At 57.7% G+C, this 55,260-nt stretch carries 58 protein-coding genes and 2 pseudogenes (1 of these 60 only partly in view); 28 read left to right on the top strand and 32 right to left on the bottom strand.

The annotated features are described in order from the left end of the window. Positions 1-200 precede the first annotated feature (200 nt). On the top strand, positions 201-734 hold the full coding sequence (locus ACTF5F_RS09080; protein ID WP_438956556.1) for an invasion associated locus B family protein: 534 nt from the start codon (positions 201-203) through the stop codon (positions 732-734). A gap of 98 nt (positions 735-832) precedes the next feature. After that, positions 833-2,014, top strand: a complete 1,182-nt coding sequence (rlmN, locus tag ACTF5F_RS09085) for a 23S rRNA (adenine(2503)-C(2))-methyltransferase RlmN (RefSeq protein ID WP_438956557.1) — start codon at positions 833-835, stop codon at positions 2,012-2,014. On the opposite strand, the pseudogene ACTF5F_RS09090 reads toward rlmN, so the two are convergent. After that, positions 2,011-2,334 (bottom strand): annotated as a pseudogene (locus tag ACTF5F_RS09090) (LOG family protein); the annotation flags it as partial. The gene rlmN and the pseudogene ACTF5F_RS09090 sit on opposite strands and share 4 nt — an antisense overlap. 76 nt (positions 2,335-2,410) lie before the next feature. On the opposite strand from ACTF5F_RS09090, the gene ACTF5F_RS09095 reads away from it, so the two are divergent. The 3 genes from ACTF5F_RS09095 to ACTF5F_RS09105 are packed head-to-tail and all read left to right on the top strand — an operon-like array spanning position 2,411 to position 3,945. Then, positions 2,411-2,770 (top strand): hypothetical protein, encoded by a 360-nt coding sequence (locus ACTF5F_RS09095; protein WP_438956558.1) that lies wholly within the window; start codon positions 2,411-2,413, stop codon positions 2,768-2,770. Positions 2,771-2,826: 56 nt separating this feature from the next. Beyond that, positions 2,827-3,654 (top strand): 2,3,4,5-tetrahydropyridine-2,6-dicarboxylate N-succinyltransferase, encoded by an 828-nt coding sequence (gene dapD / locus ACTF5F_RS09100; RefSeq protein WP_438956559.1) that lies wholly within the window; start codon positions 2,827-2,829, stop codon positions 3,652-3,654. Beyond that, positions 3,655-3,945: a hypothetical protein gene (locus ACTF5F_RS09105; RefSeq protein ID WP_438956560.1), complete on the top strand. Its 291-nt coding sequence runs from the start codon at positions 3,655-3,657 to the stop codon at positions 3,943-3,945. It abuts the gene before it with no gap. Here the strand turns inward: ACTF5F_RS09105 and ACTF5F_RS09110 are convergent. Both ACTF5F_RS09110 and ACTF5F_RS09115 read right to left on the bottom strand, forming a co-directional pair. Continuing rightward, entirely contained in the window at positions 3,930-4,430 is a 501-nt protein-coding gene (locus ACTF5F_RS09110; protein ID WP_438956561.1) for a hypothetical protein, read from the bottom strand. The genes ACTF5F_RS09105 and ACTF5F_RS09110 overlap by 16 nt on opposite strands. 39 nt (positions 4,431-4,469) lie before the next feature. Continuing rightward, entirely contained in the window at positions 4,470-4,889 is a 420-nt protein-coding gene (locus ACTF5F_RS09115; RefSeq protein WP_438956562.1) for a transporter substrate-binding domain-containing protein, read from the bottom strand. A 208-nt stretch (positions 4,890-5,097) separates the two neighbouring features. Between ACTF5F_RS09115 and ACTF5F_RS09120 the strand changes: the two genes are divergently transcribed. Then, positions 5,098-5,427 carry a hypothetical protein gene (locus ACTF5F_RS09120; RefSeq protein ID WP_438956563.1) on the top strand — a complete coding sequence of 110 codons (330 nt, stop codon included), beginning with the start codon at positions 5,098-5,100 and terminating at the stop codon, positions 5,425-5,427. On the opposite strand, the gene ACTF5F_RS09125 is transcribed toward ACTF5F_RS09120, so the two are convergent. Next, positions 5,424-5,639 (bottom strand): hypothetical protein, encoded by a 216-nt coding sequence (locus tag ACTF5F_RS09125; protein ID WP_438956564.1) that lies wholly within the window; start codon positions 5,637-5,639, stop codon positions 5,424-5,426. The genes ACTF5F_RS09120 and ACTF5F_RS09125 overlap by 4 nt on opposite strands. Positions 5,640-5,841: 202 nt before the next feature. Between ACTF5F_RS09125 and dapE the strand changes: the two genes are divergently transcribed. Together dapE and rnr are read left to right on the top strand one after the other, a co-directional pair. Continuing rightward, positions 5,842-6,987 carry a succinyl-diaminopimelate desuccinylase gene (gene dapE / locus ACTF5F_RS09130; protein WP_438956565.1) on the top strand — a complete coding sequence of 382 codons (1,146 nt, stop codon included), beginning with the start codon at positions 5,842-5,844 and terminating at the stop codon, positions 6,985-6,987. 40 nt (positions 6,988-7,027) lie between these two features. Next, entirely contained in the window at positions 7,028-9,289 is a 2,262-nt protein-coding gene (gene rnr / locus ACTF5F_RS09135; RefSeq protein ID WP_438956566.1) for a ribonuclease R, read from the top strand. Between the two features lie 9 nt (positions 9,290-9,298). On the opposite strand, the gene ACTF5F_RS09140 is transcribed toward rnr, so the two are convergent. The 4 genes from ACTF5F_RS09140 to ribA all read right to left on the bottom strand — a co-directional run bounded on the left by ACTF5F_RS09140 (position 9,299) and on the right by ribA (position 11,906). Next, complete coding sequence (locus tag ACTF5F_RS09140) at positions 9,299-9,775, bottom strand: hypothetical protein (RefSeq protein ID WP_438956567.1); 477 nt, start codon at positions 9,773-9,775, stop codon at positions 9,299-9,301. Between the two features lie 17 nt (positions 9,776-9,792). Then, complete coding sequence (locus ACTF5F_RS09145; protein ID WP_438956568.1) at positions 9,793-10,275, bottom strand: RNA pyrophosphohydrolase; 483 nt, start codon at positions 10,273-10,275, stop codon at positions 9,793-9,795. 66 nt (positions 10,276-10,341) lie between these two features. Next, on the bottom strand, positions 10,342-10,791 hold the full coding sequence (locus ACTF5F_RS09150; protein WP_438956647.1) for a L,D-transpeptidase family protein: 450 nt from the start codon (positions 10,789-10,791) through the stop codon (positions 10,342-10,344). Between the two features lie 44 nt (positions 10,792-10,835). Continuing rightward, positions 10,836-11,906, bottom strand: coding sequence for a GTP cyclohydrolase II (gene ribA / locus ACTF5F_RS09155; RefSeq protein ID WP_438956569.1), 1,071 nt, complete (start codon positions 11,904-11,906; stop codon positions 10,836-10,838). Positions 11,907-12,066: 160 nt separating this feature from the next. On the opposite strand from ribA, the gene ACTF5F_RS09160 reads away from it, so the two are divergent. Next, positions 12,067-12,753: a response regulator transcription factor gene (locus tag ACTF5F_RS09160; RefSeq protein ID WP_438956570.1), complete on the top strand. Its 687-nt coding sequence runs from the start codon at positions 12,067-12,069 to the stop codon at positions 12,751-12,753. A gap of 122 nt (positions 12,754-12,875) precedes the next feature. Here the strand turns inward: ACTF5F_RS09160 and serB are convergent, their stop codons facing one another. Next, positions 12,876-13,760, bottom strand: a complete 885-nt coding sequence (serB, locus tag ACTF5F_RS09165; protein ID WP_438956571.1) for a phosphoserine phosphatase SerB — start codon at positions 13,758-13,760, stop codon at positions 12,876-12,878. A 156-nt stretch (positions 13,761-13,916) separates the two neighbouring features. Here serB and ACTF5F_RS09170 point away from each other — a divergent pair, with 156 nt between their 5' ends. From ACTF5F_RS09170 to mnmH, 3 genes are all read left to right on the top strand, one after another. Next, complete coding sequence (locus tag ACTF5F_RS09170; RefSeq protein WP_438956572.1) at positions 13,917-15,059, top strand: phosphoserine transaminase; 1,143 nt, start codon at positions 13,917-13,919, stop codon at positions 15,057-15,059. A 56-nt stretch (positions 15,060-15,115) separates the two neighbouring features. Beyond that, on the top strand, positions 15,116-16,711 hold the full coding sequence (serA, locus tag ACTF5F_RS09175; protein WP_438956573.1) for a phosphoglycerate dehydrogenase: 1,596 nt from the start codon (positions 15,116-15,118) through the stop codon (positions 16,709-16,711). 84 nt (positions 16,712-16,795) lie between these two features. Then, positions 16,796-17,848: a tRNA 2-selenouridine(34) synthase MnmH gene (gene mnmH / locus ACTF5F_RS09180; RefSeq protein WP_438956574.1), complete on the top strand. Its 1,053-nt coding sequence runs from the start codon at positions 16,796-16,798 to the stop codon at positions 17,846-17,848. Here the strand turns inward: mnmH and selD are convergent. From selD to ACTF5F_RS09205, 5 genes are read right to left on the bottom strand one after another with little or no spacing between them, the layout of a single operon-like run. Further along, positions 17,835-19,949: a selenide, water dikinase SelD gene (selD, locus tag ACTF5F_RS09185; protein WP_438956575.1), complete on the bottom strand. Its 2,115-nt coding sequence runs from the start codon at positions 19,947-19,949 to the stop codon at positions 17,835-17,837. The two genes, mnmH and selD, sit on opposite strands and share 14 nt — an antisense overlap. 24 nt (positions 19,950-19,973) lie before the next feature. Beyond that, positions 19,974-20,531, bottom strand: a complete 558-nt coding sequence (locus ACTF5F_RS09190) for a pyridoxamine 5'-phosphate oxidase (RefSeq protein WP_438956576.1) — start codon at positions 20,529-20,531, stop codon at positions 19,974-19,976. Beyond that, positions 20,524-21,564, bottom strand: coding sequence for a lipocalin-like domain-containing protein (locus ACTF5F_RS09195; RefSeq protein ID WP_438956577.1), 1,041 nt, complete (start codon positions 21,562-21,564; stop codon positions 20,524-20,526). The genes ACTF5F_RS09190 and ACTF5F_RS09195 overlap by 8 nt, the downstream gene beginning before the upstream one ends. Next, the gene (locus ACTF5F_RS09200; protein WP_438956578.1) at positions 21,554-23,947 is read right to left on the bottom strand and encodes an ABC transporter permease; all 2,394 of its coding nucleotides are present in this window, start codon (positions 23,945-23,947) and stop codon (positions 21,554-21,556) included. The genes ACTF5F_RS09195 and ACTF5F_RS09200 overlap by 11 nt, the downstream gene beginning before the upstream one ends. Then, positions 23,944-24,600 (bottom strand): ABC transporter ATP-binding protein, encoded by a 657-nt coding sequence (locus tag ACTF5F_RS09205; RefSeq protein ID WP_438956579.1) that lies wholly within the window; start codon positions 24,598-24,600, stop codon positions 23,944-23,946. Before ACTF5F_RS09205 ends, ACTF5F_RS09200 begins: the two co-directional genes overlap by 4 nt. Before the next feature lie 130 nt (positions 24,601-24,730). On the opposite strand from ACTF5F_RS09205, the gene ACTF5F_RS09210 reads away from it, so the two are divergent. Further along, complete coding sequence (locus ACTF5F_RS09210) at positions 24,731-25,906, top strand: acetyl-CoA C-acyltransferase family protein (RefSeq protein WP_438956580.1); 1,176 nt, start codon at positions 24,731-24,733, stop codon at positions 25,904-25,906. 46 nt (positions 25,907-25,952) lie between these two features. Here the strand turns inward: ACTF5F_RS09210 and yaaA are convergent, their stop codons facing one another. After that, positions 25,953-26,723, bottom strand: coding sequence for a peroxide stress protein YaaA (yaaA, locus tag ACTF5F_RS09215; protein ID WP_438956581.1), 771 nt, complete (start codon positions 26,721-26,723; stop codon positions 25,953-25,955). Between the two features lie 59 nt (positions 26,724-26,782). Next, positions 26,783-28,822 carry a DNA helicase RecQ gene (gene recQ / locus ACTF5F_RS09220; protein WP_438956582.1) on the bottom strand — a complete coding sequence of 680 codons (2,040 nt, stop codon included), beginning with the start codon at positions 28,820-28,822 and terminating at the stop codon, positions 26,783-26,785. 176 nt (positions 28,823-28,998) lie between these two features. Between recQ and ACTF5F_RS09225 the strand changes: the two genes are divergently transcribed. Continuing rightward, complete coding sequence (locus ACTF5F_RS09225) at positions 28,999-29,643, top strand: histidine phosphatase family protein (protein WP_438956583.1); 645 nt, start codon at positions 28,999-29,001, stop codon at positions 29,641-29,643. 2 nt (positions 29,644-29,645) lie between these two features. On the opposite strand, the gene ACTF5F_RS09230 is transcribed toward ACTF5F_RS09225, so the two are convergent. From ACTF5F_RS09230 to ACTF5F_RS09250, 5 genes are read right to left on the bottom strand one after another with little or no spacing between them, the layout of a single operon-like run. Then, positions 29,646-30,383: an SDR family NAD(P)-dependent oxidoreductase gene (locus tag ACTF5F_RS09230; protein WP_438956584.1), complete on the bottom strand. Its 738-nt coding sequence runs from the start codon at positions 30,381-30,383 to the stop codon at positions 29,646-29,648. After that, on the bottom strand, positions 30,383-30,958 hold the full coding sequence (locus tag ACTF5F_RS09235; RefSeq protein WP_438956585.1) for a DUF3833 family protein: 576 nt from the start codon (positions 30,956-30,958) through the stop codon (positions 30,383-30,385). The genes ACTF5F_RS09230 and ACTF5F_RS09235 overlap by 1 nt, the downstream gene beginning before the upstream one ends. A 4-nt stretch (positions 30,959-30,962) precedes the next feature. After that, positions 30,963-32,189, bottom strand: a complete 1,227-nt coding sequence (locus ACTF5F_RS09240; RefSeq protein ID WP_438956586.1) for an MFS transporter — start codon at positions 32,187-32,189, stop codon at positions 30,963-30,965. Next, entirely contained in the window at positions 32,186-32,941 is a 756-nt protein-coding gene (locus ACTF5F_RS09245) for a DUF1365 domain-containing protein (RefSeq protein WP_438956587.1), read from the bottom strand. The genes ACTF5F_RS09240 and ACTF5F_RS09245 overlap by 4 nt, the downstream gene beginning before the upstream one ends. Next, positions 32,938-34,236, bottom strand: a complete 1,299-nt coding sequence (locus tag ACTF5F_RS09250) for an NAD(P)/FAD-dependent oxidoreductase (protein WP_438956588.1) — start codon at positions 34,234-34,236, stop codon at positions 32,938-32,940. The genes ACTF5F_RS09245 and ACTF5F_RS09250 overlap by 4 nt, the downstream gene beginning before the upstream one ends. Positions 34,237-34,491: 255 nt before the next feature. Between ACTF5F_RS09250 and ACTF5F_RS09255 the strand changes: the two genes are divergently transcribed. Further along, on the top strand, positions 34,492-35,019 hold the full coding sequence (locus ACTF5F_RS09255) for a sigma-70 family RNA polymerase sigma factor (protein WP_438956648.1): 528 nt from the start codon (positions 34,492-34,494) through the stop codon (positions 35,017-35,019). 4 nt (positions 35,020-35,023) lie between these two features. Beyond that, complete coding sequence (locus ACTF5F_RS09260; protein WP_438956589.1) at positions 35,024-35,677, top strand: ChrR family anti-sigma-E factor; 654 nt, start codon at positions 35,024-35,026, stop codon at positions 35,675-35,677. Between the two features lie 62 nt (positions 35,678-35,739). Here ACTF5F_RS09260 and ACTF5F_RS09265 read toward each other — a convergent pair whose 3' ends face one another. From ACTF5F_RS09265 to ACTF5F_RS09305, 9 genes are all read right to left on the bottom strand, one after another. Continuing rightward, a complete protein-coding gene (locus tag ACTF5F_RS09265; protein WP_438956590.1) occupies positions 35,740-36,912 on the bottom strand; it encodes a DNA recombination protein RmuC in 1,173 nt (390 codons plus the stop codon). Beyond that, positions 36,909-38,735: a DNA mismatch repair endonuclease MutL gene (gene mutL / locus ACTF5F_RS09270; protein WP_438956591.1), complete on the bottom strand. Its 1,827-nt coding sequence runs from the start codon at positions 38,733-38,735 to the stop codon at positions 36,909-36,911. Before mutL ends, ACTF5F_RS09265 begins: the two co-directional genes overlap by 4 nt. 59 nt (positions 38,736-38,794) lie before the next feature. Next, positions 38,795-40,108, bottom strand: a complete 1,314-nt coding sequence (locus ACTF5F_RS09275) for a M16 family metallopeptidase (protein WP_438956592.1) — start codon at positions 40,106-40,108, stop codon at positions 38,795-38,797. Continuing rightward, a complete protein-coding gene (locus ACTF5F_RS09280) occupies positions 40,105-41,436 on the bottom strand; it encodes a M16 family metallopeptidase (protein WP_438956593.1) in 1,332 nt (443 codons plus the stop codon). Before ACTF5F_RS09280 ends, ACTF5F_RS09275 begins: the two co-directional genes overlap by 4 nt. A gap of 87 nt (positions 41,437-41,523) precedes the next feature. Then, positions 41,524-42,024, bottom strand: coding sequence for a DUF3035 domain-containing protein (locus ACTF5F_RS09285; RefSeq protein WP_438956594.1), 501 nt, complete (start codon positions 42,022-42,024; stop codon positions 41,524-41,526). Between the two features lie 82 nt (positions 42,025-42,106). Beyond that, complete coding sequence (gene lspA, locus ACTF5F_RS09290; protein WP_438956595.1) at positions 42,107-42,592, bottom strand: signal peptidase II; 486 nt, start codon at positions 42,590-42,592, stop codon at positions 42,107-42,109. 5 nt (positions 42,593-42,597) lie between these two features. Further along, a complete protein-coding gene (purH, locus tag ACTF5F_RS09295) occupies positions 42,598-44,187 on the bottom strand; it encodes a bifunctional phosphoribosylaminoimidazolecarboxamide formyltransferase/IMP cyclohydrolase (protein ID WP_438956596.1) in 1,590 nt (529 codons plus the stop codon). 18 nt (positions 44,188-44,205) lie between these two features. Then, the gene (locus ACTF5F_RS09300) at positions 44,206-45,915 is read right to left on the bottom strand and encodes a heparinase II/III family protein (protein WP_438956649.1); all 1,710 of its coding nucleotides are present in this window, start codon (positions 45,913-45,915) and stop codon (positions 44,206-44,208) included. 111 nt (positions 45,916-46,026) lie between these two features. Continuing rightward, positions 46,027-47,301: an RsmB/NOP family class I SAM-dependent RNA methyltransferase gene (locus tag ACTF5F_RS09305; protein ID WP_438956650.1), complete on the bottom strand. Its 1,275-nt coding sequence runs from the start codon at positions 47,299-47,301 to the stop codon at positions 46,027-46,029. A gap of 70 nt (positions 47,302-47,371) precedes the next feature. On the opposite strand from ACTF5F_RS09305, the gene ACTF5F_RS09310 reads away from it, so the two are divergent. Then, positions 47,372-47,548, top strand: a complete 177-nt coding sequence (locus ACTF5F_RS09310; protein WP_438956651.1) for a DUF1674 domain-containing protein — start codon at positions 47,372-47,374, stop codon at positions 47,546-47,548. 419 nt (positions 47,549-47,967) lie between these two features. On the opposite strand, the gene ACTF5F_RS09315 is transcribed toward ACTF5F_RS09310, so the two are convergent. Then, entirely contained in the window at positions 47,968-48,333 is a 366-nt protein-coding gene (locus ACTF5F_RS09315) for a dihydrodipicolinate reductase (RefSeq protein ID WP_438956597.1), read from the bottom strand. A gap of 50 nt (positions 48,334-48,383) precedes the next feature. Next, entirely contained in the window at positions 48,384-49,193 is an 810-nt protein-coding gene (dapB, locus tag ACTF5F_RS09320; RefSeq protein ID WP_438956598.1) for a 4-hydroxy-tetrahydrodipicolinate reductase, read from the bottom strand. 97 nt (positions 49,194-49,290) lie between these two features. Here dapB and rbfA point away from each other — a divergent pair, with 97 nt between their 5' ends. The 11 genes and pseudogenes from rbfA to pnp all read left to right on the top strand — a co-directional run. Then, the gene (gene rbfA, locus ACTF5F_RS09325) at positions 49,291-49,686 is read left to right on the top strand and encodes a 30S ribosome-binding factor RbfA (protein WP_438956599.1); all 396 of its coding nucleotides are present in this window, start codon (positions 49,291-49,293) and stop codon (positions 49,684-49,686) included. Between the two features lie 62 nt (positions 49,687-49,748). Beyond that, complete coding sequence (truB, locus tag ACTF5F_RS09330; protein WP_438956600.1) at positions 49,749-50,660, top strand: tRNA pseudouridine(55) synthase TruB; 912 nt, start codon at positions 49,749-49,751, stop codon at positions 50,658-50,660. Next, positions 50,657-51,166, top strand: coding sequence for a DUF1643 domain-containing protein (locus ACTF5F_RS09335; protein ID WP_438956601.1), 510 nt, complete (start codon positions 50,657-50,659; stop codon positions 51,164-51,166). Before truB ends, ACTF5F_RS09335 begins: the two co-directional genes overlap by 4 nt. 87 nt (positions 51,167-51,253) lie before the next feature. Next, positions 51,254-51,496: a hypothetical protein gene (locus ACTF5F_RS09340; protein ID WP_438956602.1), complete on the top strand. Its 243-nt coding sequence runs from the start codon at positions 51,254-51,256 to the stop codon at positions 51,494-51,496. Positions 51,497-51,514: 18 nt separating this feature from the next. Next, a pseudogene (locus ACTF5F_RS09345) lies at positions 51,515-51,637 on the top strand (calcium-binding protein); the annotation flags it as partial. Next, entirely contained in the window at positions 51,635-51,760 is a 126-nt protein-coding gene (locus ACTF5F_RS09350; protein WP_438956652.1) for a hypothetical protein, read from the top strand. The pseudogene ACTF5F_RS09345 and the gene ACTF5F_RS09350, both read left to right, overlap by 3 nt. A gap of 1 nt (position 51,761) precedes the next feature. Then, on the top strand, positions 51,762-52,088 hold the full coding sequence (locus tag ACTF5F_RS09355) for a hypothetical protein (protein WP_438956603.1): 327 nt from the start codon (positions 51,762-51,764) through the stop codon (positions 52,086-52,088). A 135-nt stretch (positions 52,089-52,223) separates the two neighbouring features. Further along, entirely contained in the window at positions 52,224-52,493 is a 270-nt protein-coding gene (gene rpsO, locus ACTF5F_RS09360; protein WP_438956604.1) for a 30S ribosomal protein S15, read from the top strand. Positions 52,494-52,607: 114 nt separating this feature from the next. Then, positions 52,608-53,663: a fatty acid desaturase gene (locus tag ACTF5F_RS09365; RefSeq protein ID WP_438956605.1), complete on the top strand. Its 1,056-nt coding sequence runs from the start codon at positions 52,608-52,610 to the stop codon at positions 53,661-53,663. A 338-nt stretch (positions 53,664-54,001) separates the two neighbouring features. Next, entirely contained in the window at positions 54,002-54,235 is a 234-nt protein-coding gene (locus ACTF5F_RS09370) for a hypothetical protein (RefSeq protein ID WP_438956606.1), read from the top strand. Between the two features lie 200 nt (positions 54,236-54,435). After that, positions 54,436-55,260, top strand: the start of a protein-coding gene (gene pnp / locus ACTF5F_RS09375; RefSeq protein WP_438956607.1) for a polyribonucleotide nucleotidyltransferase. 1,308 nt of this gene lie beyond the right edge of the window; only the first 825 of its 2,133 coding nucleotides appear in the window; it begins with the start codon at positions 54,436-54,438; the stop codon falls past the right edge of the window.

The following is a 55,260-nucleotide window of genomic DNA, read 5'->3' on the forward strand; positions in this document are numbered from 1 at the left end:
CCATATCCACCGGACCAGCCATTTTTCCCCCATTCCATGTGTGTCGATTTTAGCCGCTATTGGGCCTTCCCCACATAGGCATTTTTTTGCTAGGTCTATGGGTATCGAGTTGAAACTCAACGTTCCAGTCGAAAAGCTTGGCGTGAGACCTAGCGTTAGGGACGATTGACCAGAGGCAAGGACAGCTTGGAGGCTGTATCATGAAAATGAAGTATGCATTTGCGGTGGGCGCGTGTGCGGCATTGGGATGGGCGAGCGGTGTGACAGCGCAGGAAGCCAGCGACAATCGCGTGGCTGCGAACACGGATTGGAGCGTGTTTGTTGAGAACAATCCGACCGAATGCTGGGGCGTTTCCGCGCCGAAGCAGAGCCGTTTGACAGATTCCAATGGCAACCCAACGACGGGTCGCCGCAGTGATATGCTGCTGTTTGTGTTCTACCGCCCCGGCGCGAATGTCGCGGGTCAGGTGGCGTTTACCGGCGGCTATCCATTTGCCAACGACTCCACCGTCAGCATGACGATTGGCGATGCGGAGTATCAGCTCTTCACAGAGGGGGAGTGGGCGTGGCCTGCGACACCGGATGAGGACGCCAAGATCGTGGCCGCGATGAAGCGTGGGGCCAATGCGGTGCTCAAGGGCCGCTCCGGTCGTGGGAATATCACCACCGACACATTCTCTCTCCTTGGCTTTAGTGCCGCGATTGAGGAAGCGCAGAAGCGTTGCGAGAGCTAAGACAGCACCATAGATTACGCATTTTGGGCGGGTTTTCGATTGGAAACCCGCCTTTCTTGATTATATGAAGCGCTTATTCTCCGCTGAAAGGCATGGATATGACGGCTAAGGCCCCGATCACTCAGGACGTTCACACGATTCCGCGCAAGCTGCCGGACGGCCCGACGAACATTGTCGGCCTAAACCGCGAGGCAATGCGCGATGCGTTGATTGAGATGGGCACGCCGGAGAAGCAAGCGAAGATGCGGACCGGCCAGATTTGGCAGTGGGTCTATCACTGGGGCGTTCGGTCGTTTGACGAGATGACGAACCTGTCGAAAGACTATCGCGCGAAGCTGGATGCGCATTTCGTGATCGAGGTGCCTGAGGTGGTGAGCCGTCAGGTGAGCGAGGATGGCACGCGCAAGTATCTGGTGCGGATCGCGGGGGGTCATGAGGTGGAGGTTGTCTATATCCCCGAGGCTGATCGCGGGACGCTCTGTGTCTCCAGCCAAGTGGGCTGTACGCTGACCTGTTCGTTCTGTCATACCGGCACGCAAAAACTGGTCCGCAACCTGACCGCGGCGGAGATCATTGGTCAGGTGATGGTGGCGCGGGATGATCTGGATGAATGGCCGGTACCGGGTGCGCCCAAGGATGAGACGCGGCTGCTGTCGAACATCGTGCTGATGGGCATGGGTGAGCCGCTTTATAATTTCGAGAATGTGCGCGACGCGATGAAGATCGCAATGGACGGCGAAGGCATCGCTCTCTCCCGCCGTCGGATCACGTTATCGACCTCCGGTGTGGTGCCAGAAATGGCGCGGACCGCCGACGAGATTGGCTGCCAACTAGCGATTTCCTTCCACGCGACCACCGACGAGGTGCGCGACATATTGGTGCCAATCAACAAGCGCTGGCCGTTGGAGGATTTGCTGGACGCGCTGCGCAGCTATCCAAAAGTCTCCAATTCGGAGCGGATCACGTTTGAATATGTGATGCTCGACGGTATTAACGACAGTGATGACGACGCGCGGCGATTGATCAAGCTGATTGACGGCATTCCGGCCAAGATCAACCTGATCCCATTCAACGAATGGCCCGGTGCGCCTTACAAGCGGTCCTCAAATAACCGCATCCGCGCCTTTGCGGATATTATCTACAAAGCGGGCTATGCCTCCCCCATCCGGACGCCGCGCGGGGAAGACATCATGGCCGCCTGTGGGCAGTTGAAGTCTGCGACGGAACGGGCGCGGAAGTCGCGCAAGCAGATTGAGGCGGAAGCGGGGTTGGGCGGTTAAGCGCCCCAGATATCAAACGCCTCCATCGCCTCTTCTACGGTTTCGACGAACTTAAAGAGGTCCAGATCTTCAGCGGAGATTATGCCGGCGTCTGACAGGGCTTACCAGTTGATGATGCTGTTCCAGAAATCGCGCCTGAAGAGCAGAAAGGGTACCTTTTCCATGCGGCCGGTTTGGATGAGCGTGAGGGCCTCAAATAGCTCATCAAGCGTCCCAAACCCGCCGGGGAAGACGGTGATGGCGGCGGCGCGGACCAGAAAGTGCATCTTGCGGATCGCGAGGTAGTGGAAGTTGAAACACAGCTCTGGCGTCAACAAGTCGCCCAGGATGTACAAAATCATGGTATATTCAGCGATTAGAGCTTGGAAAGCGATGGGGTCGCGACGGATGCTATTGATGCAACTTCGCGGCTATGCGCGAGATGTCGAACTGGCGAAACAGCCGTTTGTCTACAATGAGTATGACACGGCCATGAAAATGTTGCAGGCTCAGGGTCCTGAGCATGCGGTTCGTTCTTTCGTGTTTACACAGCAGAACTGGACAAATTGGGTCTCAGAGAGTCCGGTGCCAATCCATGTCGTCCAAAGGCAATTCGACCCGTCGTCGGACCCGTCATCCGTATGGGCATTTTCACATAGCCACAAAGACAAGATCGAGCTCCATCACATTCCCGATGCAGGTTACCTTACGTTTATTTCTCATACTGACTTGATAATCGAACTTTTAAACAAAGCGTTTTATCCAAATCAGAACTGATTGCGCTTTTGTAACGGTGTCCCTATAGCAGTGCCGAACTTTTTGAGGGGTCGATCATGTCCAATGCACAACTTGAAACCGCGATTGAAGCTGCTTGGGATGGGCGTGATGCGATTTCGCCGTCGACGACGGGCGAAACGCGCGAGGCGATTGAAGACACTTTGAATGCGCTGGACAGCGGCTCTTTGCGGGTGGCTGAAAAGCAGGATGATGGCTCTTGGCATGTGAACCAATGGGCGAAAAAGGCGGTTTTGTTGGGCTTCCGCATCAAGGATATGGAGCAGCAGGACGGTGGGCCTCAGGGCTCTGGCTGGTGGGACAAGGTCGACAGCAAGTTCAAAGGCTGGGATGACAATCAATGGAAGACCGCGGGCTTCCGCGCGGTGCCGAACTGTGTGGTGCGCAAGTCAGCCTTTATCGCGCCAGGCGTGGTGTTGATGCCGTCATTCGTGAACCTTGGCGCCTACGTCGACGAAGGGACTATGGTCGACACATGGGCGACCGTTGGCTCTTGTGCGCAGATTGGCAAGAACGTTCACCTGTCTGGCGGTGTCGGCATCGGTGGCGTATTGGAGCCAATGCAAGCGGGTCCAACAATCATTGAGGACAACTGTTTTATCGGAGCACGGTCCGAAGTCGTTGAAGGCTGCATCGTGCGCGAAGGGTCCGTTTTGGGCATGGGTGTATTTATTGGTCAGTCCACCAAGATCGTGGATCGTGAAACCGGTGAGGTGATATATGGCGAAGTGCCGCCCTACTCCGTCGTTGTTGCAGGGTCGATGCCTTCTAAGAACAACGTCAGCCTTTACTGCGCGGTCATCGTGAAGCGCGTGGATGAGCGGACACGGTCCAAGACGGGCATCAACGAGTTGTTGCGCGACTAAGTGATCATCAGCCGCACCCTTGCAAAATCGCGGATCGCCCAAGGTCATGTGCCCGGGCAGTTGGCGGCTTGGGGACCGGTCTTTGCTGACGCGATGATCCTGTTTGGGATCCTATTTGCTATTTTCCCGTGGTTGATCGGTTTTCTGGCGGACTCGAACCTTTGGGTGAAGGTCCTGGTGCTGTTCTTGGTCTATTTTGTGCCGATCCAAATGGTGCTGATCACATCCGCGTTTTGGGCGGCAAACTCACAGGTGCCACCATCTGACGACAGTGATCAGCCAAGGTCATAGACGGGCCCAAACCATTTCAACAGAAGCTCCTCATAGACACCGCTTTCCACCAGATCGAGCAGTACGCGGTCGAACTGCTCCCGCAGGGGGCTATTGGTGGGGAAGGCGGCGGCGTAGTTTTCTGGCTTGTAGACCCGATCTAAAAGCCGTGCGTCAGGCATTTTGTTTTGCGAGACGTAATAAGCCAAGATTGGCGGATCAAAAACGATGGCCTCGAGGGATTCCGCCTCGAACGCTCGAAACAGTTGCGCCGTATCGTCATAGCCGAAATGCCCGGTGGCGCGACCATTGAGGAAGTCGGAACTGGTTGAGCCCACGATTGTTCCGACTCGCTTGCCATCAAGGTCATTAAGGTCTTGGACGTTCTCGTTGATCGCGTTGATGGTCATGGACGCGTTGATTTGCGCCACGAAGATCGACACGATGAAAAGGCTCGCCACCACAAGGCAGACGGCGAAGAACCGCCCCGCCCAGCTTTGCGGCATCCGTTCTTCGAAATCACCGTTAACTACTAGGTTCAGCGCTCACCAAAAGGCAGGAAATGAGGCGTCTTTCAGTGGTCGATCAAAATAGGGTTGGGATTTGCGTTCAAACAGCGACATCAACATGCCCCCGCCGAAAAGCAGGGCCAAGGCGCTGGCCACCGCGATGCCGATATCGCGCGTAAAGAGCGCGGCGATGAGCGATGGGCCACCTTCGGTGCCGGAAGGTGTCAAAACTTGGATGCCGCTGTCAAACATGGGCTGACTGAAATCCATGCGGCGTTCGTGTTCTGCTGTGACGGAAATATTGGCGATGGCCGCGTCGACGGCTCCTGTCTCGACGGCTTCCAGCATCGAGCCAAAACTGTCGGCTGTTTGGTAGGTGACTTGCCAGCCAAGTTCTTCCGTTACGCTGTTCATCAGATCAATACTGAACCCCGTGTGCGCACCGTCGCGCTGCATCTAGAAGGGCTCCCTATCTACGGTGGCGACGGTGATGTCTTGAGCCTGTGCCCAACTTGACCACAGCACAAGAGTTGTTAAGCAAAGCCAGCGTGAAGACTTGATCATTCCATCCCCCGAGGGTCCGAGTGTAGACCGCGTGAGATAGTCTCACCAGATCAAAGCCATGCCAAAAGCCGCTGACCATAGCGGTAGAAGGAACGACGAAGTGTCACAAAAGCGCAGCAAGCATAAGGTGTTCACCCTGTTGGTGGAAGTCGGGCGCAATGCCGGTGACGGTCTGCCGGAAGGCGCAACCGGTGGAGCGCTCATGTGCTATGCCAGCGGCGTGGATGAGGCGGAAGCGGTGCGCGAAACGGTGGCTATTCTAAAGCAAGCCGACCTTGCCCCGCTGGAAGTGTCCGGCTACGGGACTTTGGAAGGACGGCTGGCCGAAGGACACGATATCAACGACGAGGAAAAGGCGTTGATGCAGCGGGCGCTCGATGAAAACAGCGTGATCGTGGCGCAGATGACGCCGTTTTTCGACAAGGCTTAGGCCGCTTGGATTTTGCTCCAAGCGTCAACTTCGAACGGTTGCAGGATTTCAGAGGCCAGTGGTGATAGTGTGCGCCAGAGTGCGGCGGGCAAGTTCGAGAGCGTGCCTTGGGTCAGCCGTGTGTTGGGGGATTTACGCCCTTTGGCTTGTTGACCAACACCTTCGGAGCCAAACACGGCCCCTTTCTTGTCGCGAAGTCCTAACCAGCTCATTCGATATCCTGCCTTCATCGCACCTTTTGCGGTGCTTTTTGTCGAGGGCTTCTGCCCCGCCGTTGTTGAGAAGAACCATAAGCCAAACCGGTACGGTGGTGCAAAGGCTCGCCCTGTGGTCCGGTGCAGGGCGAAAAAATCGTGTCTTCCGTGCTACATGCGCTTGGTGTAGGCCAAGGCAACCTCAATAGATGGATGTGCCATGTCTGATCTTGATCCCGTCGCTTTGACCGCCGAATTGGTGCGCTGCCCATCGGTGACGCCAGAAGAAGGCGGCACTTTGGATGTGCTGGAGCGGGTTTTGAGCGGCGCGGGGTTTGAGTGCACGCGCGTTGACCGCAACGGGATCAGCAACCTTTTCGCCCGTTGGGGTCGGAAAGGGGCAAACCGCAGTTTTGGGTTCAACGGACACACCGATGTGGTGCCGATTGGCAATCCTGACGATTGGAGCGTTGATCCTTTCGGGGCGGAGATCAAAGACGGGTTTCTTTGGGGGCGCGGGTCGACGGATATGAAATCCGGTGTCGCGGCTTTCGTTGCAGCAGCTGTGGATTTTGTGGCTGAGACGCCGCCCGATGGCGCGGTTGTGCTGACCATCACTGGCGATGAAGAGGCGGACGCCACCGATGGGACCGTCGCGCTTTTGGATTGGATGGCTGACGCGGGGGAGCAGATGACGCTCTGCCTTGTGGGGGAGCCGACGAGCCCCAACCACATGGGTGAGGCCATGAAAATCGGGCGGCGCGGTTCGATGACTGTGCAGTTCGAATTCACCGGCGTGCAGGGGCATTCTGCTTACCCGCACCGCGCCAACAACCCGCTGACCGCGATGGCGCGGTTAATGGATCGGTTGGCCTCGCACGAGTTGGATCAAGGCAGCGATCATTTCGATCCCTCCAGCCTTGCGATTGTCACGATGGACACTGGCAATCCCGCGACCAACGTGATCCCTGCGCAATGCCGTTCATCCGTTAACATTCGGTTCAGTGACCTCCATAGTGGGGAAAGTGTGGGCGCGTGGTTGCGAGCGGAAAGCGCCAAGGTGCAGGAGGAGACGGGCATTCAAGTGGCGCTAAACATTCGCATCTCTGGCGAAAGCTTTGTCACCCCGCCCGGCGAGTTGTCCGATCTGATTGGCGCGGCGGTTGAGGCAGAGACGGGTCATCGGCCTGAGATGTCTACCTCCGGCGGCACATCAGATGCGCGGTTCATGAAAGATCATTGTCCGGTGGCGGAGTTTGGGCTTGTCGGAAAAACGATGCATCAGGTCGATGAAAAGGTTCCTGTGGCTGACATTGTGCAGTTGAAAGCGATCTATCGGCGCATTCTCAACGACTATTTCGCCTAAGGCGTCTGTCGCCACCGTACCGCACGTGTTAGGGCGAGGCATGGCACGCATTCCATCGAAATCTGAAATCCTTGATTGGATCACCGATAACCCGTCAAGGACCGCGAAACGGGATATTGCCCGTGCGTTTGGGATCAAAGGCGCGCAGCGCATCGATCTGAAGCGGATTTTGAAGGAGATGGAGGCCGAAGGCATCCTGCGCAAACGGCGCAGCAGCTACCGCGATGCGGACAAGTTGCCGCCGGTTTCGGTGTTGCAAGTTCTTGGCCCGGACTCCGACGGTGATCTGCTGGCGCGGCCTTTGGAATGGGCGGGCGACGGGGTTGAGCCCGCAATCCTGATATCGCTGCGGGAGAGCGACCCCGCGTTGAGCGAAGGCGACCGCATTTTGGCGCGGCTCACTGAGACGCCAAAGGACGATCACCCCTATACCGGGCGTTTGATCCGCCGGATTGGGACCAGCCCGCAGCGGACGCTGGGTGTCTTCCGCTCAGGGTCAGAAGGCGGACGGATTGTGCCCATCGACAAAGGCTCCAGCAAGGAATGGCTGGTGGGCGCGGGCGAGACAGGTGGCGCCAAAGATGGTGAGTTGGTCGAAGCCGAACACAGCGGGCCGAAAGGCCGGATGGGGCTACCGCGTGCAAGGATTGTCACTCGGTTGGGCGACCCAACGCAAGTTAAAGCAGTTTCGCTGATTGCGATCCATCAGCACGGGATCCCCGATCATTTCCCCGCTGACGTGCTTGGAGAGGCGGAGAAAGCGAAGCCTGCGAGCCTTGGCAAACGCACCGATCTGCGCGACCTGCCTTTGATTACGATTGACCCTTATGACGCGCGGGACCGCGATGATGCCTGCTATGTCAAACTGGATGAGGCCAAAGACAATCCAGGTGGATTCATCATCTGGGTCGCGATTGCGGATGTGGCGCATTACGTGACGCCCGGGTCCGCGTTGGATCAAGAAGCGCGCAAGCGCGGCAACTCCACCTATTTCCCAGATCGCGTTGTGCCGATGTTGCCGGATCGGTTGTCCGGCGATTTGTGTTCGCTGCACGAAGGGCTGGAGCGGGCCTGTGTCGCGGTGGAGATGCGGATCGATGTCGAGGGCAACAAGCTAGGCCAGACCTTTCATCGCGGGTTGATGAAGAGCCAAGCGTCGTTGAATTACCAAGAAGTGCAGGCCGCGATAGATGGTGCGCCCAGCGACAAGACCGCGCCATTGTTGGAACCAGTTCTGAAACCGCTCTATGCGGCGTATGAAGCCTTGAAGCAAGCACGCGCACGGCGGCAACCGTTGGAATTGGACCTGCCTGAGCGGCAGATCGTCATTGATGACGAAGGCCATGTGCGGTCCGTCAACTTCAAGGAGCGGCTGGACGCGCACCGTTTTATTGAAGAGTTCATGGTTTTGGCAAACGTCGCTGCGGCTGAAACGCTGCAGTCCAAGCAGCGGCCCCTGCTCTACCGTGTGCATGAAGAGCCAAGCCCAGAGAAGATCGAACAGTTGCGGGAGGTGGCCGTCGCCTCCGGCCTCGTTCTGGCCAAGGGGCAGGTTTTGCAGACCAAGCAGCTCAACCGGTTGATGGCGCAGGCGCGGGAGACGGAGCAGGCAGAACTCATCAGCATGACCACGCTGCGGTCGATGACGCAGGCGTATTACAGCCCTGAGAATTTCGAGCATTTCGGCCTCGCGCTGAAATCTTACGCGCATTTCACCTCACCTATTCGGCGGTATTCCGACCTGATCGTGCATCGAGCGCTAGTCGATGCCCACAAATGGGGCAAGGATGGTTTGTCGCCGTTTGATGTTGAGAATCTGGACGCCACCGCTAAGCAGATCAGCGATACCGAGCGCCGGTCGATGATGGCGGAGCGGGACACGACAGACCGCTATCTCGCGGCGTTTCTATCTGATCGCTTGGGGGCAGAGATGCCAGGGCGGATCGCGGGGATCGTCAAGTTTGGCGTGTTCGTGAAACTGGATGAAACGGGTGCGGATGCGTTAGTGCCGATCAGGTCGCTCGGGCGTGAATATTTTGACTACGACGCGGACAGTCAGACCCTGATGGGTTCGGAATCCGGCATGATGATCGGGCTGGGGCAACGGGCCACGGTAAAGCTGGTAGAGGCGGCACCTGTGTCGGGTGGTTTGATTGCCGAGCTTGTGTCGCTTGATGAGCAGATCATGCCACGCGGCCCGTCCAAGAAACGCGGCAAGCCGCCGCGCCGGAAGATGTCAGCCAGCAAGAAGCAGGCGGCAAATACCAAACGCAAATTGACGCGCAAACGCCGTCAGAAGTGATCGGTTGGCCTAGAACTCTTTCGGCTCACACCTGTTCCCGCGAATGCAGGACACCAGATCATCAATCATCGTTTGAGTGGGTTCATAGAACACAGTGCTGCCACAGGGGTTCGCCTCCAGGACGATGTCGTCGCCCACGCCTTTGGCGAAGGTGATGACCTCCTCTCCTGCGGCCATTGAGCCGCACCAAGAGCCGTAGCAAACGGGCTGCACAATGACAGGACGCAAGAAACGTGAGGTGAACCCGTCGAGTGTGAGGCCGTGGCCTGTGAAAGTCGCTGGGATCGGATCAGGATCGCGGGGTTCGTTAACAACGCCCTGTGACTGCAGGCTTTCATCAAACTCAAAGGTGCCGCGCAGAACATAAACTGGCTCCGGCACCTCATTCATTTGCAGGAACGTGGTGGCCACGTCGGGGCGCATGCAGCTGAGGGCTGAGGCTTGCGCGGCCACAAGGCAGAACAGAGTTGTGAGGATGGTTTTCATTGGACGTCCTCCAACGCTCAAAGTTTGTCTTCAAACTCTGCCAGCACCTGTTCGTAGACCTCCCGCTTAAAGGGCACAATGCTGTCCACCAGTTCTTCCTTTAGCATCCAACGCCATTCGGAGAATTCGGGGTGCTCCGTCTCGATCTCGATATCAGTGTCGGCGCCGTGGAAGCGGAAGAGGAACCATTTCTGCTCCTGCCCCTTGTAGCGGCCTTTCCAGACCTTTGGCACAAGGTGATGCGGCAGGTCGTAGGGAATAAGGCGGCTGCTTTCGGCCTCCAGTGTCACCAATCGCGCTTCGACGCCCGTTTCTTCCCATAGCTCGCGATAAGCGGCGTCGAGCGTTTTCTCACCCCGATCCACACCGCCTTGCGGCATTTGCCATGCAGGTTCTTTGGTGTCCTTACGCTGACCCACAAAGATGTGGCCGCGGGGGTTGATCATCATAACCCCAACGCATGGCCTGTAGGGCAATTCGGCAATTTCGTCAGGCGTCATTATTGGGCCTTGCTGATTCATCTCTTCTGTCTTTCGTTTTCCCCGATTTAGGCAAAAGGTCCAGTGCTATGCGATAACAACTCGGGTTTCGTGCCGTATGCGGGGGGCGATCCACCGCAGATGATCACGGCGAAACGCGACGCAGCCCGCGGTGGGGTGTCCGGGGCTTCGCCATTGGTGGATGAAGATTGCAGAGCCGCGCCCAGCCACCGCAGAGGGCCAGTTCCAATCAGTGATCAGAACTAGGTCATACATTGGATCCGCTCTGCGCAGATTTTCATGAGAAGGCGCGTAGGGCCTGCGCACCATCAGATTATAGTCTTCATCTTTGGGATCATCGGACCAGAGGTCGCCCGGTCGAATCGGCACCGCCCAATTTGCAGGTTTTGCCATCCGGTCGGTCCGGTAGAGCATGCCCACAAGCCCGTGCACACCTTTGGGGGTCGCGCCGTCACCTTCACGCTTCTTATCTGTCAGCCCACCGCGACCGATGGTGATCGGGAACTTGCGACCCATAAATCGGGCGTGGGTGGGTGTGATGACGATGTCAGTGGCTTTGGTCACAGAAGGTGCCCAGATTTCTTGGCCTTGGTATCGAGGTAGGCGTGGTTATGGGGGTTCCCACCCACTTGCAGCGGGACACGTTCCGTCACTGCGATGCCAGAGCTTTCCATCCGCGCGATTTTGGAGGGGTTATTGGTCATCAGGCGGACGGATTTGAAGCCGAGCTTGCCCAAAATCTGCGCCCCGATGCGGAAATCACGTTCGTCATCTTCGAAACCAAGGCGGTGGTTCGCCTCGACCGTGTCAAAGCCCTGATCCTGCAGCGCGTAGGCGCGCATTTTGTTGGCAAGGCCGATACCTCGGCCTTCTTGGTTGAGGTAGAGCAGGATGCCTGCCCCCTCTTCCCCCATTTGGGCCAGCGCCCCGCGCAATTGCGGGCCGCAGTCGCATTTGAGCGAACCAAGCAGGTCTCCCGTAAAGCAGGCGGAATGCAGGCGGGCGAGCACGGGTTTGCTGCGGTCGGGGTTGCCGATTTCGACAGCGTAGTGTTCTTCTGCACCGTCTTCGGGTCGGAAAATGTGAAGGCGTCCCGCCTCTGACACGGTCATCGGTAGGCGCGCGTGGATGACATGGTCAAAGTGGCTGACGTCGCCCAGTCCAACGCTGGCTTGGTCGACGAACGTAAGATCATGTTGCGCGGCAAAAGTGGCGGCGTTTTCGAGCGGCAGCACCAGCACAGCAGGCAGCATTCGCGCTGCCTTGGTCAGCGTGATCCCTGCCCGTGCGAGGTCGGCGTTGCCGCCCCTTAGGCAGCGGTAGGGCCCTTTCATCGGATTGCCGAGGTCATCAGCAGGATCGGCAATCGCCCGCACCCATTTGGCGGAGACATCGGCAGGCAAAGCGATGCGCGCCAGATCATTATCATAGATCCGAACTTTGAGCGTTTGGGCCCTCCAGTCGGTGATGGCGATGCAAGGCTCACCAAAACTGCACAAATCGTGAAGACGCTCTGCGCCCAATGTTTCAACAGCCAAAATCACGCCATCGGTCAAAACAACAGGCACACCCATGCGCAAATCCGCCCGTGCGCGTGCAAGTTTTTCAACGTTATTAGGGGAAAGTGCCACCAAAGACCGCCTTTTTCATAACAAGACTGACATAGGCGACCCGTTCGGAAATTGAAACATTTGCATGAAAGATCACACGTCCATGTGAAATTAACGACGCAAAGCTTGCCTGACGCACGGATCGATCACATCTTTTCTACAGCACCCGAAGGAGGCAATTATGGCTCAGCTAAAGAAAATCCTGCTTGTCGACGATGATGATGACCTGCGCGAAGCGTTGGGTGAACAGCTTTTGATGACGGAAGATTTCGATGTGTTTGAGGCGGCCGATGGCGCCGAGGCCATGACGAAAGCCAAAGAGCAGCTGTATGACCTGATGATCCTTGATGTGGGTCTGCCAGACACGGACGGCCGCGAATTGTGCCGCCTAATGCGCAAGCAAGGCGTCAAATGCCCGATTGTGATGCTGACAGCGCAGGACAGCGACGCAGACACGATCTATGGCCTTGATGCGGGCGCCAATGATTACGTCAGCAAACCCTTCAAATTCCCTGTATTGCTTGCCCGTTTGCGCAGCCAGCTGCGGACGCATGAACAGTCAGAAGATGCTGTTTTCCAGCTTGGGCCGTATACGTTCAAGCCAGCGGAGAAGGTGCTTTTCACCGAGGATGACAAGAAGGTTCGGTTGACCGAGAAGGAAACCAACATTCTGAAATTCCTATATCGCGCGACCGAAGGCGTGGTAGCGCGAGACGTCCTTTTACACGAGGTTTGGGGCTATAATGCCGGTGTGACAACGCACACGTTGGAGACGCATATTTATCGTCTTCGGCAAAAAATTGAACTAGATCCGTCAAACGCACGCCTCCTTGTGACCGAACCGGGTGGTTATAGATTGGTCGCATAGCGATTGGTTTGCGCGTCTGATCTCCTCCCCCTTTGATGCGCTAATCCCTATCCCTCCGGTGGCGGGGACGATAGCCACCACCTCCCTGTTAGACTTGCCCGGACACCCGTCCGGGCATTTTTTCATGTGCCAGGTGTGTGGAAATCGGCAGTACTGTAGCCTTGTAGGTATAACAAGGCAGTCAGATCGCCGTGGTTGATGCGGACTTTGCACTTTTCCTGCAACGCGGGCTTGCTATGGAGAGCGACGCCAGTGCCCGCATTCTTTAGCATCAGCAGATCATTCATGCCGTCGCCAACAGCCAGCACATCATCGGTTGAGAGATTCAAGCGCTGGGTGATGTCGTTGAGCGCATCGAGCTTTGCTTCCTGCCCCAAGATCGGGCGGACCACGCGGCCAGTTAGTTGGCCACCCTCAATCTCAAGCGTGTTTGCGCGGTTTTCATCAAAGCCCAGCGTGCCCGCGACACGGGCTGTGAACGCTGTAAACCCGCCGGAGACGAGCGCTGCGTATGCGCCATTGGCCTTCATGGTCGCCAAGAGCGTTGCGCCTCCAGGCATATAGGTGATGCGGGTCTTGAGGACGTAATCAATGATGGTTTCGGGCAAACCTTTCAGCAGCCCTACTCGCTCATCGATGGCCCCTTCGAAATCAAGCTCCCCATTCATGGCTTTTGCGGTGATGTCGGCGACACGTGCGCCCACGCCCGCCTCCGCCGCCAATTCATCGATGCATTCCTGCTGGATCATCGTGCTGTCCATGTCAGCGAGCAGCACCTTCTTGCGGCGGCCCGTCATCGGTTGAAGGGCAAGATCGATGCCCATGTCCTGACAGCTTTGCCAGACATCTTCAAAATTCGAAGGCTCCGTTTGCAGCGCAAATTCAGCGGCTTCATCAGCAGCAAGCCAGATCGCATCCCCACCGCCCAATGCGTTGCGCAGGTTCTCGACCAGCGCGCCTTCTAGGTTCCGTTGACTGGACGCAGCGATCAGTGTGGCTGTAAACATGGATGGTTTCCTATTGGCGTCGGGCATGTCGCAAAAAGCGGCTTGATCGGCGGTCTAGCTACATTTTGGCTGTTGCGAAAGACCTCAAACCGCCGTAGCTCCGTCCATGGGACACCCTTCCCCAACGAAGGGCGCATATCTGTGAGGATACCACTGATGGTTAAGACCAAACCGGCGACGCGGCCGGTAAATCCGCGTTTTTCGTCTGGCCCCTGTGCCAAACCCCCCGTCTGGAAATTGGAAAATTTGAGCGATGCCGCTTTGGGCCGGTCGCACCGTGCGGCGGTGGGCAAGGCCAAGCTGAAAAACGCGATTGAGCTGACGCGCGAGGTTTTGGGCGTACCGCATGATTACAAGATCGGGATTGTTCCTGCGTCTGACACCGGTGCCTTTGAAATGGCGATGTGGTCGATACTGGGGGAACGTCCTGTCCAGATGGTCGCTTGGGAATCCTTTGGTGCTGGTTGGGTCACGGATGTTGTGAAGCAGCTTAAGATCGAGGCGACAACGCATACTGCTGAGTATGGCGAGATTGTCGATATGGCAGCTTTGGATTATGACCAAGACGTTTGCTTTACATGGAACGGCACCACATCCGGTGTGCGCGTCGCCTCTGGCGATGTGATCCCAGCGGATCGTACGGGGCTGACGCTCTGCGATGCGACCTCTGCCGCGTTCGCGCAGGATTTGCCGTGGGACAAATTGGATGTGACAACCTTCTCTTGGCAGAAGGTGATGGGCGGCGAAGCGGCCCACGGGATGCTGATTTTGAGCCCGCGCGCAGTTGAGCGGCTGGAAAGCTACACACCGGCATGGCCGCTGCCGAAGATTTTCCGTCTAACAAAAGGTGGCAAGCTGATCGAAGGTATCTTTGAAGGCGCAACGATCAACACGCCGTCGATGTTGGCAGTTGAGGACTATCTGGTCGCGTTGAAATGGGCGAAATCGATTGGCGGGTTGGATGCGTTGATGCATCGCGCCAATGCAAACGCGCAGGCGATCTGGAACTTCACAGCCTCCCGCGATTGGATTGCGAACCTTGCGAAAGATCGCGCCATCCGGTCGAACACCTCCGTCTGTCTGAAATTCACCGATGATCGGATCACCGATGGGGCAACCTTTGCCAAAGCCGTTGCAAAACGGCTGGAGACGGAGGGTGTCGCGCTCGACATCGGGGCCTATCGCGATGCGCCTGCGGGTCTTCGGATCTGGTGCGGTGCGACGGTGGAAACCTCCGATATCGAAGCGATGTTGCCTTGGCTCGAATGGGCGTTCGAGGTGGAAAACGCAGCACTCTAATTCTTATGGCGGGGGTTTTGCCCCGCCTCCCCACATTCTCAAAAAGGACCACACATATGGCCCCGAAAGTACTTATCTCTGACAAACTGTCTGATGCGGCAGTGCAAATATTCAAAGACCAAGGCATTGACGTGGATTTCAAACCGGACCTTGGCAAAGACAAAGTTGAATTGCTGAAAGTGATCGGCGACTATGATGGCCTTGCCATCCGGTCGGCGACGAAAGCCACCGAAAAGATCATCGCAAATGCAAAGAAGCTGAAGGTGATTGGCCGTGCCGGTATCGGCACCGATAACATCGATAAGGATGCCGCGTCCAAGGCCGGTATCATCGTAATGAACACCCCCTTCGGGAACATGATCACAACCGCCGAACACGCGATTGCGATGATGTTTGCGGTGGCGCGTCAAATTCCTGAGGCCTCTCAGTCCACCCATGCGGGCAAATGGGAAAAGTCAAAATTCATGGGTGTTGAGCTAACCGGCAAAACGCTGGGCGTTATCGGGGCTGGCAACATTGGCGGGATCGTCTGCGACCGCGCCCGTGGCCTGAAGATGAAGGTCATCGCCTACGATCCGTTCCTCAGCCAAGAAAAGGCCGACAAGATGGGTGTGGAGAAGGTTGAGCTGGAAGAGCTTCTGCCCCGTGCGGACTTCCTGACGCTGCACGTCCCCAAAACAGAGCAGACTGCGAACATGATCACCGCAGAGCGGATCGCTATGATGAAAAAGGGTGCGCGGATCATCAACTGTGCGCGTGGCGGTTTGGTGGATGAGGAAGCGTTGGCAGAGGCGCTCAAGTCCGGCCACATCGCTGGCGCGGCCTTTGACGTCTTCGCGGTGGAGCCTGCGACGGAAAGCCCGCTCTTCAACCTGCCAAATGTTGTGGCCACCCCACACCTTGGCGCAGCAACGACCGAAGCACAGGAAAACGTGGCGCTTCAAGTGGCAGAGCAGATGTCGGATTACTTGCTGACAGGTGCTGTGTCGAACGCGCTCAACATGCCATCCGTGACGGCGGAAGAAGCCAAAGTCATGGGGCCTTGGATCGAGCTTTCCGGCCACCTTGGTAACTTCATCGGTCAGATGACGGATGAGCCAGTGCAGGCGATCAACATCCTTTATGACGGTGAAGCGAGTGAGATGAACCTCAACGCCCTGACCTGTGCGGTCATTGCGGGCATCATGAAAAAGGTGAACCCAGACGTGAATATGGTCAGTGCGCCTGTGATCGCGAAAGAGCGTGGCGTGCAGGTGTCCACCACCAAGCAGGATCAGTCCGGTGCGTTTGAAGGCTATATCAAGGTCACAGTTGTGACCGACAAGCGGGAGCGGTCTGTTGCCGGCACAGTCTTTAGCGATGGCAAGCCACGGTTCATTCAGATCAAAGGCATCAATATCGATGCAGAAATTGGGACGAACATGGTCTACACTACCAACGAAGACGTGCCGGGCATCATCGGCGCGCTTGGTCAGACGATGGGCGCCAACAACGTCAACATTGCGAACTTTACCCTTGGCCGGAAAGAGGCGAAGGGCGAAGCGATTGCGCTGCTTTATGTCGACGAACCTGTGCCTGCGGCGGCCCTGAAAGCACTGGAGGACACAAGGCTTTTCAAGCAGGTGAAACCGCTTAGCTTTGACGTGAAATAATCCCTCAAAAGCCCGGCCCAGCGCCGGGCTTATTCTTTCGGCCCTGCCGCTAGTGGTTTGCGTCAGTCTCAGATAGGTAGAGGCATGACGCTGACCTTCACCTCCCTCGATGACATCCGCAAACACGGGTTCGATACGTTGATCGACGTGCGGTCACCAGCGGAGTTTGCTTTGGATCACATCCCCGGCGCGATCAACCTGCCGTCGCTGTTCAATGAGGAGCGCGCGGAGGTGGGGACGATTTACAAGCAGGTCAGCCCCTTCAAAGCGCGCAAGATTGGCGCGGCGCTGGTTCTGAAGAATGTCGCCCATCATATCGAAGGGCCTTTGAGTGATTATGACGGTGGGTGGCGGGCGCTCGTCTATTGCTGGCGCGGTGGGCAACGGTCGGGCGTCTTTGCGACGTTGTTGAAAGAGATCGGCTGGCGGGCGGAGACGATAGCGGGCGGCTACCAAACATATCGGCGGCTGGTGCAGCAAAGCCTTTATGAGACAGCGCTGCCACATCGGATGGTGCTTTTGGATGGCTATACTGGGACGGCAAAAACCGCTGTTCTAGCGCAGTTAGCGGAGATGGGCCAACAGATGATCGACCTTGAAAAGCTTGCGGGCCATCGCGGGTCGCTGCTGGGCGAGATGCCGGGCGGGCAGCCATCGCAACGGGGGTTTGAAACAGCTTTGGCAGAAGCTTTGGCGACCTGTGACCCTGACAAACCAACGGTTGTCGAGGCGGAAAGCAGCAAGATTGGAAAGATCAACTTGCCGCCCAGCCTGTGGCAGTCAATGATTGGAGCCCCGCGCATCCGTATTACGGCGCCACTGCACGCACGTGTGGCGTTTATTGCGGAAGCGTATCGCGAAATCCTGTCTTGTCCTGACACAGTGGAGACCCGCCTCGCCCCGTTGCGGCGGTTGCGTGGTCATGCGGTCGTTGGTGGTTGGCACGCTTTGCAGAAAGACGGCGATATCGAAGGCCTAGCGAAAGCGTTGATCGAAGATCACTATGACCGCGCCTATGACACCTCGGCCAAAGGCAAAACGTTTGCTGTGCTGGCGGAAGTTGCGGCAATGTCGCTTGATCAAGCAGGCTTGCGACAGGTCGCGGAAGAGGTTTCGAACACCCTTAAACAATTGTGATTTGGGGCGGGCCTTCGCCTGTTTCTCCAATAATCGCAGCCTCGTACCCAGCGTCGATCAATGCGGATAGGGTCGCATCAGCCTCACTCGCTGGCACGGCGGCGAGAAGCCCGCCTGCCGTTTGCGGATCAAAAAGCAGATCCATCGGTTGCCCAACCACGTTCCCGACCGCCGCGACATTTGCTGGAAAGAGTGTTGAACGGACACCAGCGTCGGAAAGCTGTGCTGCGCCTTGTAGGATCGGGATGGCGGACTGCGTGATTTCCGCGCTGATATTGGAGGCTTCGCAGATGCCCCAGAGGTGGCCCAGAAGACCAAAGCCCGTCACATCGGTCATCGCTCTGGTATTGCGCAGGATGCGGGACGCCTCCGCCTGCCCTTGCATCATCACCGCATGGGCGTTGGCGACATCTGCGCCCGTGGCTTTCTTTGCCATCTCAGCGGCAAGGATGACGCCTGTGCCAATCGGTTGGGTGAGGATCAGCGCCATGCCCGGTTCTGCGCCGCCAAGCGTGATCGGTGGTTTCGCAGCGATCCCAGTGACGGAAAACCCAACCGTCAGCTCACTACCCAGCGACGTGTGGCCGCCGACGATCTTGGCCCCTGCGCCTTCGATTACCTCTGCTGCCGCTGACATGATTTCGGTGACGGTTCGGTTTTGCATCTCTTCGGACATTTCCGGCAGGATCAGCGTGGCGAGCACGGCTTGCGGTGAAGCGCCCATTGCCCAGACGTCACCTAGCGCATGGGTTGCGGCGATCTTGGTCATGACCACCGGATCCAGCGTGAAAGCGCGGAGGTGGTCGGTGGACAGGACTTGCGTGACCCCGTCCATGTTGAGCGTGGCCGCGTCATCGCCGTCGCCGCCAGATGTAGCAGAGAGCGCGGTTTGAAGCGCTGATTTTCCAACCTTGGAACCGCACCCTGCGCACATCGGTTTGTCGCCCAACGTCTCCTTCATCCCCATCGCATGAATGCGGGGCAATTCGGGCATGGGCATGTCGGGCAGTTCGTCGAACTGATCCATGAACTTGCGGTCAATGTGGTCTTTCAGCTTCCAAAGGCGCGGGCCAGCGAGAGTGATCCTGTGTTTTGCGGCCAAAGCCTCCTTCCCGCCCATTGAGATGAGTTTGAGGTAATCGGACTGCGGTGTGTATTGGCACATCCGTTCGCCGGACAAATGTGCCTTGAGGTTGGCGGTAAGGACTGGGGCCTGCCGGACCGCAAAGACGCCCGCCTTTGGGTGGGGGGATGCGGACATATGGGCGCAGTCACCTACTGCAAAGATGTTTGGGTCGCTGCTTTGCAATGTGGGACCGACGATGATGGAGCCTTTGTTGACGTCGAGGCCAAGATTTGAAACCCATTCAAAAGGCAACGCACCCGCCGCGCCGACGGTGAAGTCAGACGCAACATGTTCGCCTGAATTTAGGACGACGGCACCCTTTTCCACCGCAGTTACTTCAGCATGTTCAGTGACTTTGATCCCTTTGTCCGCGAGCGTTTTTAGTAGACGCGCGCGGGCTCGGGTTCCGGCGTGGGTGAGTGCGTCGCCACGGTCGAAAAGCTGAACGGTGGCCGCGGGCATCGCGTGTTGCATGGCCATCGCAACCTCAACACCTGCTACGCCACCGCCGATCACGGTTATCTTGCCGCCGTTGCTGCTTTTGCGGAACGCATCCCATGCGCGGGCGAAGGGGGTCAGGGGTTTGGCGGGGATGGCGTGGTTCAGAAACCCCGGTACGCTCGGCATATGCGAGGTGATGCCAATATCGATGGAGCATGTGTCATAGGCAATCGGTAGGCGACCCTTCACGTGGATCATCTGCGCATCCCGATCGATATGGTGCGCCGCGCCAAGGATCAGCCGGGCGCCTGCAAAGCGGGCGAGTTTTACCAGATCTATGTTAAGCTCATCTTCGGTGTAATGGCCCGCCAAGAAGCCAGGCAACATGCCGGAATAGGCGGCGGTTGACGCGGGATTGATCAAGGTCAGACGCGCACCGGCAAGCGGGTTCATCCCCCACTTTTTCAAAACAAGCGCGTGGGTGTGGCCACCGCCAATGAGCACAAGATCGCGGGTGAATGGGAAAGACTTCATGGGGATCTTCTAGCGGCTAACGGCCTAGGGTGAAAGCCACTGCCCCTGCCAATCACGCGCTCTTGTATAGCCCACGCGGCGGTGTTGGGCGCCGAGGTGGACAAGATCGATTGTGGAGACATGGCACCTCAGTGCAGCAAAGGCCGCGCGGTCGGGGGTTTTGTCGTAATCGAGCGCGTTTGCGATAGGAGTACCAGGGGGCGGTTGCGTGCCATATGACACGCGTGAGGATGGAGGGACTTTGGCCCACGCTTCGTCCAATTCTGAGCCTTCGACAATTTCCACATCCGTTTGCATCCGGATTTGCAAGTCGACTGCTGGCACCCACCAGACCAAAGCAGCTTTGGGCGTTTTACGCAAGCTGACGAATTTCGAACTGCGCAGGTCGGATTGAACCTCGACCATACCCGCTACCGCATCTGCTTGGCGGAGGACAACAAACCGTGCCTCCGGCCAGCCATCGATTGAAAGGGTGGAGAAGCTGGCAAGGCGGCAGGGATGGTTTGCATCTGCAACGCCATCGGTCAGTTCTGCCCAAGCCTGTGCACGCAAACCGTCAAGGGTTTCAAACCACTCACTCATATCCTGTCATCTCCAAATACCCGACGCCTTCATGTGATCCGCTCACGCGCACCGGCCCCTCCCAATACGGCACGCTGGTGGTCATCCAAGCGTCGGGATTGATCGCCTCCGTCACGATATCGACCCCCTTTTCAGGCAAGGTCACGCGCCAGCGCACGGGCACCTCTGCTCCTATAGTTTGATGCATGGCAAGCGGTTCGGCAGCGAAGGCCCCATTGGGCATCGCGGATGTGGTACCGTCTTCGGCGATCCATGTGGCGTAAGTGTAATCATCGCCATCCGTCTGGCGCAGGCAAAAGCCCATCAGTTTGTCACCGCTGTCAAAGGAGAGGGAGAACCAATCCCACCCTGTCTGCGTCTGCGACAGAGGTTGCGATGACCATTCACGGTCCAGCCATGCGTGACCCGTGACAGGGACGACGTCTGTTGGCAAGGTCAACACCCCTTCGAGGGTGAAGAAGGGAAGCGAGTAGTAGTAAGACGCCTGCCCTTCTGCAGATTTTACGGAAAAGCCGTTGTCGCCGTGGAACACTGTTGGGCCGTCGGATCTCAGGGTGACGGCGTAGCTGAAATCCGGCCCCGAAGCTGTCAAATCGAGGGTGTCGAAATTACCTGACAAGGACCACTCATCGATCCATGCCTCAAACGGGTCGGCTGTCACCCCTGCGGTTCCAATGCCGCCACGCCCAAGGCGTTCAGTCACGAAATGTTGGTCTGGCATCGTAACCGCAGCGTGGCCCATGTAGAGTTGAGGTGTGGCCCAACCCGTGCCTTCGTCCGGCGTCAGGGCGGAGCGGAAGAGTGTCCATTGCAGGCCATAATCCGTGCCATCCAGTCCGGTCATATTTGCGGTGATATACCACCACTCAATCCTAAAATCAGGGTGCGGGCCGTGGTCGTCTGGGAAGGTAAACTCATACCCCTGCTTAGGCACCGCGAAGCCATCGGTCGCCTCCCCCAAGCCTGCAAACCCTTGCGCGTAGGTGATGGACGGGATCGTTAGGAGGATCAGGCTGAGAACTTTAGCGTTCATGGGCAAAGACCTTGAGCAACTCCGCAGGCGGTGTGCGGGAGAGTTTCACCGCGGGCCAGAACGCGGCAGTGACCGCTGCGATCAGGGCCAAAGCGCCGAGCGAGAGGTAATCCACCGGAAAGAAGAACATCGGCAGTTTCCACCCGAACGCGGCGACATTGACTACGGCCAAAAGGATCCAAGCGAGCGCAAGGCCGAGAGGCAGCGCGACAATGAATGTCAACGCGGCTAGCACAAGCGCGCGGATCAGCTCATACCGCCCCAGTTCCGCGCGTGTCAGGCCCAAGGCCCACGCAGGGGCCAGTTGCGGGAGCCGCATCGTGGCAAGGGTGAGAAGGCTCATCAAAATCGCAAACCCCGCCACGGCGAGGGTTAGGATATTTAAGGCGGCGGTCACGCTGAAAGTCCGCTCGAAAATGCCCAAAGACAGCTCTTTGATCGCGGCTTGGTTGATGGTTCTGTTGGGGGAAAGGCCGAGTTCGGTCTCCATGTCCGCAACCAGCTGCGCCACCTCTTTCGCTGGTAGGCGGAGGCCAAATTCGGTTGCAGGCGGGGGTTGGAAGAGGTCTTTGAATACCTCCTCCTTTAGGATGGCTTGCCCGATCGGGTTGCCATAGTCGCCGTAGATGCCCACGACCGGAAATGCACGGCCCTTAATGGTTGCGACATCGCCAACGGCGGTTTCGGTGCGGCGGGCGAGTTGTTCGTTGATCAGCACCCCATCGCCCTTATGCACCGCGTCCCACGGCGCGTCGATTGCAGACAAGAACTGCCAATTGTCACGCGTGGTGCCGTGGTTCCGGGCGCCGAAGACTTCTGTTGGGAGGCCGAGAACAGTGCGGTCAACCGATTGAATGGGCAGGATCGCATCGACCCGTGGCGTAACAAAAGCAATCACCTCTTCCGCCTGCGCGCCGTCTTCCGTGGTCAGGTAAAGCTCCGACGCCAAACGTTGGTCGAGGAAGTCGACGAAGGTGGTGCGAAAGCTCGACACCATGGTTGAGACCCCAACATTGGCCGCAATCGCCAGCAGGAGTGCCATCAATGCCAATGAGAGACCGGGCAATTGTTGGCGCGTGTCCGCCCAGAACCATTGTGCGATTGGGCCTGCTGCGCGGGCTTGTCCGAAGGCAAGGCTGCGATCGAGCAAGAGCGGTAAGGCCAGTGCAGCGCCGACGAGAAGCGCGCCTAGCATAACGAAACCACTAGCGAGACCATCGGCCGTGACCGCCAGCACCGCCGCGAGCGCCAAGAGGCAGATTGCCAAGCCCCCCTGCCAAACCGACCGCCGCTGCGCCGCCATCGCCATCGCCCGTTGATGCGCACCCGACAGAAGCGGCATCTTTGACAAGGTCCAGAACGCACCAATCGCTGCGACCACGACTCCACCCACCGAAATAGCCAGTCCCGAAAGCCACCAAACAGGGCGCAGCTGCAAACTGCCCGACACATCCGCGCCATAGAGCCCGCGCAGGGTTGCTGCGACATCCGGCAAGAGGAGGGTCGCTATGATGTATCCCAAAACGACCCCGATCGCACCTGCAATCAGCCCAAAGACCAAGAGTTCCAACGCCATCACCAGCATCAACTGATGCAAAGGCACACCCACCGCACGCATCGTTCGCACCATCCCACGACGCTGTTCGAATGCAAGGCCGATAGCACCGTTCACAATGAAGATACCCACAGCGAAAGACAGAAAGCCGAAGGCGGTGAGGTTCAAATGAAAACTGGCGGTGAGTTGTCCAACGTCAGTGTTATCTTGCACAGCGATGATCGACAGGTCTGGCGCAACAGCCTCCAATTCCGCGCGCCCAAGCGGTGTCTCGGGCGACAGGATCAACCGGTCGATTTGGCCCTGCTTGTCCAGCAAGTCTTGCGCAATGCGCACGTCGGTGATGACTGTGTTGGCCGCCGTCTCCGGCGCGAGGAGCAGCTCGGCATCCGTCTCTGTCGCGACAGCATCCATCGCGTCTTCTGTCGCATAGACCTGCCCTACACCAGAAAAGAAGCGGCCTGCGTCCGCGCCACCATCGAGTGGCACTGGCCCCAACCCGCCGGGTGCTGTCACAGGATCGAGCCCAACCAATCGGACACCATTGATCCGCCCTTCGACCACTGGGCTGACCAACCAGCCTGCCCGTCTGAGGCTGACAAAAGTCGCCTCCGTCATCGGTGCGCCGTCCTTGCGCCTGAGCTGTGCGAACTGCCCTTCACCCAATGTGGCAGCGGCGGCGTCATAGCTGGCCCGCGCTTCGGCATTGATCGCTTGAACGCCCGACCAGAGCGCCGTCGCCAATGACAGCCCCATCAGCAACGTGCAGAGCTGTAGCGGGTTGCGCCACCAATGGCTCAGCACCGTGCGGAACACGTGACCAGTCACGAGATTTTCCCCCCGCGCAGGTGAAGCTGTCGGTCGAGCAGCGCCGCAAGTTGCTGCGAATGTGTGACGAGGAGGAGGCCCGCGCCCGCCTCCGTCACCAAAGTACGGAAGAGCGTCATCACCGAAGTGGCAGAGCCTTCATCAAGGTTGCCAGTCGGTTCGTCCGCCAATACAAGCTTGGGCCCCGCAGCCAGCGTGCGTGCGATGGCCACCCGCTGTTGCTGGCCGCCAGAAAGCTGCTCCGGATATTTCTGAAGCTGTCTGTCGATTCCAAGATCGGATGCGATGTGGGCGGCATAGTTGGGATCGTACCGCCCCGCCAACCGCGCGTGAAAGGCAATATTATCGGCCACCGTCAAGCTTGGGATCAGGTTGAACTGCTGAAACACCACACCAACCGTTTCGCGCCTGAGCGCGGCGCGGTCCACATCGCCCATCTGGGCCACATCCTGACCGTTGATCAGAATCTGCCCCGTATCCGGCAAATCAAGCCCACCGATCAGATATAAAAGCGTGCTCTTCCCGCTGCCGCTTTCGCCCGTCAGCGCCACGCTTTCCCCGGCACCCATCGACAGGGCAACGTCGCGCAGGACATCAAACCGCCCCTCGGCGGTTTCAAAGGATTTGCTAACGCCTTGCGCGTGCAACAGCATGGGCACCTCTTTGCTTTGCCACTGTTAGACCTGACCGATTTGCGATTGGCCAGCGCCGTGATGACGGGACGTCGTGCTCGCGCCCCGCCCCGTCTGAGGTAAACTAGCGCGAACACGAAGGGAGACACCCATGAACGACATCGTCATTCTCAGCGGCGCGCGGACCGCCATCGGAACATTTGGTGGATCATTGGCAGGCACCCCACCAATTGCCTTGGCCACCACCGCCACGAAAGCGGCGATTGAGCGCGCGGGTGTTGCGGCAGATCAGATTGGCCACGTCGCCTTCGGCCATGTCATCAACACCGAGCCGCGCGACATGTATTTGAGCCGCGCCGCCGCGATTGAGGCAGGTGTCCTCGACAGCACGCCCGCGATGAACGTCAACCGCCTCTGCGGGTCCGGTGTTCAGGCGATTGTGTCGGTGATCCAGTCGCTGATGCTGGGCGATGCAGATTTCGGCCTCGCGGGCGGTGCCGAAAACATGAGCCTCTCCCCCTTCATCATTCCACACCAACGGTGGGGCGCGAAGATGGGTGATGTTAAATCGCTCGACATGATGTTGGGCGCGTTGAACTGCCCCTTTGGCACAGGCCACATGGGCGTCACGGCCGAAAACGTGGCCCGCGAATACGACATAACGCGGGAGGCGCAGGATACCTTCGCATTGGAAAGCCAAACCCGTGCTACCAAAGCGCAAGAAGCTGGCTATTTCGACGATCAAATCGTGCCGGTAGAGGTGAAAGTGAAACGCGACATGGTTGCCTTTGCCAAAGACGAACACCCGAAAGCCACAACGGTGGAAGCGCTCAGCGGCCTCCGTCCCGTGTTCCAAAAAGATGGTACTGTGACGGCAGGCAATGCCTCCGGCCTCAACGACGGGGCCGCGGCCATCACCTTGGCCCGTGCGGATGCGGCAGAGAAAGCCGGCCTCACCCCAAAATTCCGCATTCTGGGCTATTCCCATGCAGGCGTTCGGCCAGCGGTGATGGGCATCGGCCCAATTCCAGCAGTGCAAAACCTGCTCGCAAAAACCGGCTTGAGCGTTTACGACTTCGACGTGATTGAGTCAAACGAAGCCTTTGCATCCCAAGCGCTGGCCGTGACCAACACCCTTGGATTTGACCCTGCGAAGGTCAACCCCAACGGCGGTGCAATCGCACTAGGTCATCCCGTTGGAGCCACAGGTGCCATTATCACCGTCAAAGCGATGTATGAGCTTGAGCGCACAGCCTCAAAACGCGCGTTGATCACCATGTGTATCGGTGGCGGTCAAGGCATCGCCTTGGCGATTGAGCGGCTCTAAGTCTTTCGCTCAAAATACCTCCGCCGCAGGCGTCACACACTCGCAATCAAGCGGGATAATCACGCACGAAAGCCCAACGATCGCCGTCAGACAGATCGGGGTCAAACTGATAGCCGCCTGCGCCAAAGTTTTTCAGCACTTCGGCGTCGCTCACCCGCTCTGTGACCGCAAACCGCGCCATCGCGCCGCGTGCGCGTTTGGCAAAGAAACTGACCATCTTCGGCGTGCCATCTTTCACTTCGTAAAAGCGTGGCGTGATCACGCGCAGCTTGAGCGCGGCACGATCCGCTGCGCCAAAATATTCCTGACTGGCGCAGTTCAGAAGCGTGTCGGTCTCAACCTCGTCCGCCTGCGCACGCAGCGCTTTGGCAATTTGATCACCCCAATAGGCGTAAAGCGACGCGCCCCGCCGCGTCTTCAACCGGCTGCCCATTTCCAAGCGGTAGGGCTGGATCGCATCAAGCGGGCGCAAAAGACCATAAAGCCCTGATAAGATCCGCAAATGATCCTGGGCATAGGCCAGGTCCTCCGCCTCAAGCGTCTTTGCCTCCAGCCCTTGATACGTATCGCCATTGAACGCCAATGCCGCCGGTTTGACCATCTCTTCATTTGGCTCCGCCGCAAACGCCTTGAAGCGGTCGCGGTTGAGCCGCGCCAAATCGTCGGAAATCGACATCAGTGATTTCAACTGGCCCAGTGTTTGATTGCGCATGGTTTTGGCCAGCCGCACCGCATCGTCCTGAAACGCAGGTTCGGTCGGGCGGTGATCCACGGGGGACATGTCCAGCGATTTGGCAGGGGAAATCACCGTCAGCATTCAAACACTCTCCATCTTTTGTCTCACCGCTATGTAACGCGCAGACCCAATTTGGCCAGTCACCCTTGCTCCATCAACACACCAAGAAAAGCCGCGCCAAAGCGATCGGCATATTTCTCCCCCAAAAGCCGAGCAAGGGCGGGCAGGTCAGGATTGCGCAATTGCGCGACCTTCGCCAGTTGTGAGGCGGAGCATGTCATCGGTTTGCCGGTGCCGTCGGCGCCGCGTGTGAGATCGGCTTGCACCGCCAAAAGCTGGTCATAAATGGCCCCTTCCGACCGACCAGCAAGCTTGCGGCGCATCGGGTGCACCTCTTCCTGGGCGCCCCCCACGATCACCTCCAGAAACGCCACTCCGTAGCGCTCCAGCTTTTTCGCACCGACACCGCCGACCTGTGCCATTTCGTCGAGGGTTTTGGGCTTCTTCTCCGCCATCTCGATGAGCGTGCGGTCGTTGAAGATGATATAGGCGGGCGTGTTGGCCTGCTCTGCAAAAAATCGGCGCTTGGCCTTGAGGGCGGAAAGCAGCGGCGCGTCCTCCTCGTTCACCATCGCGCGCACCTTTGGTCCGGCACGCCCAGGTTGGAGCACCTCTTTGCGCAGGGCGATCTCCGCCTCGCCGCGCAGGATTGGGCGGGCTTTGTCGGTCATTCGCAAGGCCCCATGCCGCGCAGGGTCAGGGCGCATCAGATCATGGCCCATCATCTGCCGGAAAATGCCCTGCCATTGGCGTTTGTCATAGTCCTGACCAATCCCATAGGTCGGCAAGGATTGATGCCCGCGGGCGCGCACCTTCTCCGTCTCCGTCCCGCGCAGAATGTCGATGAGGTGCCCTCCCCCAAACCATTCTTCCGTCCGCAATGCGGCGGATAAGGCCATGCGGACAGGCGTCGTGGCATCAAACACCTCCACGGGCTTGTCGCATAGGTCGCAATGGCCGCAGGGCTCCGCCGTTTCACCGAAGTAACTGAGCAAGCTCTGCCGACGGCAGGCCAGTGCTTCCGCAAGCCCCAAAAGCGCGTTAAGCCGTCCGTGATCGGCGACGCGGCGTTCTGGTGGGGCCAGCCCCTCATCAATCTGCTGGCGGCGAAAGCGGATGTCGTCGGCTCCAAACAGCGTCAGCGTCTCCGCCGGTGCGCCATCGCGTCCGGCGCGGCCAATCTCTTGATAATATGCCTCGATCGATTTGGGCAGATCGGCGTGCGCCACCCAGCGGATGTCGGGCTTGTCGATGCCCATCCCAAAGGCAACCGTCGCGCAGACAATCAAGCCGTCGTGCTGCTGAAACTTGCGCTCCACCTCGCGGCGGTCCTCCGCCTCCATCCCGCCGTGATAGTAACTAGTCTCATGACCCGCCTCTGCAAGCGCTCTGGCGAGTGTTTCTGTCTTGGCGCGGGTGCCGCAATAAACGATGCCAGACTGTCCTTTGCGCGCCTCCGCAAAGGCCATGATCTGCTTGCGCGGGCTGTCTTTGACGGCAAATGCAAGATGGATGTTGGGGCGGTCGAAGCCGCGCAGAAAAACTTCTGGCTTACAGTCGCCAAAGAGCTTCTCAACAATCTCTTCCCGCGTTTCCGCATCCGCCGTAGCAGTAAAAGCCGCCAGCGGGACATCAAGCGCCGCGCGCAAGGCACCGATACGCAGATAATCAGGGCGGAAATCATGGCCCCATTGGCTCACACAATGCGCCTCATCCACCGCGATCAGGCTGACATTAGCGCGGTGCAACATCTGGATCGCACCGCCGGAGGCCAAACGTTCCGGCGCCATATACAGCAGCTTCAAGCGCCCCGCTTCAAGGTCGCGCCAAACCGTCTCCGTCTCTTCCTCGGTATTTCCAGAGGTCAGCGCGCCCGCGCAAACGCCCGCTTCCCGCAACCCACGCACCTGGTCGCGCATCAATGCAATAAGGGGCGAAATGACGACCGTCAGCCCGTCGCGCATCAAAGCAGGCAATTGAAAACAGAGCGACTTGCCACCACCCGTCGGCATGATTGCCAACGTGTCGCGGCCTGCGCAAACAGCATCCACAATCTCGCCCTGACCGGGGCGAAATTCAGAAAAGCCAAAGATGTCGGACAGCAGCGCGTTCGCTTGCATTTTGGACCTGTTGAATTTTGTTCTGCTCTTAGCCTCAGTATCCAATATGGACCTTTGCTTAACAAGAGTACGACCAAGCAATTCTTTCGGTGAAAATACCTCCGCCGGGGGCATCCAACTGTTGTCAGCGGCACATCGTTGAACTAGCTCGACAACTATCCAAACGGGAGTGTGACATGGGTGAGATTGTTTTTGTTAGGCACGGTCAGGCCAATTCCTCCGCAACGACGGAGGAAGGCTATGACAAGCTTTCCGATCTTGGGCATGAGCAGGCCCGTTGGTTGGGCACGTGGATGGCCGATCATGAGCAGCCTTTCGATGTTGCGATTTCCGGCACCTTGCGGCGGCAGCGGGAAACCTTGGTCGGTATGGGCTGGGACAACACCGATCAGGACGCGCGGCTGAACGAGATTGCCTATTACGATCTACAAGCCGAGATGAAGGAAGTCTTCGGGCTGGAGCAGTTGTCACCGGATGACTTCATCACCCATTTCCCAAAGACGCTTCAGGCGTGGAAATCAGGAGATATTAAGGGGCAAGAAACGTGGGGCGAATTTCAGGACCGCGTGCAGGAGGTTCTGGCGATGGCACAACAACCAGGGCGGCGGGTTTTGTGCGTCTCCTCCGGCGGTGTCATCGCGGCGGTTGTCGCGCAATTGATGGATTTGCCGATACCGCAGATGGCGCGGATCGCCTTTCCGATCCTCAATACGTCTGTGCATCGCGTGTTGGTGACACAGCACGGCCCGCTTCTGGCCGCGTTCAACAGCGCACCGCATTTGGATGTCGCTGATCGGCATTATGCGCGGACGGTCTACTAGGGCTATTTGGCCCCGAAAAGCCGATAATATATCCAGTCCGGCATAAATTGAGACAGACGAAAGACCCATGAAAATAGCATCGGGAAGCTCTTTTTGAACTTCGTCGTATTCATGTGATCCATCATTTCTTTTGCCGCATCTTCGGCGGACATGATGAACGGCATGTTGAAGTCGTTCTTGTCGGTTAAACGGGTCTTGATGAAGCCGGGGTTCACCAGCTGCACTTCGGTGGGTGACGCTCGCAGGTCGGCCTGCATGGATTCCGCCAGTGCCATTATCCCAGCTTTGGAGGAGGCATAGCCAATCGCGCCCGGAAGTCCACGGAAACCGGAGAGGGATCCAGTCAGCACGATATGGCCTGCATTCTTAGCAACAAACTGCGGCATCACGGCGCCCGCCACGCGACCGGCGCCGAGGAAGTTAATCTCTCCCATCAGGTCCGCTTTTTCGACGTCCCATTCACTCGCTCTCATCGGCCAATAGACACCGGCGAGGTAGACCACACCATCGAGGTCGCCGATCTCTTCGGCGGCAGCGAGCACGCTGTCGCGGTCAGCGACGTCGACAGTCACATAGCTGGCGGGGTTGGGCAGTTCTGCGATCAGCGATTTCAATCGATCCTCAGACCGGGCAGAAACGATGACTTCGGCGCCTGCCTTCGACATTGCGATCGCAAGCTCGCGACCCAAGCCTTCGCTCGCGCCGACAATCCAATACCGTTTGTCCACCCAATTGCGCATTATTCTACTGGGAGCCGATCTTGTTCTGCGGGGCGCATGGTCGCGACCAGCTCGGCCACTTTGATCCCGAACTTGCGGAACTGGCTGCGGTTCATTATGGAGCCGTTTTGCATCAGATACATCCAGTCCGTGACGTCAAGCACGTGACCACCGGCATCCTCAGTCAGCTTCAAGCGGTAGTTCAGCAGGACGGCAGAGCCCTTCTGCTGGCCGGAGCCTGCACCGATCACATCAGGTGCTTCTGCTTTGATGCCGCCGTCGTTGCCCAATGTGAGCGTCCATTCACGGTTTTGCACGTTGCCGCTATCATAATGAAAGATCTCTTTCATGCTGCAAACATTGCCGTTCCATTCGCAGTTGAACTGCGCCGTGAAACGCGACGACACGCGGCCAGTGGGGCCGTAAATAATCCCTTCGCATTGGATCGGGCCGACAAAGCGATCGCGGATGTCGAAAGCTGGGCCGGAGGCGTAGTCGTCGGACGATTGCCCCCAGAAGGAGACATAGCGTTCCTTAAAGAACGTAGCGATCAGCATCAGTGCTGCGCCGACAAGTAGGTAGGAAACAATGGTCATGACATCATTCCTCGAATTTGGTGGTGGCGAGTATCGCGACCGCCACCAGTTTCAAAATCAACGGCACCCCGGCATAGAGCATCGTCAGCGTGTTCAGTGTGCTTTCAGGCAAGTCCGTCTGACCTGCGACAAAGCCTGCATTCTCTAACACTGGCAGCAAGATCACCGCCGCAAAGGCCAATGTGAACTTGCTCACCAGCGACCACAGTCCGAAGCCTTGGCCTCCATTCGGTGACACTTTGGCCATTCTGCGGGCAAACATCGCAGGCAGCAGTGTGAGGTCCGCTCCGATGGTTACTCCAGATAATACGCAGATAACCGCGAATTGGATTTCATCTCCGGTCGATAAAATGACCGTGTAGGCAAAAGAAATGATGGCGAGGACCATCGCGACCAGCAAAGTGCGCTTGGAGCCGAGGCGGAGCGCTATACGGGACCAGATCGGTGCAGAGAGCGCGGCAGCGAGGAAAAACAGCACCAATAGCGGTCCTTCCCACCCGACGGCGCCGAGGCGGGACTCAACAAAAAAGAGGAAGAGTGTTGAGGATACTGCCAGCGGCGTTGCGTTGAAGAGGGCAAGGATAAGGAGCCGTCGCGCGATTGGATCAGACACGATGACCGAAATATTGGACGGTTCGGAGACCGGTGCCTTGCTCCACTCCGGCCAAATCCAGAGGGTGCCGATAGCGACCGCCGCGACGAAGCCAAGTGCGAAGATGGCAAAGGGTTCATCAACAAAGCTCATCAGGATCGTGGGCGCAACGGCAGCGACACAGACCCCCAGCAAGGCGCCTGTTTCGCGCCACGCGGCCAGTCTGACGTGGCCGTTCTCCATTTTGGAGGCTTTAACCACACCTTGCGCATAGAAATTTATCGTCAAGAAGCTGAACGCGGTGAAAAGGCCCGTGATCGTGAGGCCAAACCACCAAATCGGTGCGAAAGGCGGAGCCACGGCAAACAGCCCCCACATGGAGGCGGCAAGGAGCACAGCACCCATGCTGACCCAAAATGCCTTGCTGGCGCGCAGGCGTTCACTGATCCAGCCCAACACGGGGTCCTGCACCACGTCAAAGAAGCGCAGTGCGAACAGTAGCGTTCCGAGTGTGGTCAGACTCACGCCGTAGGTGTCGGCATAGTATTTGGGCGCATAGATATAGATCGGCAGACCCGCGGCGGAGATAAGGGCTGCAAACAGGCTGTAGGCTGGCAACCGCTGCGACAGGGCGTTCATCGGCTTACGTCTTCTACCGGCGGTGCGGGTTGCGACCGGTACGTGGCGCCTTTCCACCAAAGTTTGATCGCCTGCCAATGGATCAGCGTCAGAACGCGCCGCGACCCAAATGGACGGCGCACGGCGGAGAGGATGATCGACGTGTTTGTCAGCGGCTGCACCGGCCCTTTCAGCGTCGCCACCAGCCCGCCGTTGCCACGGGCATAGTCAATATGGATCAAAATTTGATCAGACTGAATGTCGAACCGGAAGGTGTATTCACCCTCAACGGGCTGGAACGGTGACACATGCATCAGCTTTTGCGCCTTAATCTCTTCCTCACGACTGATCGGGCGCAGATCATCATGCGAGCAGAGGTAGGAATGGCGGTCGCCGAAGGTGTTGGTGACTTCTGCAATCACGACCCGCAAGACGTCGGCGGCGTCGTAGCAAAGCCAAAAGCTCACGGGATTAAAGACATGCCCCATGATCCGTGGCTGGGCGAGAAGCTTGATCGCACCGTAAAGCGTGATGTCATGGTCGGCCAGCACGCCGCGCACCCAGTCGACACCAATCCCGTCAGTGGGCGGGCCACCATGATCGCGATCGTGCAAAGACATGAAATTGCCGCGATTGCGGGAAAAAAGCGTGGGACCCTTTAAGTCAGCGTCCGCATCCAGCAAGAGGTAGTCGACGGAGTAGCGAAAGGCGTTTTTCACCTCGCCGCGCCGACCGTGGAACGTTTCGCCCCGGATATGATGCAAATCGCTCACTCTGCAGCCAGCTCAAGCCGCTCCATCGCGTTAAGGGCGTTCACGGCGTCATAGGCGGAGGACAGGCCATCTTCGTGAAAACCGTTTTTCATCCATGCGCCACAGAACCATGTCCGGTTTGACCCGTTCATCGAAATCGCCCGCTCCTGCGCTTCGAGCGCGGCGGTGTCATAGACGGGGTGGCGCAGCGTGCATTCGTCCCAAATCATCTCCTCCCGGATCGGGCGCGTGGAATTAAGCGTCACCATGAAGTGATTGTCCTGTGGGATGTTCTGAAGCGAGTTCATCCAGTAGGTCAGGTCAATCTGGTTGGAGCGCTTGTTGTCGTCTTCCGTATAGACCCACGACGACCAGACGGAGCGGCGGCGTGGCATCATGGCAGTGTCGGAATGCAAAACCACTTTGTTCGGCTGATACCGGATCGCGTCCAGCGTCTCCCGTTCCGCATGGGTGGGATCAGCCAGAAGTTTGAGTGTATCGTCGGAATGCGTGGCAAAGATCACCTCATCAAACAGCTCCCATTCCGCGCCATTAGTCTTGACGTGGACGCCAAGTGGCGTGCGTTTGACCGCATCAATTGGGGCGCTGAGGCGGATATCGACACCGCGTTGGATCATATCGCTGCCCAAACGACTGACGTATTCGATGGAGCCGCCTTTGACCGTATACCACTGGTGTTGCCCTGTCGCGGCGAGTAGCGCGTGATTGTCAAAGAATTTCATCAGCGCATAGGCCGGAAAATCGAGGATCTTTTCTTTCGGCGTCGACCAAATCGCGCCAGAGAAAGGCAGGATGTAGTGGTTGGCGAAGAAGGTGCTGAGGTTAAGCTTCTCCATCAGACCAGCGACGGTCAGACCGCCCTCCTTGCTGGCCTCAAGCCCGTGTTTGTTGAAAACGATTAAGTCGCGGATCATGCGGTAGAATTGTGGGCTGAGCATTTTGCGCCGTGTGGCGAACAAGGCATTTAGGCTGGCCAGCGCGTATTCGAAACGCCCACCGTTGAAGGAGGCGCCAAAGCTCATGTTGCTTTTCATCACTGGCACGTCGAGGTGCTCAAACAGATCGACCAGGTTGGGGTAGTTCTCATAGTTGAAAACGATGAAGCCAGTGTCGACAGGTGTATCGCGGTTTGGACCCGCCCATTTTGTGCGGGCATGGCCACCCAGACGATTTTCCGCCTCAAACAGAACGACGCGGTGATCCTTCGCCAGGAGGTGTGCCGCCCCCATTCCTGAAATCCCCGCCCCGATTACAGCAATTTTTCGTGGCGCTGCGGTCCCAGTCTCAAACGGCATTCACGTCTTCCTTGTCGCTCAGATCTTGCGTGAGCTTCCTACGCTGCAAGACTTAGATCGGATGAATTGGAAGAACAGCAAAAAAATTGTGATCCAGAATGATCTTACCCGCGTATTGAAAACATGTTGACGACCGCCGAAGCCGCCAGCAAAGCAGATACAACGCTTGCGCTGGACGAGAAACCGCGCCACCAAGGGGTGACGCGGCTCGTTTTGAGGTCAAAGACTGTGACAGATTCAGAAGTCACCACGCGCATGATGTGGGTCAGCCACATGTACGCCGTGCAGGACACGCAGGACAAAACGGCCTTCGCCGAATTGTTCAGCCACTTCGCGCCGCGTGTGAAATCCTTCTTGATGAAGTCAGGCGCTAGCCACGACGTGGCGGAAGAATGCGCGCAAGACGTAATGGCCACCTTGTGGCGAAAGGCCCATCTGTTTGATCCGGCCAAAGCGAGCGTGTCGACATGGATCTTCACCATCGCACGGAACAGACGGATCGACCTGTTGCGAAAGCAGCGGCGGCCTGAGCCAGAAGATTTGCCATGGGGCCCAGAGGCTGAGCCAGATCAGGCGGATGTCATTGCGCTCCAACAGGAGACACAGCAGTTGGGCCAAGCTTTGGCGCAACTGCCAGAGAAACAGAGGATTTTGATTGAGAAAGCCTACTTTGGCGATCTCTCTCATAGTGAAATTGCAGCTGAGACTGGCCTGCCGCTGGGGACGATCAAATCCCGTATCCGGCTTGCCTTGGAACGGCTTCGCCATAACTTGAAGTGCTGAGAATATGACGACGATCAAACATCATCTAACCGACGCCCTTTTGATGGGATATTCCGCTGGCACCTTGCCAGAGGCGTTTAACGTCGTGATTGCAACGCACATCTCCATGTGTGACACCTGCCGTGCGGCACTTGCTGAGTATGACGCTGTGGGTGGTGAGGTCATGATGTCCGGCGACACAGTTGAATTGGCCGAAGACAGCCTGCAGGCAACACTTGCGCTGATCGCAGACAATGCGTTCCGTCAGGAAGAAGAAATGCGGGCAGATGCGATTGCGTCAGATGTGCCAACACCGCTGCAGGATTATGTTGGCGGCGACCTCAGCAACGTTAAATGGCGCAAGATTGGTGGGGGCGTGAGCCAGATGGTTCTGCCAACATCAAAAGACGCGTCTGTGCGCTTGCTGAAAATCCCAGGTGGGGCGGCAATGCCTGACCACGGTCACAACGGGACGGAGCTTACGCTGGTCTTGAAAGGGGCCTTTGCAGACGATCACGATCGTTTCGGTGTCGGCGACGTGGAAGTGGCAAATGAAGATTTGCACCACACCCCCATTGCGGAGCCGGGCGAAGACTGCATCTGTCTGGCCGCGACCGATGCGCCGCTTAAATTCAACGGTTTCCTCCCGCGGATCGCGCAAAAGATCATGCGCATCTGAACCGGTTCCGCAGGCCGGAATTGAAAGTAAAGGGTCCTCTCTCCCCTCGTGAGGACCCTTTTTTAGCTCTTAGGCTTGGACAGCCGGACGACCGTTTCATCGTCACCCTTGGCCAGTTCTTCAAAATCAAAATTATCCAAGCGACGGGCGCGTTTGCCGGCTTTGTCGGCGCTGACTTTGATGTCGTTGATGTCTTTGGCCGCTTGGCTGAAGTGCCGGTCGAGGTTGTCGACCCGTGTACCCAACCGGTCCACATCGGCGTAGAGCAGGCCCAGTTCCTTGCGGATCGCGCCTGCTTGCTCCCGCATCCGCGCGTCTTTCAGGATCGCACGCATTGTGTTTAGTGTGGCCATGCAAGTCGTGGGCGAGACGATCCAAACACGAGCGGCGAAGCCTTCGCGGATAAGTTCGGGGAAATTGGAGTGGAGTTCGGCGTAGACCGCCTCTGACGGTAAGAACATAAGCGCACCGTCCGCGGTTTCACCTTCGACGATGTATTTTTCAGAGATGGCCTTGATATGTGCCTTGACCGAGGACCGCATCAACCGCGCCGCTTCGTTCACTTCCCAATCGTTGGTAGCGTTATGCAGCGCCTCGTAAGCCTCAAGCGGGAATTTACTGTCTAGCACAATCGGTCCCGGCGGGTTTGGCAGGTGGATCACGCAATCCGCGCGTTTGCCGTTGGATAGCGTGTGCTGAAACGCATAGGCATCGGACGGCAGGGCTTTCGACACGATGTCATTGAGTTGGATTTCGCCGAACGCGCCACGGGTCTGCTTATTGGACAGGATGTCTTGCAGGGTCAGCACGTCACCCGACAGTTTGGTGATGTTTTCCTGCGCTTTGTCGATGGTTTTCAGCCGTTGCTGCAATTCACCAAGCGATTGCGCCGTGCGCTGCGCGCTGGCCGACAGGTTCTGGCCCATCGCCTCATTCACTTGGGTCAGGCGCTGTTCCATCAGCTTGAGCGTCTGCGCTTGTTGCTGGGCCTGCGCCTCCGTCACGGAATTCAGGCCCCCAAAAAGCTGTTGTTGGCCGTTGGAAAGCTCGGTCACTCGGCTCCCCAACCCGCCCATCTGCGCGGCAAGGTGTTGGGTGAACATCGTGGACTGCCCTGCCCGACGGACCATGACGATAAGCAGGACAACGACAAGCAGCAACACAAGTACAGCCGCAATCGCAGCCAACACGATGGGGTCAGAGAGGCCATAGGTGGTGCCGTTAATCTCGTTCATGTGCGTCCAAACAACCGTTCAATGTCAGAGAGTTTCAGTTCCACATAGGTGGGGCGCCCGTGGTTGCATTGGCCGGAAAGGGGCGTCGCCTCCATCTCCCGCAGGAGCGCGTTCATTTCAGCGGCCTGCATCCGACGGCCGGAGCGGATGGAGCCATGACAGGCCACACGGCTGAGGATCGCTTCGATCTTGGCTTGAAAGCCAGCGCTGTCGCCTTGATCGGCCAATTCGTCCAACACGTCGCGGATCATCGCTTCGGCGTTCACTTCGCCCAAAATGGCGGGGGTCTCGCGTACCGCGACGGACCCGCCTCCAAAGGGTTCAATCGTCAGGCCAAGGCGCGACAGATCATCAGCGATGGCAACGAGGGAGGCCGCTTCATCCTCCGTCATCTCGATGATTTCTGGGATCAGGAGCGCCTGTGCCGCGACGCCATTCTCCGCCATCTGAGACTTCAGCTTTTCGTAGACCAGCCGTTCGTGCGCAGCGTGCTGATCGACGATGACCATGCCGGTTTTGGTCTGCGCGATGATGTAGTTTTCATGCACCTGCGCCCGTGCAGCACCAAGCGGGTTTGCTTCGAGCGGCGTTTCTTCCATCGGTTGGTCCACAACTGGTTCAACGCGGGCGGAGGGCGCTTCCTGAAAGCCGGGGGCTTGCGCTTGGAAAGTCATGGAGCGCGCGGTGAAGCTGGGGCGGTCCATTTGGTAGACCCCTGCCTCTGTCGTGGGTTCCGCGCGCATAGCACCAAGCGTTGCGGAGGCGACCGTTGTCGATGCGCGGTGCCCTGCATCGGTCAAGGCGTGGCGCAGGGCTGAGACGATCAAGCCGCGCACCGTGCCTGGATCGCGAAAGCGTACTTCCGATTTTGCGGGATGGACGTTGACATCGACCAGCGTTGGATCGCAGTCGACAAAGAGGGCCGCGACAGGATGACGGGCGCGGCTGAGGACATCCATGTAGGCGGCACGTAGTGCGCCCAGCAACATCTTGTCGCGAACAGGCCGTCCGTTCACGAAAAGAAACTGCGCAACTGCAGCACCCCGTGAATAGGTTGGCAGCGCGGCGTAGCCTGTTAGATGAAACCCGTCCCGCTCTGCATCGATGGGCAGCGCATTCTCCGCAAAATCTTTGCCCAGTACGCTGCGCAATCGGCCATGCAGCGCATCGAAAAGATCACCCGTTTCGGGATCGGCGCGAAAGGTCACGCGGCTGCTGCCGCCTGTGGCATCGGTCAGAGTGAAACCCACGAAAGGCTCCGCCATCGCGAGGCGTTTGACCACATCGGTGATGGCTTGGTTTTCGGCACGGTCGGTGCGCAGGAATTTCAACCGTGCTGGCGTCGCGTAGAAAAGATCGCGCAGCTCTACCGTCGTGCCTTTGGACCGCGCGGCGGGGCGCACGGGCGTCGCGTTTCCACCTGCGACTGTAATCTCTGCCGCGTCACCCAGCGCACGGCTGGTGATGGTCAGGCGCCCAACCGCCCCGAGGGAGGGCAATGCCTCCCCCCGAAAACCGAAGCTGTGAATGTTGAGCAGGTCAGTGCCGTCGATTTTTGAGGTTGCATGGCGCGACAGGGCCAGCGGTAGGTCGTCCGGCTCAATCCCGCAGCCATCATCTGAAACACGGATCAGTGTCTTACCACCATCGGCGATTGTCACCTCAATCCGCGTGGCCCCAGCGTCGAGCGCATTCTCCACCAGTTCTTTGGCGGCAGAGGCCGGACGCTCAACCACCTCACCAGCCGCGATGCGGTTTATGGCGGCTTCATCAAGCTGCCGAATGACTGGCTGAGCCTCTATCTGGTGGACGGTTGCGGTCATGCCACAATAAGTAGCATGACTCGCCTCGATTCTACGAGCGCTATTCGCCCGTCATTATCCTATTGCGTGGCGTCCAATCCAACCGGTTGACCGACCACAACAAAATGCAGCGCGTCGGTTTCCAGAAGCTCCCCCGCAACGCGTTTGATGTCGTCGAGCGTCACCGCTTCGATGAAATCGTTGCGGTTGACGACATAGTCGGAGGCCAAACCGATCATCTGCATCCCTGCGAGGATCGACGCGATTTCTGCATTCCCATCAAACCGCAGCGGGTATTCGCCCGTCAGGTAGGTCTTGGCGGTTGCCAGTTCTTCCTCGGTCAGGCCCTCTTCCGCCATTTTCGCCCATTCCGCTTTGGTCACTTCAATGGCCTCAGCGATGGTTTCGTTGGAGGAGGCGACGGAGCCGAGATATAGTTCCGCATGGAATTTCGGAATCAGGTAGGTGCCGATCCCATAAGTCAGCCCGCGTTTCTCACGTACTTCGGTCATCAGACGGGACTCAAACCCTCCGGCACCGAGCACTTGGTTGATGATGTAAGCGGCGAAGAAGTCTTCATCATCGCGTTCAATGCCTTCATGCCCGAAAAGCGCGACAGACTGCGGTGTTTCAAAATCAATCACCGTGATGCCAGGACCGAGGCCGAACTCAACATCCTCGGGCAGCGGTGGCCCCTCACCGGGCAGATCGCCCAGCAGGTCATCGACCAAAGCGCCCAGTTCGGCTTCTGTGATGTCGCCAACTGCGCTGACAAACATGCGGTCTCGGGTCAGCGCGTTCTGGTGTGCCGTCACGATGTCATCGCGGGTCAGAGCGTTCACGGTTTCTGCCGTGCCGTCGAGTGAGCTGCCATAGGGGTGATCACCGAAGGCTGCGGCATTGAATGCAGCACTCGCGATGCGGTTCGGGTTCTTCGCATCGGATGCAATGCCAGACAGAACCTGCGCCCGCACTCGATCGATGGCAAACTGGTCAAAGCGCGGGTTGGTGAGCGCTTCGCGCAAAAGCGCCACAGCCTCATCCCTGTTTTCCGTCAGGAACTGGGCGGAGATTGAAATGGTGTCGTCGTAAGCCCGAAAACCGAAGCTCGCGGCGAGGCTTTCGCGTTTGGCCTGAAACGCTTGCGCGTCCATGTCGCCTGCGCCTTCCTCGATCAGTGCCATCATCAGGTTGGTGGCGCCGCGCTTGCCCGAAAGGTCAAGCGATGCGCCGCCACGGATGCGGATTTCCAAGGCTGTGAAGGGGATGGAGGGTTCTTCCACCATCCAAACATTGATGCCGCCCGGTGTGACGAAATCCTGAATTTCGATCGCGGCATGGGCTGTGGATGCGCCCGTCGCGACCCAGAGGGATAGCAAGACACGTTTGATCATTGAGCGTCCTCCTCACTTGCGACGACCCAGCCTGTGACGGCTTGGTCCTTGTTGAAGACTTTGGCGGCCACGGCTTTGATATCCTCCGCTGTCACGGCTTGCAGGACATCCGGCCACGCCTGCACGTCTTCCACGGTCAGGCTTTGCGTCAGGGCCGCGCCATAGCGGCGGGCGAGGCCCTGCATATCGTCCTTGGCATAAATCTCCGACGCGCGAAGCTGTGTGCGGATCGCTTCCATGCGTTCTGGGTCAATCTCTGCCTCCATGAAATCGGCCATCACCTGATCCATCGCGGCTTCCGCTTCGGATAGAGTTACGCCTTCGGTCGGGACGACTGTGACACTGAAGGAGCTTTCATCAAGCGCACTGCCGGAATAGCCCGCACCAGTGTAGACGGCGGTGTTGGTGTCGAATTGCAGGGCTTTCCCAAGCGCGGACGTGAAAGGCGACCCGCCCAAAAGTTCGGCCAGATAGACCAAAGCGGCGGCTTCCTCTTGCGCGCCGGGGTTGCGCTCTGGGGCAAGGTAGCTGCGCGTGACGTAAGGCTGCGCGACGCGGGCATCGACATAAGTGATCCGGCGTTCGGCCCTTTGCGGCGGCTCTTCTGGGCGCAGGCGCTCGGGCAGGTTCGGTTCTGATGGGATCACGCCATAGTACTTATCGGCGAGCGCTTTCACCTCTTCAGGCTCAACATCGCCCGCGACGATCAGGATTGCGTTGTTGGGAGAGTAGTAGAGGTCATAGAAATCAAGCGCATCCTGAAGCTCCAACTGCTCCATCTCGTGCTTCCAGCCGATGATTGGCACACCGTAGCGATGATTTTGGTAAAGGGCAGCGCGGAACTGTTCTCGTGCGAGCGCATTGGCGTTGTTTTCGGTGCGTTGGTTACGCTCTTCAAGCACCACTTGCCGCTCCTTCTCAATGTCGGCCTCGGCGATCCGCAGGTTGTTCATGCGGTTGGATTCCATGTCCATCATCAGCTCAAGCCGGTCGGCGGCGATGCGTTGGAAATAGGCGGTATAGTCGTAGCTGGTGAAGGCGTTGTCCGACCCGCCGTTGGCCGCAACGGTGGCGGAGAATTCGCCAGATTCCAGCTTGTCAGTTGCTTTGAACAACAAGTGCTCCAGAAAATGCGCAACGCCAGAGGCGCCAACGGGTTCGTCAGCTGATCCGATTTTGTACCACAGCATGTGTACGACGACAGGCGCGCGGTGATCTTCGATCACGACGACCTCCATCCCGTTTTCGAGCATGTAGGTGGTGACTTCTTCGGCTTGGGCGCTCAGTGGCGCGACGACAAACGCGAGGGCCGCAAGAATTCGGCGCATGGGCAATCCTTTGACTGACTTCGTTGCGGTTCAACTTACGTCAGATGTCCGGCGCTTCAAGTCGCCATACGCGGTTGTGAAGTTTTGCTACTGAGGCGGAGCGGAAGGGGTTGCAACGCCAGCGGCGCGGAAGCGCTCAAGCTCTGCGTAGGCATCAAGCGCCTGACGACGGTAGGCGGAGAAATAGCGATCCCGCCCGAGGAAGTTAAAAACGTTGAGGTATTTCGCCCGCTTGCGCAGGGCTTCATCCTCTGCTGACAAGGTCGCGCGGATTTCGGCAAGCACGCCGTAGCGGCTGGCTGTGGCTACCAAGGCACTGTCGCTTGCTGGGACGCCGCCCGCAAAAGCGCGGGAGGGCGATCCGCCCAAAGCGGCAATCGCATTCGCGTTTGGATTGATGTCAGTACTGTTGCTGCCGCCGGGTGTCGGCTCCGGCAAAGTCGCCGTATCTGGCAGGGTCAAAGGGGCGCCCGGTGTCACACCAAATTCATCCGGTCCGCCTGTATCCGAGCGCATGTCACGCAGTGGACGATCACTGGCGCAGGCCGCAAGCCCAACCACCATCAACGCCAAAACAATAGACCGCATCACACGTCCCCTACTTGCCTTACTACGTCTTTAACCGATCCGGAGTCTGGCGTCACGCAGGAGTTTTCCTCTGCGTTTGTTTTCACTTCTTTGACGCGGCTTTCTTGGCTTTGGGATCGGGCAGAAATGCTAGCCCAACCGCCCCTGCAAAAATCGCGATGTCTGCGACGTTGAACGCGTAGGGGTTGTAGTAGCCGCAGCAGGTGACATTGAGAAAATCCGCAACCGCGCCATATGCCACGCGGTCAATAACATTGCCTAGCGCACCGCCCACGAGCAATCCACCAGCGATATAGCCCAGCCGCGTGCTGCGGGTGCGGTGCAGCCAAATCAGCACGGCCACAACGATGGCAATCGACACGACGATCAAGACCCAGCGCATATCGAACTCAGCAAACAAGCCGAAATTCACTCCGCGATTCCACGCTGTACGGAATTCAACCAGTCCAGGTAGGATGGAGATCCGCCCTTCATCGGTGTTAGGCAGGTCCAGCCATTGGACAACCACCCATTTTGACGCCTGATCGACGACGAAAACGATGAAAGCTGTCCAATAAAGCAATTGCATAACGCTTAGTGCCGGAAGTGGCGCATCCCTGTAAAGACCATGGCGATCTCCGCCTCATCCGCGGCGGCGATCACCTCATCATCGCGCATGGAGCCACCGGGCTGGATAACGCTAGTTGCGCCCGCGGCGACAGCTTCGAGCAGGCCGTCAGCAAAAGGGAAAAAGGCGTCGGACGCCACGGCGGAGCCTTGGGTGAGCGGCTCAGGAAGGTCTATCGCCTCCGCCATACGCTCTGCTTTCTTGGCGGCGATCAAGGCACTGTCGAGGCGGGACATCTGGCCCGCACCGACGCCGACGGTTGCTTTGTCTTTCACATAGACGATGGCGTTGGATTTGACGTGTTTGGCGACTTTCCAAGCGAACAGAAGGTCTTCCATCTGCGCATCCGTTGGTTTGACCTTGGTGACGACTTTCAGATCTTCCATGCCGACAAACCCATTGTCTTTGTGTTGCACCAGCATGCCACCAGCTACTTGGCGGTAGGTCAAACCGCCCTCGCGCGTTTTGGGCAAGCCTTCGGTGGTCAGAAGGCGCAGGTTCTTTTTGGCTGCAAACACCGCCTTCGCGGCGTCGGACGCACCGGGGGCGATCACAACCTCGGTAAAGATGCCGGTGATTTCTTTCGCGGTTTCCTTATCCAACGGCATGTTCATCGCGATGATCCCGCCGAACGCACTGGTGCGGTCGCAGTCAAAGGCGTTGCGATAGGCCTCCAGCAGTGTCGCGCCTTTGGCGACACCGCAAGGGTTGGCGTGTTTGATTATGGCGACAGCTGGGCTGTCCGCCGGATCAAACTCTGCCACCAGTTCAAACGCGGCATCGGTGTCGTTGATGTTGTTGTAGGACAGTTCTTTGCCCTGATGCTGCACTGCTGTTGCAACGCCGGGGCGTTCCGTGCCATCGGTGTAAAAGCTCGCTGATTGGTGCGGGTTTTCACCATAGCGCAGCGTTTGCGCCAATGTGCCAGTAAAGCTGCGGCGGCGCGGGGCGTCGGCATCAATTGCGTCAGCCATCCATGAGCTGACGGCGGTGTCATAGGCCGCGGTGCGGGCATAGGCGGTTTGTGCCAGACGTTGACGCAAAGCCAGCGTCGTTTGCCCGTCATTGGCCGCCATGTCCGATAGGACGGCGTCATAATCCTCAACATCGGTGACAACGTTCACAAAAGCGTGGTTCTTGGCCGCAGACCGGATCATAGCCGGGCCGCCGATATCAATGTTTTCGATACAAGTGTCGAAGTCCGCACCTTTGGCGACTGTTTCTTCAAAGGGATAAAGGTTCACGACCAGCAGATCGATTTCGCCAATTCCATGCTCTGCCATTGCAGCGACATGGCCGTCGTTGTCACGACGCGCGAGCAAGCCACCGTGCACGACGGGGTGAAGCGTCTTTACGCGGCCATCCATCATCTCTGGAAAGCCTGTGACCTCTGCCACGTCCGTAACCTCAAGCCCTGCATCGCGCATCGCTTCTGCAGACCCGCCCGTCGACAAAAGCTGAACGCCGTGGCCCGCCAAGGCTTTGGCCAAATCAATCATGCCTGTTTTGTCAGATACAGAAATCAGCGCGCGCCGCACTGGGTGAAGGTCGGTCATGGAGCATCCCCGCTTTGCCTAGTCATCCAGATCCGTGGGCTGAGCCGGGGCAAGGTCACGCACAACATCAGGCGTGTCCTGCGCCTTGGTCAACGACCAACGGACGCGGGTCGCATAGTTCATTGTGCGGGCGGATAAAACCACCTGTTTGGTGGCACGGGGCTTTAATCGCCCATTTTCCATATAAACGCTGGGTTCAAGAGAAAGTTCGGCAACCCCATCATGCCGAAAGACCCAGATTTCGCCTGATTTTAAGGCAAGGGATACGGCAGCGCTACCAAGGTCGATCATCGCATCGACGTCTGGGTGTAGGTGGAAGCGGATCGAAAAGCGGATGCCTTCGAGGTTGCTCTTTTCGACAGCCTTGGCAAATCGCGTCTCATCATCGGCATCGAGGGTTGTGATCAAATCCTCCCCCGCGATCCCGCGCCCATCGAGCGTGACATCAAGTGTCCGCGCGTGGGTGAGGCCGTGCGTGGGTTGGAATCCGTTGTGAGACAGTTCGACCCTGTCGCCGTCATCGAGCCGCGAGAATTCGCATTGCACCCGTTTCGGGCGGTCAACGAGCAGTTCTTGCGCTACGGTGTAGAGCTTGCTAGGGCGGCCGAGGCGGGATGAGGAATAGCCATCAATGCAAAGCGTCGAATGGCTTGGCGTCGCGCGACCCGCTCTGCGCCATTCAGGACCAAAACTTTGGCCGGAGCCGCAATTGACGATCAAAGCGCGGCGACCTGAGGTGAGTTCGAACGCTAATGTACAGGCATGCGCATTGACGGAAGCATCGCCTTTCGGTGGGGCGGCGGCATCGACGATCAATGAAAGACGCCCCGGGCTGAGACGGGCAAAGCCCATCAAAAAGCTGCTACTTGGAATAGTTTTGTTGCGCGATGTGGCGAGCGCGTGATCCAAACGCCCTTCGACACCGCGACCACCCCCGTGGAACCGTGCCAACCCTCCGTCAGAATGGCGCAGTGCCCGCAGCGTTGGCGCGATCCGATCAATCGCATTTTGCACGCTAATGGGCGGTGTTTGGCCTGCTTCTGATATCGCCAGCGTTGCCCAATTGAGCAATGTGAAGACTTCCAGTAGCGCTTCAGGGTTGCGGGTGGCGATGCCCCCGACCGCATCAATGGCGGTCGTACAATCATCGGCCAAGGCTTGCACGGCGGGGGCCACGTATTGCTCCATCCCCTCAAGCGACAGACCGGCGTAGATCATCCCTGTGATCGCTTCGAACCGCTGCAATCCTGGTGTGGCCGTGTGCCAGCGGCGGGAGAGGAAGATGGTTTGTTGGCCCAAGCTGCGAAAGTACGCTTTGGAACTTTCCGAATCCGTGCCCCGCAACAGGAATAATCCGTGATTGATCCATCGGATCAAGCGGCGGCCTACAGTGTCAGGCGTCCAGCCAACGGTGCGACCATCGCCATAGCGATCGATCCAGTCCTGCACCCACATCTGCGCCTTTTCGCGGGCACGGACATCACCGACAGCGACCAGATCATCGAGCCATGTGCAGCCGTGGAGTTCATCTAAAACCAATGCATTATTGGCAGGCACATCCCAAACGGATTTGTCAGGCGCTTCCGTCAGGACGCCAGAGAACAGATAATCCCCAGCTAAAAGCTGACGACCACGTGCCATGCGGCCAATCGTGCGGGGTTCAGGCTGTTGAACAAAGGCAGTGGCAGGTCGCACACGGGCGGCACGCCGCGCGTGAACGCGGTGCATGAACGCAATACGGCGGCCCCGCCATGTCTGCGAATCTGTCACGATGTTTGCCTCTAGCTGCGCGTTAAGCGCTTATCTTTGAGGGCAGTCTAATCGCAGATTTGGCACAAGTCACGCAGGCTTTGTTAGGACGGCAACAAAGAACCCATCCATGCCACCTGCGTCCGCCCAGTAATCGGGGCGCAGGCGCAAACCGCCCTCCTCTGTGATCCACGCGGGATCGATCCACGGCTTGTCGAGCGCTTTGCGATCTACAGTGAGGCCGAGGTGGCGGTTCAGGGCCTTTTCCACCTGTACCTCGCCTTCATCGGGCAAGAGCGAACAGGTGCAGAAAACAAGCGTTCCGCCGGGGCGGAGAAGTGTGAGCGCGTGATCGATCATGCGTTCCTGTATGTCGAAGAGCGCCATAAATTCGGACCCGTCCTTGGCGTAGGGTAGATCGGGATGGCGGCGGATCGTACCAGTGGCAGAGCATGGCGCGTCAACCAAGATCGCGTCGAAGCCAGTTTCCGCATAATCGAATGCATCAGACACGACCATATCAGCCTTTAGACCCGTCCGTTTCAAGTTTTCCTGCACGCGGATCATACGCCCCTCCGACACATCAACCGCTGTCGCCTCCGCCCCCGCTGCGGCAAGTTGCAAGGTTTTGCCCCCAGGTGCGGCGCAAAGGTCGAGCGCCCGCATCCCCGGCTTGGGGTCGAGCAATTTCACGGGGATGGAGGCAGCGGCGTCTTGCACCCACCACGCCCCCTCCACAAACCCTGCAAGTTTGGAAACTTGTCCAGCGTCGGCCAGTCGAACCGTGCCATTGGGCAAGACGACGCCACCGGTGGCGCGGGCCACGTCTGCGGGATCACCCTTGGCCGACAAATTCAGAGGTGCGCCAACAAAATGCGCCTTTTCAATCCCCGCAACCGCCTTTTGGCCCCAAGCTTCGATCAGCGGTTGGCGCAGCCATTTGGGCAGGATGGGAACGGCGGATTTGCCCCAATCGTCGGCGACGTCGGTCGAAATTTTTCGTAAGACCGCATTGACCAATCCTTTCAGCCCCTGCGACTTTTTGTTTCGGGCGACAATCTCCACATAACTGTTCACGACGCCATGCGCAGCGCCATACAGCGCCAGTTCAACAACACCCATCCGCAAGGCGTTCTGCACGAAGTCGGACGGCTTTTTCTTCACATGCGGGCGGATCAGTTTGTCTGCACGGTCAAGCCCACGCAGCGTTCCGTTGGCCAGTCGTTGTGCACGGGCACGATCGTCGGGTGCCAGATCATCAAGCGCACCTGCGCCCAACGCCTCGGACATTAAGCGCCCCTCTGTCGTGACCTGTTGCAGAAGGTTATGCGCTGCTTTGCGTGCCGCCAGCCCCGTTTGCATGATCCTATCCACCCCTTGCTCAGCCGTGGGACGGGGTTATATCACGTTCGTGACCGTCACAAGGAAAACGCCTATAACAGACGCCCCCAAAGATCTGCCGCCCGCCGCCCAGCGCGCGCTTGCCGAAGCAGAAGAACGCCGGAAAAAGGCGAAAGCGTTGGAGATGTCCCCAGAAAGCGGCGGCCCCAGCGGACCCGAGCCCGTGCGATACGGCGACTGGGAAAAGAAGGGTATCGCGGTTGATTTCTAAGCTGCGGGGACTTCGATAGTGTTAAGTAGTATTTTCAAGACGATGGAAACGGCGCAATTTTAAAACTTCATTTATTTGATGGGGATAGTTTTTGCTGTATTCGCCATCGGCAGCGTTTTTGTTGTGTTTAGTTATTATGGCCGCGCGAGAGAAAATGCGGGAAACAATTGGACGCTGTTATTCGCGACTTGGCGGGACAGCTTAACGATTACGCTGCTTTTCGTAGCAGAAGGTTTGCTATTCAGAGCCTCTGAGTTTCAAAGTCTCAGTCAAAATTATCCAGACACGCTACTGCTGTATTTTCCGGTGATGGCTTAAGTACTTTCAAGCGTCTTGCTGGTCTTAACGTTTGTCGTGGCCTCACTCAGAATAATCGCAATCTCAAGGTAGCTCGCCAGTAAAGGCAAAATTGATATCGATTAACGCAGCATAAACGACGCGCTGTCGCCTGCGCCGCGGTCAACAGTGAACCGCATTTCGTTGCCGTTGCGGATTTCGACGAGTTGGCAGTTATAGGGAATATCACGCTCCCCCCACATCATCTGGCGGCAGAAATAGCCGTCCTGCCAACTCCAATCGCCCGTCACATCGCGGCCAGCCACGCGGCCGACTATGGTTCCTTGAGGGGTCACAGTTAGCGCCAGGCCATAGAGACGGTTGGAGAGGTTCTTGCTGCTGAGATACGACATAAACTCAGCCTCATCGGTGACAAGCCGATAATCCGCCAAAGCGGGAGCCGCAAAAAGCGCGAGTGCGACAGCCAGACTGATTTTGCGTGCAAACATGGCAAACCTCTGTGGTATGCCTATTTGTACGGTACTTTAGCCGATTTGGATCACAGCCCCAAGACGTCCATCATGTCATAGGCCCCTGGATCTTTGTCCTGCGCCCAAAGTGCTGCCTTGAGCGCACCACGTGAAAAAATTCTGCGGTCAGCGGCCAGATGGCGCAGCACGATCCTCTCCCCCGCAGCGGCAAACATCACATCATGCTCACCCACGATGTCGCCGCCTCGAATGGCGGAAAACCCAATATCACCACGCTTTCGCGCCCCGGTAATGCCATCGCGGCCACTGTCGCTGACGTCTTTTAGGACAACACCCCGCCCTGCGGCAGCAGCCTCCCCCAGCATCAAAGCTGTGCCAGAAGGGGCGTCCACTTTGTGATGATGATGTGCCTCGATTACTTCGATATCAAAGTCCTCATCCAGCGCTTTAGCGACCATTTCCGTCAGTTTGGTAAGCAAGTTTACGCCGAGCGACATGTTCCTAGCCCGCACAATTGGCGTATGCCGTGCGGCGCGGTCGATGGCGGCGACGTCGTCTTCGGTCATGCCCGTGGTGCCGATCACATGAACCGCGCGCGCCTGTGCCGCCAAGCCCGCGAAAGCGACGGTTGCTGCGGGAGACGTGAAATCAATGATCGCCTGTGCGTTGGCAAAGGCGTCAACCGGATCATAGGCCACGGTGACGCCGACCGCCGCGCCGCCCATTGCGGTGCCAACATCTTGGCCCACCCAATCGTGGCCCTCCCGCTCAATCACGCCGGCAAGTTTGGCTTTGTCGCTCTCCAAAACCGTCTTAATCAGAATTTGCCCCATGCGGCCAGAGCCGCCGGTGATCACGATTCCAGGTAGGTCAGACATCTTCGCCCTCTTCTTTGTATGCCAAAGCACTAGCGGGCCACGCTGCAAAAGCAAAGCCCCGCTTGGCAATCGCTGCCCAAGTGCTTACATCGGCGCCATGGCTAAAGGTAAGAACTCAGAAGGTCGGGCACCGACACAGCGGCAGTTACGCGTCGCCGAATTAATTCGGCGCAGGCTGTCAGAGATGTTGCAGCGCGGGGACGTGCATGACCCGGACTTGGCGCGGATGTCGATCACGGTTGGTGAAGTGCGCTGCTCCCCCGATTTGCGGGTGGCAACGGCTTACGTGCTGCCCTTGGGGGGTGGCCAGCAAGAAGAATGCTTGGAAGCCCTGCACAACAACCGCCATGAAATCCGCCGTGAGGTCAGCAAAGCCCTGTCGATCAAGTTCGCGCCTGAAATTCGGTTCAAGATAGACGACACGTTTGACCGCATGGATGCCACGCGCCGAATGCTGAACGATCCGCATGTGCGCCAAGACCTCGACAACTAGCGTTTGATTGACGCGAGCCTGCCCCGCCGCTAGCAGGGCCATCTAACGCAAGCGAGGGCACGATGGGGCGCAGACGCAAAGGCCGCGAAATTACCGGATGGCTGGTGATTGATAAACCTGCGGGGATCACGTCAACCGCAGTGGTCAACAAAGTGCGCTGGGCGTTTGACGCCAAAAAAGCCGGCCATGCGGGCACGTTGGACCCAGAGGCAACAGGCGTTTTGGCTGTGGCGCTGGGGGAGGCGACCAAAACCATTCCCTACATCACAGATGCCTTGAAAGGCTACGAATTCACAGTGCGGTTGGGACAAGCCACCAATACAGATGATGCGGAGGGCGAGGTGATCGCAACCTCCGACACGCGCCCCTCGGATGAGGAGATCATAGACGCGTTGGGTGCGTTCATCGGTGACATCCAACAGGTGCCGCCCAAATTCTCCGCCGTAAAGATCGACGGGATTCGGGCCTACAAAGCCGCCCGCGATGGGGAGGAATTCGACCTCGCCGCGCGAGATTTGTGGGTGGAGGAATTGGTGATGATGGATCGTCCTGACGCCGATCACGTGACGCTGGAAATGACCTGTGGCAAGGGCGGCTATGTTCGATCCATAGCGCGGGACTTGGGGCAGGCTTTGGGCTGTTTTGGCCATGTTCTTTGGCTGCGCCGGATTTGGTCCGGGCCCTTTGATGTGGAGACTGCCATCACGCTGGATGTGATCAATCCGAGTGCCAAGACGCCGGAACTTGATGCGCATCTTTTGCCGCTGGAGACGGGCTTGGCTGAGCTGCCAGAGGTGACGTGTTTGGCGGAAAGCGTGGCGAAGCTGCGCAACGGCAACCCGGCTGAGGTGATCGCAAGCGATGTCGCCTTTGGGGAGAAGGCTTGGGCCTCCTACCAAGGGCAACCTATCGCCACCGGCACATATCGCGGCGGCACGCTGCATCCTAGCCGCGTCTTTTTGGCGCCTGAATGATCGTTCGAACGCATGAAGACGACCGCGCTAGGTCGGAGGCGGTTTATTCCGAGTGTGAGAGATACCGATACGCCTTGACCCGTGTTTGGGATACAAACGGCAAGCGGGTCACATTTGTGATGCTGAACCCGTCGAAGGCCAATGAAGTTTCCAACGATCCCACTGTCGAGCGGTGCGAACGCCGCGCGCGGGCTTTGGGGTATGGCGCGTTTCGCGTGACAAACATCTTCGCGTGGCGCGACACGGACCCGATGGCAATGCGCAAGGCGAAGAGGCCCGAAGGCCCCGACAACCCGCGCGTTCTGCGCGAGGCGGCTATCTGGGCGGATGACATTATCGCGGCGTGGGGCGCACATGGCAGTCACCGCGAACAAGGCGCAAAAATAGCAGCACTTTTGAAGGCGTTGGACACACCGCTTTACCATCTGGGGCTGACCAAGGACGGGCATCCCCGTCACCCGCTTTATATCAGCTACAAAACCCAACCAAAATTATGGATTGATTAACCAACTAACATTTTTTCACAGGCTATTTCGGTCCCAGATCGCTAGATTTCATCGCTGGGTGGGGGCAGCTCACTTGAGGATGCTGCTATGTTTGCTTTGTTGGGATTGATCGGCTTTGCGCTATCTGCGCTGATGTTCAACAATTTCGAGGATGATGACATTGTGGAGAACAACGCGGCCAATCAGAAAGGTGTGGATGGCATAGGCCCTATCGCGTCGCTCGATACCTTTTTGCCTGAAGAAACAATTGAGGGATCGGAGGACACGCGCAACATGATTTTCGCGGGTGAAAGTGATGTGGACATCACCACAGGCGCTGCGGATGATTAAGTCGACGCCGAAGGCGGTCATGACCGCGTCCATGCCGGGGCAGGCAACGACGCGCTCTTTAGTGAAGAAGGTCATGACGTTTTAACCGGCTCGGTTGGCTTCGACTTCATCGATGGTGCGGAGGGTGCGGACCGACTGATGGGCGGGGACGGCAATGACATCTTGCACGGCGGCAGCGGGGATGACGCGCTTAAAGGAAGCTTCGGCGACAATTGGCTGGATGGTGGCGATGGCGCTGACGTTCTGATGGGGGGCGGGGAATGACATGCTGACCGGTGGGGCCGATGAAGAAACCGATTTTCTGAATGGCGGGGCGGGTGACGATAGGATCGTTGGCGGAGCTAACGATATGTTGAGTGGCGGGGACGGTGCGAACCATTTCGTCATCGCTGTCGATAGCGATACGACCGTCACCGACTATGACCCCGAAACTGACACCATCGAAATCTTGGTCGAGGGGACAGAGCCGCCAGAAAAGGCATTGGACGACTTCAATGGTGGCGTTCGAGTGATGGCAGACGGTCATACGGTTACATCTTTTCCCGATGGTACGATGATCGACTTGTCCGAAATCCGCTTCATCGCCGCATAAAAGCCTTTCATTTTCAAAGCCATCAGTCTACTTGCACTCATCTGCGCGTAGAATCGCTGCGCCGGACCCTCCACGGGCTCTGCTGGACGACATCCCGGCTTGCGCCATAACCCTTTGAGAATGAAGGAGACCCCGATGTCGATTACTGCTGAAGAAAAAGCACGGATCATGAAAGAGTTCGCCACCAAAGACGGCGACACAGGCTCCCCCGAAGTACAGGTTGCGATCCTGTCCTCGCGCATCGCGACTTTGACGGAGCACTTCAAGACTCACAAAAAAGATAACCACGGTCGCCGTGGTCTGCTGAAAATGGTCGCACAGCGCCGCAAGCTTTTGGACTACACAAAGTCCAAGGACGAAGCCCGCTACCAAGACCTGATCAAACGTCTGGGCCTGCGACGCTAAGCGCACCCCGAACCCGAATTCCGAGAACGCCCGCTGATTTTAGCGGGCGTTTTTGTTTGTCAGGTGCAATCCATCATGCATTGACAGAAAAAGGCTCAAGATCAACAATCTGATATGCCCCGCGATTACTCCATCATTGGCCCAGCGCCAGCCCTGTCGAATCCAAGCTGGTATCGCACGAAGGTTGATCCGGCTTCGATCCGCGCATTGATGGTCAAAGATGACAGACGTGCAGGGCGGGATGCTGTCCTCTGGCTTGGGCTCATGGTGGTGTTCGCGGGTCTCGGGATTGCGCTGTGGCCGTCTTGGTGGTCCACGCCATTCTGGTTGGCATATGGGGTGCTATACGGCTCCGGAGCGGACGCACGGTGGCACGAATGCGGACACAAGACCGCCTTTGAAACGGCTTGGAAAAACGAAGTCATTTATCAGATTGCCAGCTTCATGCTGATGCGCAATCCCGTCGTTTGGCGGGCCAGTCACGTACGCCACCACACCGACACGGTGATCGTTGGTCGTGACCCAGAGATTGTCGCGATGCGTCCACCTGATTTGCTGCGCATTCTGATCAATTTGTTCGGACTTGTGAATCTTTGGGTGTTTGGTCAGCGAATGTTCTTACATGCAACGGGCCACCTTCATCCAGAAGAGGAACCGCTTGTCCGCGAGCAAGATCGTCCAAGAGTATTCCGTGTCACGCGGATTTGGCTTGCGATCTATGCCTTGGTTGGTCTTGCATGCCTATCGTTTGGAACGATTCTGCCACTGATGGTGATCGGCCTTCCGATGCTCTATGGCGCGTGGCATCATATTCTGACGGGGTTGCTCCAGCATCTTGGATTAGCTGAGAACGTCACTGACCACAGGCTGAACACACGCACTGTCCTGATGAATTCCCTATCGCAGTTCATCTACCTTAATATGAACTACCATCTTGAACATCACATGTTCACGATGGTGCCCTATTATAACCTGCCCGCGCTGCATGAACTCATCAAGCACGACACCCCTGCCCCAGATCCATCGATGATTGCAGCCTTTCGCCGGTTGCTGCCCGTCCTTCTGCGCCAGCTCCGTTATGAAAATGCCGTGATCATTCCAGATCTTCCACCAAGTGCGACGCCATATGGAGCGGAGGTGGAGCTATTGAAAGAGCATGCGTATCGGTAAAGTAGCCATTAGATTTGGCATCTAATTCCATATCATACGGCCGCCAGTCGATACGTTGCTATAATCGCCGACAGTCTTGCGCTATAAGAGAGTTACTTCGAGCCCTGCATTGCGTTGAGACTTTGATTGCCCTGCCGTTACGAGATTTTCCCACGTCATAACCTTATGTGCATTAAATATTGGTGCATTCTGACCGAGGGCTAATTGCTTGAAATGCTGGATCATATCGATGGCGACGCAAACTACACGGACGGAATGGCCGAACTAGACGATTTCACCGAACTGCGATCCCTTGCGCTGAACCCGAAACAAATCACTGAAATGTCACGGCTCATCTCATGGCATTCATGTACCAACGGAGAGGCGCGGAAAAGCACAATGCCATTGCCGCGCCGCCTTGGGCAATCGAAAAAGCGATCAGGACGTTTAAGTTTTTAAGCGTTGGGCCAGCGAAGGTCAAAGTTGAGATTTTTCGTGAGTTAGAAAACGCCCGCCAGTTCTTGGATTTGTCCAAACAAGCGGGAAGAGATGCCACACGTTGGCTCAATCAGGCTGCGGAGCAGTATCATTAGCGTGAGGCCGGTTCCGTTTTCATATCTGCACGCACCAGAGCAGAGCGAAATCAGACCCCCTTCCCAACCCATGCCTTTTCCTGTAAGGCCCGCAGATCTGAATGCCGGCGCCCGGACCTCAGCGCCGACCAAAGAAGATACCGAGGTCAGGGGGAATACGCCCCCTACGTAAATGGCCAAGTGGCCAAAAGGAAAAACACATGTTCAATGAAGTGAAAAAATCAATCAAGTGGGGCGAAGAAACGCTGACACTTGAAACAGGCAAGGTTGCCCGTCAGGCAGACGGATCAGTCATTGCAACGATGGGGGAAACCTCCGTCATGGCTAACGTCACCTTCGCCAAAAAACAAAAGCCGGGTCAGGATTTCTTCCCGCTGACAGTTCATTATCAAGAGAAATACTATGCCGCTGGTAAGGTGCCTGGTGGCTTTTTCAAGCGCGAGGCGCGTCCAACTGAGAAAGAGACGCTGACAGCACGTCTGATCGACCGTCCAATCCGTCCCCTGTTCGTCGAAGGTTTCAAGAACGAAGTCTTGGTGATGTGTACGGTTCTGAGCCACGATCTGGTCAACGACCCTGACATCTTGGCAATGATTGCAGCCTCCGCTGCGCTGACACTTTCTGGCGCACCCTTCATGGGTCCAATCGCGGGCTGCCGTGTGGGCTATGAAGATGGCGATTACATTCTGAACCCTGAAATGGACGACATGCACAATCTGCGCATGAACCCAGAGCAGCGTTTGGACCTTGTTGTTGCAGGCACCAAAGACGCTGTGATGATGGTTGAATCCGAGGCTTACGAGCTGACTGAAGATGAGATGCTGGGCGCGGTGACATTTGCACATGAGCAGATTCAGCCGGTCATCGACCTGATCATTGATCTGGCCGAAGAAGCCGCAAAAGATCCGTTCGAGTTCGAAGCACCTGACTACTCGAACCTTTACGCAACGCTAAAGAAAGCGGGCGAAAAAGCGATGAGCAAAGCCTTTGCGATCACAGACAAGCAAGAGCGGACAGCAGCCGTT

The organism is Cognatiyoonia sp. (assembly GCF_965661665.1).
Classification (GTDB): Bacteria; Pseudomonadota; Alphaproteobacteria; order Rhodobacterales; family Rhodobacteraceae; genus Cognatiyoonia.

Coding starts and splice junctions, on each gene's coding strand:
- ACTF5F_RS09340 (WP_438956602.1), top strand. CDS start 51,254: ATGTTTGCTTTGTTGGGATTGATCGGCTTTGCGCTATCTGCGCTGATG.
- serA (WP_438956573.1), top strand. CDS start 15,116: ATGGCCCCGAAAGTACTTATCTCTGACAAACTGTCTGATGCGGCAGTG.
- rnr (WP_438956566.1), top strand. CDS start 7,028: ATGGCACGCATTCCATCGAAATCTGAAATCCTTGATTGGATCACCGAT.
- ACTF5F_RS09275 (WP_438956592.1), bottom strand. CDS start 40,108: ATGATCAAACGTGTCTTGCTATCCCTCTGGGTCGCGACGGGCGCATCC.
- ACTF5F_RS09280 (WP_438956593.1), bottom strand. CDS start 41,436: ATGCGCCGAATTCTTGCGGCCCTCGCGTTTGTCGTCGCGCCACTGAGC.
- rpsO (WP_438956604.1), top strand. CDS start 52,224: ATGTCGATTACTGCTGAAGAAAAAGCACGGATCATGAAAGAGTTCGCC.
- ACTF5F_RS09195 (WP_438956577.1), bottom strand. CDS start 21,564: ATGAACGCTAAAGTTCTCAGCCTGATCCTCCTAACGATCCCGTCCATC.
- dapB (WP_438956598.1), bottom strand. CDS start 49,193: ATGTCTGACCTACCTGGAATCGTGATCACCGGCGGCTCTGGCCGCATG.
- yaaA (WP_438956581.1), bottom strand. CDS start 26,723: ATGCTGACGGTGATTTCCCCTGCCAAATCGCTGGACATGTCCCCCGTG.
- serB (WP_438956571.1), bottom strand. CDS start 13,760: ATGTTTACAGCCACACTGATCGCTGCGTCCAGTCAACGGAACCTAGAA.
- recQ (WP_438956582.1), bottom strand. CDS start 28,822: ATGCAAGCGAACGCGCTGCTGTCCGACATCTTTGGCTTTTCTGAATTT.
- ACTF5F_RS09240 (WP_438956586.1), bottom strand. CDS start 32,189: ATGAACGCCCTGTCGCAGCGGTTGCCAGCCTACAGCCTGTTTGCAGCC.
- ACTF5F_RS09250 (WP_438956588.1), bottom strand. CDS start 34,236: ATGCCGTTTGAGACTGGGACCGCAGCGCCACGAAAAATTGCTGTAATC.
- purH (WP_438956596.1), bottom strand. CDS start 44,187: ATGACCGACCTTCACCCAGTGCGGCGCGCGCTGATTTCTGTATCTGAC.
- dapD (WP_438956559.1), top strand. CDS start 2,827: ATGTCCAATGCACAACTTGAAACCGCGATTGAAGCTGCTTGGGATGGG.
- ACTF5F_RS09255 (WP_438956648.1), top strand. CDS start 34,492: ATGATGTGGGTCAGCCACATGTACGCCGTGCAGGACACGCAGGACAAA.
- dapE (WP_438956565.1), top strand. CDS start 5,842: ATGTCTGATCTTGATCCCGTCGCTTTGACCGCCGAATTGGTGCGCTGC.
- ACTF5F_RS09225 (WP_438956583.1), top strand. CDS start 28,999: ATGGGTGAGATTGTTTTTGTTAGGCACGGTCAGGCCAATTCCTCCGCA.
- rbfA (WP_438956599.1), top strand. CDS start 49,291: ATGGCTAAAGGTAAGAACTCAGAAGGTCGGGCACCGACACAGCGGCAG.
- ACTF5F_RS09170 (WP_438956572.1), top strand. CDS start 13,917: ATGGTTAAGACCAAACCGGCGACGCGGCCGGTAAATCCGCGTTTTTCG.
- ACTF5F_RS09205 (WP_438956579.1), bottom strand. CDS start 24,600: ATGCTGTTGCACGCGCAAGGCGTTAGCAAATCCTTTGAAACCGCCGAG.
- ACTF5F_RS09145 (WP_438956568.1), bottom strand. CDS start 10,275: ATGACGCCTGACGAAATTGCCGAATTGCCCTACAGGCCATGCGTTGGG.
- ACTF5F_RS09260 (WP_438956589.1), top strand. CDS start 35,024: ATGACGACGATCAAACATCATCTAACCGACGCCCTTTTGATGGGATAT.
- rlmN (WP_438956557.1), top strand. CDS start 833: ATGACGGCTAAGGCCCCGATCACTCAGGACGTTCACACGATTCCGCGC.
- selD (WP_438956575.1), bottom strand. CDS start 19,949: ATGAAGTCTTTCCCATTCACCCGCGATCTTGTGCTCATTGGCGGTGGC.
- ACTF5F_RS09235 (WP_438956585.1), bottom strand. CDS start 30,958: ATGACCATTGTTTCCTACCTACTTGTCGGCGCAGCACTGATGCTGATC.
- truB (WP_438956600.1), top strand. CDS start 49,749: ATGGGGCGCAGACGCAAAGGCCGCGAAATTACCGGATGGCTGGTGATT.
- ACTF5F_RS09265 (WP_438956590.1), bottom strand. CDS start 36,912: ATGAACGAGATTAACGGCACCACCTATGGCCTCTCTGACCCCATCGTG.
- ACTF5F_RS09315 (WP_438956597.1), bottom strand. CDS start 48,333: ATGTTTGCACGCAAAATCAGTCTGGCTGTCGCACTCGCGCTTTTTGCG.
- ACTF5F_RS09370 (WP_438956606.1), top strand. CDS start 54,002: ATGGCATTCATGTACCAACGGAGAGGCGCGGAAAAGCACAATGCCATT.
- ACTF5F_RS09095 (WP_438956558.1), top strand. CDS start 2,411: ATGCAACTTCGCGGCTATGCGCGAGATGTCGAACTGGCGAAACAGCCG.
- ACTF5F_RS09300 (WP_438956649.1), bottom strand. CDS start 45,915: ATGCACCGCGTTCACGCGCGGCGTGCCGCCCGTGTGCGACCTGCCACT.
- lspA (WP_438956595.1), bottom strand. CDS start 42,592: ATGCAATTGCTTTATTGGACAGCTTTCATCGTTTTCGTCGTCGATCAG.
- mnmH (WP_438956574.1), top strand. CDS start 16,796: ATGACGCTGACCTTCACCTCCCTCGATGACATCCGCAAACACGGGTTC.
- ACTF5F_RS09335 (WP_438956601.1), top strand. CDS start 50,657: ATGATCGTTCGAACGCATGAAGACGACCGCGCTAGGTCGGAGGCGGTT.
- ACTF5F_RS09365 (WP_438956605.1), top strand. CDS start 52,608: ATGCCCCGCGATTACTCCATCATTGGCCCAGCGCCAGCCCTGTCGAAT.
- ACTF5F_RS09285 (WP_438956594.1), bottom strand. CDS start 42,024: ATGCGGTCTATTGTTTTGGCGTTGATGGTGGTTGGGCTTGCGGCCTGC.
- ACTF5F_RS09140 (WP_438956567.1), bottom strand. CDS start 9,775: ATGAAAACCATCCTCACAACTCTGTTCTGCCTTGTGGCCGCGCAAGCC.
- ACTF5F_RS09080 (WP_438956556.1), top strand. CDS start 201: ATGAAAATGAAGTATGCATTTGCGGTGGGCGCGTGTGCGGCATTGGGA.
- ACTF5F_RS09350 (WP_438956652.1), top strand. CDS start 51,635: ATGGGCGGGGACGGCAATGACATCTTGCACGGCGGCAGCGGGGATGAC.
- ACTF5F_RS09190 (WP_438956576.1), bottom strand. CDS start 20,531: ATGAGTGAGTGGTTTGAAACCCTTGACGGTTTGCGTGCACAGGCTTGG.
- ACTF5F_RS09160 (WP_438956570.1), top strand. CDS start 12,067: ATGGCTCAGCTAAAGAAAATCCTGCTTGTCGACGATGATGATGACCTG.
- ACTF5F_RS09115 (WP_438956562.1), bottom strand. CDS start 4,889: ATGCAGCGCGACGGTGCGCACACGGGGTTCAGTATTGATCTGATGAAC.
- ACTF5F_RS09355 (WP_438956603.1), top strand. CDS start 51,762: ATGCTGACCGGTGGGGCCGATGAAGAAACCGATTTTCTGAATGGCGGG.
- ACTF5F_RS09230 (WP_438956584.1), bottom strand. CDS start 30,383: ATGCGCAATTGGGTGGACAAACGGTATTGGATTGTCGGCGCGAGCGAA.
- ACTF5F_RS09210 (WP_438956580.1), top strand. CDS start 24,731: ATGAACGACATCGTCATTCTCAGCGGCGCGCGGACCGCCATCGGAACA.
- ACTF5F_RS09150 (WP_438956647.1), bottom strand. CDS start 10,791: ATGGGTCGCAAGTTCCCGATCACCATCGGTCGCGGTGGGCTGACAGAT.
- mutL (WP_438956591.1), bottom strand. CDS start 38,735: ATGACCGCAACCGTCCACCAGATAGAGGCTCAGCCAGTCATTCGGCAG.
- ACTF5F_RS09110 (WP_438956561.1), bottom strand. CDS start 4,430: ATGCCGCAAAGCTGGGCGGGGCGGTTCTTCGCCGTCTGCCTTGTGGTG.
- ACTF5F_RS09125 (WP_438956564.1), bottom strand. CDS start 5,639: ATGAGCTGGTTAGGACTTCGCGACAAGAAAGGGGCCGTGTTTGGCTCC.